Annotated in this window: 33 protein-coding genes and 1 other RNA gene; 20 read left to right on the top strand and 14 right to left on the bottom strand. The window is 39.3% G+C overall.

Going from position 1 to position 41234, the window contains the following annotated elements:
* Nucleotides 1-376 precede the first annotated feature (376 nt).
* The 3 genes from DYY65_RS02260 (at nt 377) to DYY65_RS02245 (ending at nt 8422) form a co-directional block, all read left to right on the top strand.
* On the top strand, nt 377-1429 hold the full coding sequence (locus DYY65_RS02260; protein WP_162476371.1) for a DNA-methyltransferase: 1053 nt from the start codon (nt 377-379) through the stop codon (nt 1427-1429).
* 32 nt (nt 1430-1461) lie between these two features.
* Complete coding sequence (bluB, locus tag DYY65_RS02255) at nt 1462-2175, top strand: 5,6-dimethylbenzimidazole synthase (protein WP_162476370.1); 714 nt, start codon at nt 1462-1464, stop codon at nt 2173-2175.
* A 2725-nt stretch (nt 2176-4900) separates the two neighbouring features.
* Entirely contained in the window at nt 4901-8422 is a 3522-nt protein-coding gene (locus DYY65_RS02245; protein ID WP_162476368.1) for a chromosome segregation SMC family protein, read from the top strand.
* Nucleotides 8423-8512: 90 nt separating this feature from the next.
* On the opposite strand, the gene DYY65_RS02240 is transcribed toward DYY65_RS02245, so the two are convergent.
* Nucleotides 8513-9502, bottom strand: coding sequence for an oligopeptide/dipeptide ABC transporter ATP-binding protein (locus tag DYY65_RS02240; RefSeq protein ID WP_162476367.1), 990 nt, complete (start codon nt 9500-9502; stop codon nt 8513-8515).
* Between the two features lie 102 nt (nt 9503-9604).
* Between DYY65_RS02240 and DYY65_RS02235 the strand changes: the two genes are divergently transcribed.
* Both DYY65_RS02235 and DYY65_RS02230 read left to right on the top strand, forming a co-directional pair.
* Nucleotides 9605-10546, top strand: coding sequence for a D-2-hydroxyacid dehydrogenase (locus DYY65_RS02235; RefSeq protein WP_162476366.1), 942 nt, complete (start codon nt 9605-9607; stop codon nt 10544-10546).
* A 170-nt stretch (nt 10547-10716) separates the two neighbouring features.
* Nucleotides 10717-11178 carry a 50S ribosomal protein L15e gene (locus DYY65_RS02230; protein WP_162476365.1) on the top strand — a complete coding sequence of 154 codons (462 nt, stop codon included), beginning with the start codon at nt 10717-10719 and terminating at the stop codon, nt 11176-11178.
* A 103-nt stretch (nt 11179-11281) separates the two neighbouring features.
* Here DYY65_RS02230 and DYY65_RS02225 read toward each other — a convergent pair whose 3' ends face one another.
* Nucleotides 11282-11671, bottom strand: a complete 390-nt coding sequence (locus DYY65_RS02225) for a hypothetical protein (RefSeq protein ID WP_162476364.1) — start codon at nt 11669-11671, stop codon at nt 11282-11284.
* A gap of 185 nt (nt 11672-11856) precedes the next feature.
* Here DYY65_RS02225 and DYY65_RS02220 point away from each other — a divergent pair, with 185 nt between their 5' ends.
* On the top strand, nt 11857-12660 hold the full coding sequence (locus DYY65_RS02220; protein ID WP_162476363.1) for a nucleotidyltransferase family protein: 804 nt from the start codon (nt 11857-11859) through the stop codon (nt 12658-12660).
* A gap of 160 nt (nt 12661-12820) precedes the next feature.
* Here DYY65_RS02220 and DYY65_RS02215 read toward each other — a convergent pair whose 3' ends face one another.
* Nucleotides 12821-13390: an HD domain-containing protein gene (locus tag DYY65_RS02215; RefSeq protein WP_162476362.1), complete on the bottom strand. Its 570-nt coding sequence runs from the start codon at nt 13388-13390 to the stop codon at nt 12821-12823.
* 912 nt (nt 13391-14302) lie between these two features.
* Nucleotides 14303-14917 carry a ferredoxin gene (locus tag DYY65_RS12840; protein WP_162476361.1) on the bottom strand — a complete coding sequence of 205 codons (615 nt, stop codon included), beginning with the start codon at nt 14915-14917 and terminating at the stop codon, nt 14303-14305.
* A gap of 183 nt (nt 14918-15100) precedes the next feature.
* On the opposite strand from DYY65_RS12840, the gene DYY65_RS02205 reads away from it, so the two are divergent.
* Nucleotides 15101-15448 carry a P-II family nitrogen regulator gene (locus DYY65_RS02205; protein ID WP_162476360.1) on the top strand — a complete coding sequence of 116 codons (348 nt, stop codon included), beginning with the start codon at nt 15101-15103 and terminating at the stop codon, nt 15446-15448.
* 10 nt (nt 15449-15458) lie between these two features.
* On the opposite strand, the gene DYY65_RS02200 is transcribed toward DYY65_RS02205, so the two are convergent.
* Nucleotides 15459-16883, bottom strand: coding sequence for an ATP-binding protein (locus DYY65_RS02200; protein WP_162476359.1), 1425 nt, complete (start codon nt 16881-16883; stop codon nt 15459-15461).
* Nucleotides 16884-16924: 41 nt separating this feature from the next.
* Nucleotides 16925-17938: a DNA double-strand break repair nuclease NurA gene (locus DYY65_RS02195; RefSeq protein ID WP_162476358.1), complete on the bottom strand. Its 1014-nt coding sequence runs from the start codon at nt 17936-17938 to the stop codon at nt 16925-16927.
* A gap of 119 nt (nt 17939-18057) precedes the next feature.
* On the opposite strand from DYY65_RS02195, the gene DYY65_RS02190 reads away from it, so the two are divergent.
* A complete protein-coding gene (locus tag DYY65_RS02190; protein ID WP_162476357.1) occupies nt 18058-18564 on the top strand; it encodes a hypothetical protein in 507 nt (168 codons plus the stop codon).
* Between the two features lie 12 nt (nt 18565-18576).
* Here DYY65_RS02190 and DYY65_RS02185 read toward each other — a convergent pair whose 3' ends face one another.
* The 3 genes from DYY65_RS02185 to DYY65_RS02175 all read right to left on the bottom strand — a co-directional run bounded on the left by DYY65_RS02185 (nt 18577) and on the right by DYY65_RS02175 (nt 23377).
* Nucleotides 18577-19122 carry a hypothetical protein gene (locus DYY65_RS02185; protein WP_162476356.1) on the bottom strand — a complete coding sequence of 182 codons (546 nt, stop codon included), beginning with the start codon at nt 19120-19122 and terminating at the stop codon, nt 18577-18579.
* 1005 nt (nt 19123-20127) lie between these two features.
* Entirely contained in the window at nt 20128-21171 is a 1044-nt protein-coding gene (locus tag DYY65_RS02180; RefSeq protein WP_236561613.1) for a UDP-N-acetylglucosamine-1-phosphate transferase, read from the bottom strand.
* Between the two features lie 49 nt (nt 21172-21220).
* Nucleotides 21221-23377, bottom strand: a complete 2157-nt coding sequence (locus tag DYY65_RS02175) for a DEAD/DEAH box helicase (protein WP_162476355.1) — start codon at nt 23375-23377, stop codon at nt 21221-21223.
* A 195-nt stretch (nt 23378-23572) separates the two neighbouring features.
* Between DYY65_RS02175 and DYY65_RS02170 the strand changes: the two genes are divergently transcribed.
* The 3 genes from DYY65_RS02170 to DYY65_RS02160 all read left to right on the top strand — a co-directional run bounded on the left by DYY65_RS02170 (nt 23573) and on the right by DYY65_RS02160 (nt 25601).
* Nucleotides 23573-24730: an aconitase X catalytic domain-containing protein gene (locus DYY65_RS02170; protein ID WP_162476354.1), complete on the top strand. Its 1158-nt coding sequence runs from the start codon at nt 23573-23575 to the stop codon at nt 24728-24730.
* Nucleotides 24731-24732: 2 nt separating this feature from the next.
* Nucleotides 24733-25152 carry an aconitase X swivel domain-containing protein gene (locus tag DYY65_RS02165; RefSeq protein ID WP_162476353.1) on the top strand — a complete coding sequence of 140 codons (420 nt, stop codon included), beginning with the start codon at nt 24733-24735 and terminating at the stop codon, nt 25150-25152.
* 251 nt (nt 25153-25403) lie between these two features.
* A complete protein-coding gene (locus tag DYY65_RS02160; protein ID WP_162476352.1) occupies nt 25404-25601 on the top strand; it encodes a hypothetical protein in 198 nt (65 codons plus the stop codon).
* Here DYY65_RS02160 and DYY65_RS02155 read toward each other — a convergent pair.
* Entirely contained in the window at nt 25598-26101 is a 504-nt protein-coding gene (locus tag DYY65_RS02155; RefSeq protein ID WP_162476351.1) for an Lrp/AsnC family transcriptional regulator, read from the bottom strand. The genes DYY65_RS02160 and DYY65_RS02155 overlap by 4 nt on opposite strands.
* A gap of 211 nt (nt 26102-26312) precedes the next feature.
* On the opposite strand from DYY65_RS02155, the gene DYY65_RS02150 reads away from it, so the two are divergent.
* The 6 genes from DYY65_RS02150 to DYY65_RS02125 all read left to right on the top strand — a co-directional run bounded on the left by DYY65_RS02150 (nt 26313) and on the right by DYY65_RS02125 (nt 34048).
* Nucleotides 26313-27167, top strand: coding sequence for a TIGR00269 family protein (locus tag DYY65_RS02150; protein WP_236561612.1), 855 nt, complete (start codon nt 26313-26315; stop codon nt 27165-27167).
* A 137-nt stretch (nt 27168-27304) separates the two neighbouring features.
* Nucleotides 27305-27615, top strand: an RNA gene (ffs, locus tag DYY65_RS02145) — signal recognition particle sRNA.
* Between the two features lie 377 nt (nt 27616-27992).
* Nucleotides 27993-30680 (top strand): amylo-alpha-1,6-glucosidase, encoded by a 2688-nt coding sequence (locus tag DYY65_RS02140; RefSeq protein ID WP_162476350.1) that lies wholly within the window; start codon nt 27993-27995, stop codon nt 30678-30680.
* Nucleotides 30681-30941: 261 nt separating this feature from the next.
* A complete protein-coding gene (locus tag DYY65_RS02135) occupies nt 30942-31943 on the top strand; it encodes a diphthamide synthesis protein (protein ID WP_201449267.1) in 1002 nt (333 codons plus the stop codon).
* A gap of 96 nt (nt 31944-32039) precedes the next feature.
* Entirely contained in the window at nt 32040-32894 is an 855-nt protein-coding gene (gene folP / locus DYY65_RS02130; protein ID WP_162476348.1) for a dihydropteroate synthase, read from the top strand.
* An 80-nt stretch (nt 32895-32974) separates the two neighbouring features.
* The gene (locus DYY65_RS02125) at nt 32975-34048 is read left to right on the top strand and encodes a radical SAM protein (RefSeq protein ID WP_162476347.1); all 1074 of its coding nucleotides are present in this window, start codon (nt 32975-32977) and stop codon (nt 34046-34048) included.
* Nucleotides 34049-34719: 671 nt separating this feature from the next.
* Here the strand turns inward: DYY65_RS02125 and DYY65_RS02120 are convergent.
* Complete coding sequence (locus DYY65_RS02120; protein ID WP_162476346.1) at nt 34720-35160, bottom strand: hypothetical protein; 441 nt, start codon at nt 35158-35160, stop codon at nt 34720-34722.
* A gap of 169 nt (nt 35161-35329) precedes the next feature.
* Complete coding sequence (locus tag DYY65_RS02115) at nt 35330-35683, bottom strand: ribosomal protein L13e (RefSeq protein ID WP_162476345.1); 354 nt, start codon at nt 35681-35683, stop codon at nt 35330-35332.
* Between the two features lie 244 nt (nt 35684-35927).
* Between DYY65_RS02115 and DYY65_RS02110 the strand changes: the two genes are divergently transcribed.
* Nucleotides 35928-36899, top strand: coding sequence for a discoidin domain-containing protein (locus tag DYY65_RS02110; RefSeq protein ID WP_162476344.1), 972 nt, complete (start codon nt 35928-35930; stop codon nt 36897-36899).
* Between the two features lie 350 nt (nt 36900-37249).
* Here DYY65_RS02110 and DYY65_RS02105 read toward each other — a convergent pair whose 3' ends face one another.
* Nucleotides 37250-38236, bottom strand: a complete 987-nt coding sequence (locus DYY65_RS02105) for a phosphosulfolactate synthase (RefSeq protein ID WP_162476343.1) — start codon at nt 38234-38236, stop codon at nt 37250-37252.
* 370 nt (nt 38237-38606) lie between these two features.
* Here DYY65_RS02105 and DYY65_RS02100 point away from each other — a divergent pair, with 370 nt between their 5' ends.
* Nucleotides 38607-38957 carry a hypothetical protein gene (locus DYY65_RS02100; RefSeq protein WP_162476342.1) on the top strand — a complete coding sequence of 117 codons (351 nt, stop codon included), beginning with the start codon at nt 38607-38609 and terminating at the stop codon, nt 38955-38957.
* Nucleotides 38958-38976: 19 nt separating this feature from the next.
* Here the strand turns inward: DYY65_RS02100 and DYY65_RS02095 are convergent, their stop codons facing one another.
* Nucleotides 38977-39360 (bottom strand): cupredoxin domain-containing protein, encoded by a 384-nt coding sequence (locus DYY65_RS02095; RefSeq protein ID WP_162476341.1) that lies wholly within the window; start codon nt 39358-39360, stop codon nt 38977-38979.
* A 662-nt stretch (nt 39361-40022) separates the two neighbouring features.
* On the opposite strand from DYY65_RS02095, the gene DYY65_RS02090 reads away from it, so the two are divergent.
* Nucleotides 40023-41234: Ig-like domain-containing protein (locus DYY65_RS02090; RefSeq protein ID WP_201449265.1), on the top strand; the 1212-nt coding region annotated here is incomplete at its 3' end.

The following is a 41234-nucleotide window of genomic DNA, read 5'->3' as shown; positions in this document are numbered from 1 at the left end:
CAGGCTGGACCACCGGCCCGTTGGTATTTGAGGTTCTTTTGGATAGGTTATATATTCGGATATGCCAGTCATCATTATAAAGTGATTAGATCTAACGAATCAAGACTAAAATAAAATGGCATATATTTTAATAGTAGTTTTTAATCAACCTATTGTTCATCTTTATTTCACCACGGATAATTGTTTGTGTGTAAGTAGACAGTTGGATATTTACTAAATTTCTAGAAATTTAGAAAGCTTATAAATAAGAACTGTCAAACCTATTTCTATCTCATTAGTCATAGGCTAGTGTTAGAAATAAAGTTAAAGTAGAAGCGAAGTAATTAATTAAAAGTTTGAGATTTTAGTAATATTATTGTGAGGGAAATATAACTAGATGAACAGTTCTAAGGTCCTTCTAGGAAATGCCTATGATAGATTATGTAGCTTATTAAAAGAAAAAGGGGAAAAGGAAAAATATCGTCTTATAATCACGTCTCCTCCTTATTATGGCCATCGACAGTATGGTAATGATCCACTAGAGATAGGCCAAGAAAAAAGTGGGGAAGAATATATTGACAAACTCACGAAAACATTTTCTGTTTGTAGAGATCTTCTCTCGGACGACGGCAGTCTATGGATTGTGATCGGTGATACTCGTAGGCGGTACGGGAAACTCATGATACCACATAAGCTGGCACAAAGATTAGTTGATGCTGGTTACACTTTTCGAGAAGACATAATATGGTACAAAAAGAACAATATTTCTAGTAGTTCAAAAGAGAATCTTTCACAAGCATACGAAATGGTACTATTCTTGTCCAAGAATGAGAAATGTTTTACCAAATTGGACCGTATTAGATTAGTCGGAAATGAAGCAAGAGAGGGAAGAAACAAAACACCACCTAAACACATGATACAATATGCGCCCTGCAGTCAAGACAAGGAAAAAATAAATGAAATACTTAAAATTGTCCACAACGCCAGCCCTATCACTCAATTCAACGAGCTGCCTACTACTAGCGAGATATCTAAGGCATTTGGATACGATCCTGAAAAATATTGTCCCACTTGCTTCCGTAAGTTCAAACGACATGCCACTAGAAAGAGGATAGGAGGTCATAAACACTATCCAATTTTCGCTGCTTGTAATTCAAAGGGCAAGAATCCTGGTAATGTGTGGGAAATTGCCACTAAGGCACATTATGGAAATGAACACTTTGCAATATTCCCAGAAGAGCTCGCATTTAGAATTCTTCAATTTACAACAGAAAAAGCAGACTGGGTTCTAGATCCATTCGTTGGGAGAGGAACAACTGGTATAGTTTGTGCAAGCCTGGGTCGAAATTTTACTGGAATAGACTTGTATAATGAGAATGTCATCAAAGCACAAAAAAATATCCTATATGCTGTGCAGGAGATTTGCGACACGGAACAGAATGATCAATAAATCTAATACTAGGGGCGTCATTAACTCCAACAATGCCTTGTGACCACTCATTTTCAGGCTGCGAAAAAGAGGGACTATATAAAGCAATATTTTCTAGGCGTGATGTTCGTGCACATTTTCTAAGCAAAGAGATTCCGACTGAGGTTCTAGCTCGGATACTTAATGCTGCGCATCATGCCCCATCGGTAGGGTTCTCACAGCCTTGGAATTTCATACTAATCAAAGCTAAGGAGATTAGGCAGCAGGTCAAGAATTCTTTCATCAGAGAAAGAGAAAAATCTATCAATATGCTTGAAGGCGACAAAACGAAACAGAAAATGTACATGTCACTTAAACTTGAAGGGATATTAGAATCAGATATTAATATCTGCGTCACTTACGACCCTACGAGGTTTGGGCCATTTGTTTTAGGCAGAGCCTCAATTCCAGAGACCGGCGTTTATAGCGTTTGTTGTGCCATTCAAAATCTTTGGCTCGCTGCTAGAGCCGAAGGAGTAGGAATTGGCTGGGTAAGTATACTCGCGAATGACGATCTCCAGAATATACTCTCGCTTCCGTCGTTCGTCAGACCCGTAGCATACTTATGTTTGGGATACGTCAATGAATTCGCTGATAAGCCTGATCTTGAAACAACTGGATGGCTAGGAAGGATGCGACTTGAAGAAGTGGTCTGCTTTGAAGGGTGGGGCATACACAAAAATGAGTCGTGGGAAGAGTTACTTGAAGCTATTTGCAAAGCGTACTAACTTATTTGCTACGGGATCATAGGGTTACCCTACAAAATCTCTCAGGTACGAAAACCGAGTTTTTAGTTTCTATTATAATTAAGAGAGCCACTCTTATCACTCGATATGAGAATTTGCTGGCAATCTTTGAAGCAGCCTTGAGTGACATAAATAAATTTCCAATGCCACTTGGAGTACATAAGTCTAGTACCTAACGAAAGATAAGGTGGAATTGCTTGTATGAATGAACAGAGAAAGGGCAGAAATGTTGTTGGAAGATCATTTAGCCTATTCTATAACGATTTGGCCCGGTGGCTATTCATCACACTTGCTCTTACCGGAATGTTGTCAACAGGATGGTTTGGAATTCCTCTTATCCCAAGATATTTACTCCTACATCAAATTGACATTGAGGCTGGAGTGTTTACGTTACTTAGCTCCTTAGGTAGTATATGGGGAATAATGGCCTATCAGGAATTTACTAGATCAGCTAATCTTGTAAATGGAGCAAGGAGCCTTGCTCAAAAGTTCGATCCTATGATCGGTGAATATGAATATCATTCTTACAATCCTGAGACCAAGGAATATGACCAAGGTTATGTTCCCTTGGGCCCCATCGACTTTTGGGATAAAGAAACTCATGCTCCAGATTGGCTGGACAAAGGTAAGTACTGGCATATTTTACTCGGACTACAGGCAGCAAACCGGGAAGTAGTCGTACAAGTCGTACGGGACATAGAATTGCCTTTTTCTTCTGGGCGGAGAAACGTAGCAGTGACTTATAAAGAATCAAAAAAGCGTAGTGGTTTTTCTTTTTTTGCTCGCGGATCGAGAACTCGCCATAGTTTCAGGGTCAAGGTCCCACAATGGTCGGTAATGAACACAGAACGCGTAAGGTTTGTAGATTATAAGGAACGATTAAACATCGATAATGGTCAGCTGAATTCACTAATTGCAGAGCTTAATCAAAATCTGGTGAGAGTTGCATTTGAGATTATTGAACGTGAAAGTCCCAGAATTCGATATCCTTGGGCAACCACGGCACTTGGAATATATCTCAACAAAAGTTTGCCTCTCAGACTTGTGTATAAGCAGATAGTCAAACGCTTTCCCGGGTTAAGAAAGCGAATAATTCGCAATGCGAATGAAAACCTTGCCAATTTACAAGATGAAGAGCTTGCAATCGCATTGTTGGAGCTAGCAACGATGAAGGGGATCTCGAGGGCCAGATCGGGTAATTTGCGTACCCTCCTAGGATTTCTTAAAAATGCATACACTAGACAAGGTATTGGCGAAGGTTCAAGCGAATACCATAATTTTCATCATAGCCTTGAGGTAGGCTATTTGAGTTTAATGATGATCCCAAAGCAATTTCGTAAACATACGTTCGGATCAAGAGACTATGAATTAATTCTTGTTGCGGCGCTTTTGCACGATTATGACCCAGCACAAGCATATTCTTATGGAGAAAAGGGGGAGAACAAGAACCCAAAGGGCCCAAAGGTTACCAGAACCATCGAGGAGATATCCAATACAAGAATCCATGACGCATACTTTACAATGAACGGACCCCACTTTGAAGAATACTTTCGACAGTATAATGAGGCATTGTTTCCTGCAACGGAATTAACAACAACTCATCCAGAATATCTGGATTCTCACAAGGAAAGGCCAATCGAAAGCACAATTGTGGAAGCATTGATTTGGCGGACGGATTTTCCATACTCCAAACAAATACACTCTCAACAGATGTACTCGGAGCTTCTATCTGATCTGAAGAATAAAAATCAGGATTTGGAAAAGATACAGCTGATGAGTGAAATTCTCTGGCTCTCGGATCTTTCTGTGACCTATATGAGCTCAGATCCAATCAGAGCCTGGGATAGAGTAAGTAGTCTATACGATGAGCTCTACCTACCAAGAGTCGAAGCAGTTTCCAGAACTGATGCGTTCTTTTCAGATTTCGCAGAAAATGAATTTTTTAAGGAGCTAATCCGGGATCGCCAGTTCCCAGATATTTTTAGGCGGAGATGGATTATGATATATAATTTTTTCCATGAAGGTAACCCNNNNGTAAGAGCAGTTAATGTAGCACGAAAATCTTACATAAAAGTTAATGTTGAAGTACGAATGAGGAACAGTGATGTATTGAGGGATATCGCGATTGCCAATTGGGCAGAATACTTTATCGCGATCGGCAAAGATCAGCTCGAAGTGCTAAAGGCAAAATCAAAGTTCTCAGATTTGGATCCCCCAAACGCCCGTCCTTTCTGGGGAGATTCACAAAAACTTTTACCATATATCCCCGACAAGTCAATTGATAATTTTCTGCTGACATTATCCCAGACCCTTGATCCAATAGGTAGTGATGAAGAGAAGCTCTCTCTAAAAAATATGTTTGTACTACTTTCATCAAAATTGACCAAATCAGGTACTTTACAGGTCCTTATTGGCACGGAAGGGAGTGCGAATTATTGTAGCGAACTAAAGCAATTAGCATTTCAAAGTGGATTTGTGATCGATTCAAACAATTCTAAGGTCTATTTCAAACCAGATCGTTATCATCCTGAGGTAATACAAGAGAAGCTACTTGTATTTGTATTCAAAAGAAAAGCAGAGGATAGGACGGATAGTGCAGTTCAATAAATGAAAATGATGTTTTTTCAGTAAGAAAAAGGGTTTTGAAAACGCGAGGATTCTCATTATAACATATAATTAGAAGAACATTCTCAATACCTGTCAGCAGTTGGTACATATTAAAAAACTCGAGGTATTCGGTTTCAAATCATTTGGATTTAAAAATACGGTAATAAATTTCGAAAAGGGACTTGTAGCCATAACTGGTCCCAATGGTTCTGGAAAGAGCAACATCCTGGATGCGATAATGTTCGCCATCGGTGAGACAAGTCCAAAAGTGTTGCGAGTGGATAAGTTTCAATCATTATTTCATGATAGTCAACAGAATTCAACAAGACTAATTCGAACTAGTTTATACTTTGATAATGCTGATAGAGGAATTCCGGTAGATTCTGACTCTGTTGTTGTAACAAGAGAAATGGAAGGACAAACGGGTGAGAGTCAATATTACCTTAATAAGAAAAGAGTCACAAAAGGCACGCTCACCGAGTTGTTGGAAATTGTTCTTGCAACTTCACACAAACTAAATATCATCCAACAGGGAATGATAACTCGCATTTCTGAGCTAGATTCTGAAGATAGGAGAAAAATAATTGAGGACATAATAGGGCTATCTTATTTTGATGAGAAGAAAAATGAGGCGATGAAACAGCTCGAAGAGTCTGACCGCCGTTTGGACATTGCTATGGCTAGAATTGATGAAATCCGAAAACAAATTGATAGTTTGGAGGAGGAACGAAATGATCAGCTAAGGTACAAACAAGTGGAATCTGACCTACAAAGGTTCAGAGCAGTGAAGATCTCCAATAACACAAGGGCAGTTCGAAGTAACTTGCAATCAAGGTTTAATCTTTTAAATTCAATTATGATAGGTTTAGAGGAGTTAGATGTCAAGCTCGAAGAAGTTAATTCGGAACTTGAAAAGCTAGGATCGCAAAAGCTAAAACTTATCCAAGATGCAGACGCCGCTTCGACTACCAAAACTGGAATAGGCAGTGCCGTCTCTCGTCTAGTTTATGATGTTGAGAGAAAGAGGGCACTCATCAAAGAAACAAATCAAAAATTGGATCAAATTCAGTTACGTTATGTTTCAATTGAAACTGAAAAACAAAGTATCAACAGTAAACTAAAAGCGATTCAGCACGAGCTCTCTGAAAAGGAAAAATCTATTAAGAATCTATATGAGGATCAATCAATATTAAAATCCGAACTTACAGAAACAGATTCCCAAATTGACAAATTGTCCGCTAGCGCTGCGAGTTATACTATTGTGCGAGAAAAGTTTGAGTGCCAGCTGAAAAGCCTGAACCATGTGAAAAATTTTCTGGATGTTTCGTCGGCACGAGTGGATGAGAAAGTTGCAATAGCGGCCGATAAAATTAGGTCGAGTGATTCAGCAAACTTTGAACTGAAATCGAGTATTGCAAGAAACAAGCAACGCCTGGACAGCTTGTCTGCCACAATGGACTCTATGAAGATTAAATTAAAAACTGAGAAGGAAAGAATGGATAAACTCAAGGCATTAAAATCTACGTTACAGGTTAATCTGGAGAGTGCGAACAATCTTTTGTCGACAGCTGATGGCTTTACAAGCGACTACGAAATAAAAGCTGCCACGATAAAAAATTCAATGTCTGAAGATGTCGCAATAGCAGAGTTGATGAAAACGCCAACAAAGTTTGGAATTGAGGGCCTAGTCTACCAATTGGTAACTTGGGACAAAATATATGAGAGGCCAATTCTCGCAGCAGCTTTTGAATGGACGAAAGCATTTGTTGTTAATGACGTCAAATCGATGATACTTCTCGCAGCCTACGCTAAGAAGAATAAATTTCCCCGCCTTAAAGTCATTCCATTAGACTTAATTCGAAAAGTTAAAAGATCGTATGTTCCTTATTGTAGTTCTACAGTTGTAGGCAGGCTAGCCGACTTTGCGAACTGTGATCACAAGGAATTGTCTGATTTTCTTTTTGGGAATACGCTTCTCGTAAAGACTCCCACTACTGCATACTTTCTATCTAGAAAGGGCTATAAAGCTGTCACGTTTGAAGGGGAGCTTTTCGAACCACTGGGATCATCTATGTCAGCTGATTTTGGATCCAAAATATCTGATCTTACTCATACACTCCTACTAAGTGATTCTATTATTATTCTGAGAAATTCGCTATCCACGTTGAAGAAATTAATTGAAAAGAAAGGTAATGAGCTGAAACAAATTGCACAAACAGCAGAGCGACTAGAGCACGAAAAATTCGAATTGGAGAAAACGGTAAATAGTTTGAATATGCAATTCTCAAGCCTTTCCAATGTGATTCATGAGAATGAGCAAGCTCTTGAATCGTCTTTAAAAGAAGGCGCCTACACTCAGTCAGTACACAATTCGTTGATAGCAGGATTAGAGAAATTGCATAGACGTTTAGCTATCATCGAACTTCCTATAGAGTACGTTTCCAAAAAGGTAGATGCCATTGGCGATGTAACTGTGAAAAGTCAGTTGGAAAGGATAAACGCTAAGAGAGGTCAGATATTATCTTCGATAGACGATTCCAATCTTGTTCTGCAAGAAGCTCTTACTGCATCACGAGTTTTGAGAAGTGAAATCGATCTTTGTTTGGCTCGAATAAAAAGCCTTGAAGAGAATATTCATCACCTCGAATCTGAACAGAAAGAAAGTGTCCTATATGTTGAAAGCTTAAAATCTGATTTGGTTTCAATGGAAAGTAGTCTTCAAATCGAAAGGGATCGTGAACAGCAGATTATAATTTCCGCTGGATCCTCGGTCCGTGAGTTACGATCATATGACGAGAAAATAAGAACATTACAGGAAACTGAAAAAAAATTATCGAAGGAACATAGTTCTAAAGAAAGGGAAATTGCTTTAATAAAGAAGGATATTGCTACTCTAGAGTCAGAGGAATTTACTCTACTTAATGATCTACGGCTATCAGGATATGAAGATTTGCTGGATTCTTTTGATGTCAACGAAATAGTGGATATGCTTACTGTCGAGCTGGATGATCTTAAGTCTCGGATTAATCAGCGCGCTGACCACGCCTACATAGAATTAATTGAAGGTTATAGGGGAATGTCAGAAAAGCGAAATCTGTTGGAAGCGGAACGACATACGATAGTCAGGTTTATTGAAGAAATCGCTACAGAAAAGAATACAGTATTCACTGAAGCCCTGGAAAGGGTTGATAATAATTTAAGACAAACTTTCTCTGAGGTAACTGGTGGATCTGCGTGGCTTGAGCCAGAGTATAAACATGACGAATTTCCTGAAGGCATAATGTTAATGGTTCAGTTTCAAGGCAAGCCAGGACGAGAGTCTTCTGGGGGGGAAAAGACAATGGCTGCCATAGTTTTTCTTCTGGCACTCCAGTCACTCAAACCATCCCCGTTCTATTTAATGGATGAAGTTGATGCTCACCTTGACGCTCAGAATACAGAGAGGCTTTCTAAAGTATTATTGCAGAGATCTAAGGAAAATCAGATGATAATGGTAACCTTAAAGGATGCAACGGTTGCAGAGGCAGGGTTGATATACGGGGTATACTCCCACAGCGGAGTATCACAAGTCATACGGTACAAACCTTCAAACAAAATTCCTCACAACGAAATTAGCGTGTAAAGCAGATACTAGTTGAATAATACACCTTATTTCTCAATTTTCCAATGATGACAATCAAATCGGTCGAATACGAACTATGACGAGTATCCACTAGGACGGGTAAATGAAGCAAGAAACATAATGGTTCTCCTCCTCACCGCCTTTTTGCGGATCACTTTTGCATATGTCCATTGAATAAAGGCATCTATGAATAAACCTACAACCTGTCTCGGGTCTATCTTTTTTTTCAATATTCTTGATGCGAATTATTTTTTCTTTTTCCAAATTTTTTGCATCGGGCTCTGAAATAGCATCAAGTAATGCCTGTGTATATGGATGTAATGGATTTAACAAAACCTGTTCTATGGATCCATCTTCAATTATCTTCCCCGAATACATGATACCTATTTCATCGCCAATATATCTAGCAGTAGATAGATCATGTGTGATATACAGATATGAAAGTCCGAGTCTATTTTTCAAATTATTCATCAGCTGCAGAATCTCAGCTCTTACAGAAACATCAAGCATTGACACAGGCTCATCGGCTACGATTAATTTGGGCTTAAGTACTAGCGACCTGGCTATGGAAACCCTCTGCCTCTGCCCACCTGATAGCATGCTTGGGAACTTTTCAGCTACATCTGCCACAGGTTCTAGTCGGACTTCTTCTATGGACTTGTAGGCTTCCTCGATCTTCTCTCTCTTTGTCTTATCTTTGGCATGAATATTCAAAGGCTCCATTACTATATCTAATACTCTCATCCTAGGATCTAATGACGTATAGGGATCTTGATGAATCATTTGCACATCAGTGCGAAATGTCTTCAACTCTTTACCTGAATATTTGGTAACTTCCTCTTGATTGAATACTATTGACCCTGAATCAGGATTGATAGCTCGCAGAACAATCCGCGCAAGAGTACTTTTACCTGACCCCGATTCTCCGGCAATTACAAGTGCCTTACCTTGTTTTAGAGTCAAGCTTACATCATCCACTGCTCTAATGTAAGCCTGACTATTCTTGGCAAATATTTCCTTAAGGCTCCTTCTTACAGGAAAATACTTTTTAATACTGATCAGCTTAAGTAATTCATCCAACCGTTGTCGCCGTCATCATATCTATGCAGCAGGTATAATATTTTGTTGGTATTGAACGGCCAGAAGTAATAGTTATATAAGTAACTGAAATTTTCGAAGCCTATGAGGGCAACCGGCAAAGTCATTGTATCTGACCCTATTGATCCTGCTGGCGTGGCTATTTTGGAGAGGGCAGGATTGACGGTAGACTATTATCCAGAAATTGATTCAAACGAATTATTTTCCAAAGTTAAAGATTATGATGTCATTATAGTCAGAAGTAGAACTAGAATTAATAGAGAAGTTATAGAAGCGGCAGTCAAAGCGAAAATAATTGCTAGGGTAGGAGTAGGTCTAGATAATATAGATGTTAAAAGTGCAGAAGATAAAGGTATTAGAGTAATCAACTCTTCTGAGGCTGCTATCAATGCTGTAGCTGAACTCGCTTTAGGCTGTATGATATGTCTTGCTAGAAGTATTACACGTGCAGATAAGGAAATTAAGAATGGTAATTGGATAAAAAAGGACTTGATTGGTACAGAATTGAGGGGTAAATACATCGGGCTCATAGGTGTAGGTAATATAGGCAGGAATTTAGGTCGTCTCGCACGAGGATTGCGTATGAACGTCATAGGATATGATATTTATCCCATAGATGCAGATTATGTTAGAGAAATAGGTCTAATAAAGACCGATCTCAATACATTAGTAGAAAGTGCAGATTTTATTTCCTGCCACGTGCCTCTGACTTCTGAAACCAAGCACATGCTCGGCGCAGAGCTCTTCGCAAAAATGAAACCTACCGCGTATATAGTAAACACCTCTCGTGGAGCAGTAATCGACGAAAACGCGCTATATGATGCTTTGAGGACAAACAAGATAGCTGGGGCAGCATTAGATGTGTTTGAAATCGAACCTCCAGTTAACAAGAAACTTATAGACTTACCTAACTTGATATGTACTCCACATATTGGTTCTCAGACCAAAGAGTCGCAGGAACTTGCCGCAACTGTCATCGCGGAAAAGGTAATCCAAATCATGCACGAACTGCAATTAGATTCGTAAAATGCCTAGTGTTAGACCCCATGTCTTCCCACTTAAATATCTTGCTTATTAAATTAGCTTGAACTGGAATTAAAATCTAACTGTCTTAGAGTCCTGAAATGGAGGCAATTGTAAATTAATTCCCTTGTCCTCGGTATACAGATATTAAGGGTTATTGACATGAAATCTCTATGCGTGGCTACATGGCTTTAGCATGGAATAACTTGTGGAAACTTAATAGCCATGAGTTAAAGTCCAAAGCGATACTTTGGAGGAGCGAACAGGCAATACATAGGATAGAGAGGCCATCTAGATTGGATAAAGCACGCAGGTTAGGCTATAAAGCTAAACAAGGCATTATAATGGTCAGAGCAAGGGTGGGAAGAGGTGGCATGAGAAAGCAGAGACCTGTTGCGGGCAGAAGGCCAAAACATCTTGGCGTTGTTCACATTAAGCAAGGAGTGAGTATGCGACACGTTGCTGAACGAAGAGTTCTGAAACGCTTTCCAAACATGGAAAGTCTTGGTTCTTATTACTTACATAAGGATGGCCGATTTCTATGGTATGAGGTGATACTAGCCGATCCTAATCACCCGTCTATTGCAGCCGATAAGGAATTCCGGCAAAGACTAGGTGTGTCTCGGAAAAATTAATCATAACATAAGTGAATCATTGCTTTCGAATTATTCGAACGGATCTCGTCTCTAAACTTAGAGATAATCCTAAACCCAAAAATTTTTGATAGACTGATTTCCTTCATTCTTCCTTCGTTATGTCCAACACTGAATTAATAATTTCGTAAAGCTCATCCACTTCTGTATTCTTATCCAGAGTAATATAGTAGAAAAAGGTCTCACGAGGGACGCTAAGGACTTTTACTTTTTCATTCTCAGTCAGAGTGTAGGTAGTTTTGCCGATTGATGACTCAAAGGCCTTCCGTAGGTGATTCCGAGTAGCCTCAACAAAATTCTCATTTCGAGCTTCGTCAGGTTTAAACAATGGCACTACATCTTTACGAAGCTGCCCAGCAAGCGTTCTTCCAAAATCGTTTATTTTGCCCACAAATCGTATATTTGAAGATATTGCAAGTATTCTAAGACATTTTTCTTTGTTCTTTTTGGCTTCTTCCCTTGTCCCGCTGATCATAGGATTGGCCTCCAAAATAGGACATAAATACATACTGATACATACTAGGAGAAAGACCTCCCGTAGATATTTCCTTACAACGGGAGTCAAGAGGTCAGGAAACACCTGTCTGCTAATTCAGCCTTCTAGTACCAGATTCTATTTATATGTCCCATCAATGTCAGCTACTTGTGAGTAGGGCTTAGATGAAAGCTGTTATTTTAGCAGGGGGTCTAGGAACGAGGCTGCAACCATACACGTTTTTCATCCCAAAACCTATGTTGCCTTTGGGCAATAAGCCATTGCTGGAGCATATCATCGAGTGGGTAACAGGTACCAACCACAACAACAAAAAGTACATTGGTGATAGAAAGAATAAGGTAGACCATATCATTATGTGCGTGAGCTATTTGCATAGAACAATCGAAGACTATTTCGAAGATGGTGGAAGATTTGGAGTTACAATAGAATATGCAAGGTCAGAGAGGCCACTCGCTACTGCAGGTCAATTGAAGACGGCAGAGAAATTTCTGGATGACACCTTCGTTTGCCTATACGGGGATGCAGTCTATGCATTTGAACTCGACAAAATGATCCGTGAACATAAAGAATCCAGAGCTTTTATATCCATGGCACTTCTCGAATATAAAACGAAACTCCGCTATGGATTTATTGACATTGAAGATGGAAAAGATGGAACACAGAACTCAAAACCGGACGGACAAGGTAGGATACAAGGACGTAAACAGAAAAATCAAGTAATTAGCTGGAGGGAAAAGCCAGAAGTGAATGGATTAATCAACACTGGGTGCTATATCATGGAACCGGAATTCCTAAAACTCATACCTAAGTCTAGCGCATTCGGTATGGATGATGCTGTGAAAAAAGCTCTCGAGCAAAATAGACTTGTAAGAGGCTTTCGAATAGAATCAGGGTTTGTCGACATTGGAGACAAGAAATCCTATCTAGACGCTTATAAAAAGTATGTCAAGAAACTAGGAAAAATATAATGAATAAGATGATATAAAGATATATAGATATATGGTGAATGGCTCCGAAGGAGAATCCGCTATAAAGCCCCGAGTGTTAAAATGTGCACATGATATCACACACTGATTTGACCAATCTTCCCGGTTGACCATGCGAAGGCGAAATGGGACTCGCAAATCTTTATTTCAGCTCATATAGTGCAATTGACAATTTAAAAGCAATATTTTCATCAGTTTTTTGGGCAAGAGGAATTATATATTTCTCAGTCTCTTCTCTATACCGCGAAATCTTATGTTTGTGGGAGGCCTTCTTTAAGGCTCGGATGTTCTCCAGCCTGTCTGCGAGGACTAGATAGCGCGCGAACAAAGGGCTATTTGAAAGATTGGTAAAATATTCATTGAGCATTTTTTCACGTTCGTTCTTATTAAATGAGGGCATCCTCGATACTGCAAGTATTTCGCGTATTGGATGCTCAAATTCGTTTAGCACATCCACAGTAGAATTTAGTGTATCTAGAAGAAGAGCTGCACATACCAGGTCTGCATCAAATATTCTCAGTTCCTCTGTAATCAGCAAAGCCACCTTTAGATGATGATTTATGAATGGATCAACGGTATTCTCTTTTCCGAACTCTCTGTCATGAACTTTAAGGGCGATCCCAAAGGCCCTTGTTATTTTGATAATGTCTTCAGTCGACCTTTCAAATGGTTTAATTAATCGAAGAAATCCTGTTTTCGTGGATTCAGGCATCCTAGATCTCATTGTAAGCAAGAGAAGTAGTGGATGTACACCCAATTTTACAGTTGCTAGTGCGCGATTCTGCATTTGAGGTCAGAGCATATTTACTAGACACTATTGCATCTGTGTTTCAGCCTAAAATTTAACCTGGGCCACATTGTAATGATGAGATTTATATGATATTCTTGCAGGCTATCATTTCTTTGTATGTTTAGCTTCTTTGGGGATTTCTTGTTCGAGTTGTTTGGCATGCTCCTAATTATTTTTGTCAGTGTTTTCGTATCTCGGCTTTGATCCCATTCTGGGCGCTATAGAGCTAGCATTAGCCCATAGATACTTACCTGAAGGTTTAGACTAAAAACAAGGGAGACAACGACTCTGGATGAATTCGTCAATCTAAATTATTTAGTTAAGTATAGTTTAATGAATCTCATTTTTTAAGTTCTTATTGAGAAGACGTGTTGAATTAATAAGAAGGATGACTTGCAGCTCAACCAAGAGGTTTGTATTATCTATGGGCCCTTAATGAAAAGTACAGTTGCAATTTTGGTGTGGGCAAAGAAATACCGTTGGAGCCTTCTCAACACTTTAGTAAGTGTTTTGATTGCTATTCAATATCGTGAATTTTAGCATATTTGATTTTTCTTCAGTATAAGGGCGACAAACTAAGTCTCTTATTTTGACGAATTCTATTCTATATGAAGTCGATTTTTAAATACTGGACAGTGGTCAACAACGACCTATGCTAAGAACTCAACTCATTTTGCAAAAGCACAACCAATTTGTCACTAGAGTCCCTATTGAAGACTCATAAAGGAAAATAACAAAATTTTGTTCATTAAACTAGAGTTACTACAAAATGCTCGACGTTTTACATTCATACTATTTAGGCGGCACATGATATCCTTAGTTTCCTGACATTACCTACGGATAGATCTGCTCCCCAGTATATCTATCCACAATCTTGATCGCCTTTGTAGGGCAGGTCTGAGCAGCAGCCAAAATTGATTCAAATTTTGCCCCTACCTCTGATTCTATTCTTGCCTTTGGATTAATTCTCTTATTTTTTTCTACAACGAAAACCTTCGGAGCTAGTATTTCACAACTCCCAAAGGCTAGACAAAGTGAAGGTTCAATTGTAATTTGAAAGCGACCTTTCGGAAGATCGAGGCCTGATGCCGTCACATGCATCTCAGGAGCCTTTGTTTTGTGCTCCTGCCTAGGCCTATATTGGTTAAACTTGTTACTATGCTCCTGATTATAGTCATGGTTTTCGTCCATCCCTTCGTCCTCACTATAATGAGATCTGTCATTGGACACAGCCTTAAATAAGTCTCCCTTATCATATTCATCTCTCTTATCCTTATCTGAAAGAACTTCGAAAGCAGCATTGATTTTCTTTATCATAGTCTCGGCTTGAGATGATCTGTTTCTGTCTGGGTGATATTTTCTAGCCAGGCGTCTGTACGCTCTTTTTAGCTCAGGATATGTTGCCTGTTCAGAAACACCTAAAATCGCGTAATAGCCTGAACTGTCCAAGATAATTATGAATGTAGCTGGATTACTTATCTCTTTTTGAGAGCGCCAGCCTCTCTCAACACCATTTTCGGAAAGACCAATAGCTAGGAATATCTAATTTTTGTCCTGGAATGTTACATGTAGAAAGTTAATTGGTTGTAATTTGAACAAAACCTTTTATTATTACGTCATTCATTGCAAAATATGAAACGGGTAGAAGCCATTATAAGTAATGAAAAAGTCTTAGAATTAAACGATGCCCTTAAAAAAGCAGGGGTAGGCGGATGTACAATTTTCGAATCAAGAGGCCGTGGAAAAGGTCCCAAGCCAATGGTGGAAAGTAGCAGAGGAACAGCAAGATACGTCTCCGAATTTTCGGTTAGAGCGAACGTACTCACCGTAGTTGAAGATTCTGATGTCGAGAAAGTGGTAAATACGATATTAAATACTGTGAGCACTGGTTCAGCAGGAGACGGCAAGATTTTCATTTCTCCAGTAGCCGATGCTGTGGATATAGGCACAAAAAAACATGGCGAGGGAGCTATCACATAGAATTTCTACTTTAGAACTTTAACTCCTGAATTTTGAAAAACTTCTTTGTTTCCCCCAACGCGATTGTATCTAGTGGTGCAACTTCTAAGACGATAGGCAGGTCAGAAACCACCTTACCTATTATAAGGCAGGAACGATGAGGCAATGTCTTGACTAGTGATTTTACGGTATCACTATCAGCTAGAGATACTTTTGAAATTTTTTCCAAGTCCGAGTCGTTAGTAAAATTGAATAGAAATATGTTGTCCGCCTGTCGATAAATCCCATCACCTATAGCGTCCGGCTGGTTGGTTATAAAAGTAGGATAGATTCCAAAATGTCTCATTCTAGTTATTATGTCCTCCCAATATGTTTCGCGAATATACATGTGTGCTTCTTCAGCAAAAAGGAAAATTGGAGGGATTATGTCATTTTCTAATAGGTCTACAAGTTTATTCAAGATTAGTTCTACGACCATTCGTCTCACAATTGGAATCATTTTGCCCATACTAATCACGATCGCAGAACCATCATTTTGATTTGAGAAAATATCTTCGAACCTAAATCCTCCGTAGTCATTTTCGAGAAATAAATGAGATGCTTGCATGACATGGAACCTAGAAACTAGTGCATCTCGCACTAACTCGTTAGCGTTCCATGTGTTAACGGCTTTTCCAAAAGCTTCCATTTTTAAATTATTTCTATTCTCCAGCCAATCCCAGATCCTAAAAAATTCACGCATAGACGCATTCGGGGTCTCAAGAGCATTTCTTAGCATATTTGATATCGCTGCTTTTCCACAGTATTTAAGAGAGAAATTTAAACCGCTATCAGATCTTAAAATTTTTACTCGTTTTTCGAGGGAGGACGGAGACCCATCGCAGTTCTTGGAAATGCCTCCATACTCATCGTTTAAATCAAAAACGATCACGAACGCCCCGTACTGTATGAGATTACTAATTAGGATTTTGGTAAGATGGGATTTACCTGACTCTTTCTTACCAGTAAGTATATTCAGCTTACCATCGAGGTCCTCTGCGTAGATCTCAAAACTTTCTTTGTCTCCTCTTGTGCAACCCATCTTAATTGGCAAGAGGCCGTCTCTACCTAAATAACCGCTCAATTCAATGCTGGTTAGGCGTCTTAGACTGGAATTGACTCTCGATGGTATCCATCTTATGTCTGCAGATATTTTGCCGTTTCCATCTATACTTCCTCGCATTTTAGTGAGGAATATTCTGGCGTCCCTGATCATATTTGACATTTTTGCGATATTAAGAGGATCGTGCAAGCTTTCAGTGCTTAAAGAAGTTATAATTTCGTCCCTAACAATGTCTTCGACGAGTGATTGAGATGAAAGATATTCTTCATCATAGATCTGTGCAATCATTTTTTTGTTTAGATAGTTGTCTTCAATTAACAAGTAATCGCCTTTGTGAATACTATCACTTTTCATAGCCAATATTACTAGTTCGTTGCTATTTTTTGTTAAGACTTTCATGCCGGTATCGAGCCCAATAAAGTCTTACGAATATCTTCTGTATGTAGCTCTTCCAGATTATAATTGTTCATGAGATAGCTTCTTAAGCATGAAATCTCTGTGTTCGTAAAAGTAGAAATATGATGTGCAAGTCTTAAGGTCTCGGGGTAACCTCCAGCCATTGAATCGTTGGCTATGAATTTGCCAAATGAAGCTTCTAAATTCCCACTAGCACAAACTATGTCAGCCCTCAGAACAGGCCCTGGCCCATCTCCCAGTTTCACTAGTAGGTTTTTACCCATTGAATTTCTACTTAAGCTTTGAATTATCATTCCAACATCTGAATAGACCGTTCCTTTGGTTTTGGCTAGTGGCATCGATATTCTGCTTAGAGCTTTAAATGATGTATTCTTGCTTATTCCGATCAAGGTATTATTTCTAATCAAGCACATTTCTGTCAAGGCTGCAATGTTTTGATTCGTAGTCTCATATGGCGAAGTTCTCAATGCTCCGTCGATTAAAATTATGGATCTTGCAAGTTGGTTTGATATTTTAATTTGTACTGATCTTTCAACTCGTAATCTAATCATCCTGTTAGCTGATTCTTGATCGGATAGGATTAACCTTGCAAGCCTATAATCAAGTGTGGATTCTTTAAGAGTTTGATCATTTAAATAAAATAAAATTGGACCAACTTTGAGATGCATAGTAGATTCACCGTTTAGAGCGAATGCAATTCCACATTTGGCCGCATAAATTACACCATCTTCAGTTTCAGCTAAGGTGATACTGCTAGAGTCGACTGCAGCTACGGGGGAAATCTCTCTGACAGGTGTAATCGTTCTTATTGATTGTTTTTGATTCGAATCAAGCCCCCACCCACCAACTGGAACGTGATTCTTTTTAAAACAAGTAAAAATGATTTTTTTTCCATTAAGAACATTATGCAGATCGGCAAATTGGCTCCTACCAATAGATTCACCAAGTCCACAACTGATATCTGTCCAGTTGAATTCTGAATTTAATTGCATATTCATGTTGTTCAACAATATAACATGCTTAGTTATTAATGTTGTGCAACATGGCCATGATGGGCTTGCTCAGCAACAAGTTTATGTGACAGAAAATTTCTTCGTTAAAGTAACCGTGAATGAATGAATCCTTGCATCCCGAAGCAAAAATTAGGCTAAAATATCACGATTGGGAAGTAGAAATCACATGTACCGAACAAAAAGTGAAGGAGGTAGTAGAAAATGTGCTCTCAGGCATGGATACCTCGATTATCATTAACTCAGATCTGAATACTAAGATTGAAGAACTAAAAGAAAGAGTCAATACGTTGGCCAATGAGGTTAATTCAACTCGCGATACTGTAAAAGCATCTACAAATTCAGCAGTTCTTCGTACTAGGATGACACAAAAGGCAGGGATGACCTGTAGGGCTCTTCTGGAAGATCTTTGGTCTGAAGGTTACTTCGGCACTGAAAAACATCTAGGTGAGGTCCATCTAGAGATGTCCAGGCGCGGCTTTAACTACGATAGGACAGCAGTTTCTCATTCTCTAACAGATATGGTGAGAGAAAATATCCTTGCTAGAAACGGCACTATGAGAAATTACCAATACATACAAAAAAGACCCCCACATGATTCTTCTTAGATAGGTTCGATTTCACTTTCTCTTTGCCAGCACAGATTTTAACCAGTGACTGCCAGTCGTGGTTATTTTATAAATTACAGATTCATTTGCATCAGAAACGTCATCCCGCATCACATGTCCAATCTTTACTAGCTCTGAAAGCCTTGAACTAACAGACTTTGGATTTAAGGCTGTTGCTGCTTGAATTTCAGATAAAGGCAACCCTTCGTACGACAATTTGCCGAGGTCCTTGGCTATTTTTGTAGCTACTAATTGTAGGGCAACAACTTCTTTGTCTGATAGTTTCTTATTTCCAGTTTCTTGTTGTCCCATAATTACTCTCGGTCCCTCCGGAGTTATTTTTATAAAGTTAGAAAATAAATCGATGAGCTCTGTGACAGAGTAATTCAGCGAGATCTTTCTGGCAAGGTCAATAGAGGGAACCTGCTTTGTTATAAACCCAATAACCGATGTTAGGACAGACTCAGGGCTACCACTAAATTGTACATTTATGTCTGAGATCGATACAGATACACTAACATTAGCAATATTATTGGAATCAGGATTCGTATTAAGCATGCTCTCACATCTCTACCTTTTGTCCAAACGGTTCGATATCGTCATATCGTTGGACATCACAGCAAGAGCAACCGAATATTGATGTTCATTGTATAATGGAAAATGCTGAAAAGTTATATCCATAAAATCATTCATAGGAATATTAGTACTGAGATACTTAAATGCTGAAATTTCCATTTGTCGGATGCGGCCCATTTATTGCTAACCAGCTCTCTATAATTTGTTACATCATATAATAATATATTGGCATTGAATATATTTTAGATAAGTTTACATCCCCTCCTGTTTTACCAATTTAAATTCGTTGAGGTGGGTATGCTGTCTTCGACTAGTTTCAATAACAGCGTCTTACAGAAGAGGAGTATAATTGTATCAATCGAAGATCAGACAAGAACTTCTAGAAGTTATACTCTCAGTTACGCAACTTACCAATCCTTTCATTACTGCCTGACACTAGTTCCTATGTCGGCGAGTCCAGTACAACAACCTGTAAGTGTACTTAGTGTCAACAAAATTCATGATTACGTTATGACTACTTGAATTACAGATTCACTTGATGATAGAAATTACAAGCAAGGGTTTTTTATCCTTCAATGTATGTGTTTGTAGTGGCTGAAAACCCAACAAGAAATATCAGCTTCCTAAGAGAAATGGAGGCGCTGAAGCGAAATCATCAAATCCGTTGTAGTCACTTTGAGCTTCAGTATTCCATAAAGGAAAGATCTATATGCTGTACGATATGTGGAAAAGTTTGGTCATTCCTTGAAACTCGAGGCATTTCTGATATTCGATATGTTTACAGAGCTGATAAGGATTAGTTGGTGTGATATGGTCTGTGAATGAATTTATCCTGCAGTCATGTAGCATAAAGCTACTCATCTAGAAAAAAAGTCTGCTAGTGATTGGGACGTCTAAACCGGTTGTAAGGTAGAATAGACGCAAGTACGCAAAGACGGGGCAATTCCTTGAGGTACACAGCAATAATAAGCCTTGACAACGTTCCATTCAAGGAAATAGGATCGTATGTTTGACACCTGACAGAAAATAATATTGTATGCCTATCGTTAAAAGTGCTAACAATGAGCTGTAAATTGCTAATTGCAATATCCTCTTGCCAACTCCTTCCTCGGATAGAGGACCATCCGCTAGGATTAGCCTCAATAAAGTTGTAGGTGCATGTTTATCTCTTGAAGCCATTAGTCTGAAATCTTCCATCAGTATGGTAGGGCGAGATTTGATTTCCCTATGCTCAACTATCTTCTTCACGCTATTAAGAAACAAAAATGAATTCATAACTGAAGGGAGCAATGCTATAACTCCAATTATTTCAGAACTACCCGCGATTGCAAGCGCACCGTACATGGCTCCAATCAATAATGTCCCAGAATCTCCTGGAAAAATTTTACTAGGAAACCTATGGTATTTATAAAATGCTATCATTCCAAAAAAAAGAGAAAGCCCACCAATAAAGACGATGGTATTACCGAAAACAGCAATAGACACCAAAAGCGGTATGGTAGCCGTAATAACTGCCTCGCTAGCAACTCCATTCAAAACGTCGATAGAATTGATGGTGTTACCTGCAACTGGAATTATGATGAATATAAGGGGTATATACAAGAGAGGGATTGACGCATCTCCGAATATAAGATTCAAATGTGTCCCATGAGCCCCAAGAACAACCAATGGAATAGCTGCAAGAATGAGGGCTACGGGCTTGAAAAAACCTGGCATAACCTTCCTATCGTCGATCCACCCAACTAAAAATGCAATAACCGAAGTAAGCAAAATAGCTAGAATTTGGGCATTTAGAGTGAACAAGTAAAGAAAAACTTCAGCACCCACTAGGCCAAGGAGCAAAACTGGACCAGCAGGTCTTGGGATCCGAGGCTTGCCAGGCTTATGGTAGTCTTGTACTACAAATCCTTTCGAGACCAGCAAGGTGATTAACCTAGGTGTCAGTAAGTACACAGAGAGAAACGAAATGAGAGTTACCACTACTCCATAGAAAAAATAGTTCCCAAATGAAAGATCTATCATTAATCCCATAAAATCGTGGATCTACTTGCTTATAAAATTACAATTTCTGAACGGGGGCCTAAGCGGAAGAGGTTAAAAATGGCTCTTTCTTAAGCTGTTCCTTCAACCTCTTTGCCAAATTAGGCCCAATTTTTGAGACGCTGGATAACTTTGCCTCAGGCGCCTCAGCAACCATCTTCAAGTCTAAGAATCCTGCATCATATAACGCGCGGGCCCTTACCCGCCCAATTCCTTTTAACCTCACGAGTGGGATCAGTTCATTTTTTATACCGAATTTTATCCTAATTTGAAGCTCACTCAGTTCTTTCAATAGGTCTCCACGCCTAAGTAACTTCGAAACTTGATATAACGCTCTTGCCAGCCAACCCGCATTTTCTACAATTCGATGCATGTCGCCAGGCTCAATTGATAATCTATTACTCAAGTTACGGTCACTGGCCTCGTGGATCCATTCGTATAGTGCAAGTAGGCTCCTGGTATATTCAAAATCTCCAATCTCACAGGATAATCCATTCATTTGGTTTTCATAGGTTGTGATTAGCTCATAGTCCCTCTTTCGCATAGGAAGTTTAGGATAGAAATCAGTACAACTCGATATTAGCTGTAGGAAGGCCAGAGTATGGATTCTAACTCCATCTTCTGAAATTGGCTTGAATTGGGTGCTCATGGCAATCGCTTTTTTGAACTCTACTGCCGTAAGCGGATCAATGTATAATAGTGATGATTGCCTCCCGAAATTAGTAGGAATATACCTGTCATTCTTTGATTTGACTAAATCCTCAACCTCAAGGTAGTGTAGAGTAGAATCAATTTTTCTTTTCATGATTGTTTTATTATGTTGTTGGCCAGAAAGGGTTTTACCAAATATGGTGTAAATTTCTTCTAGCTTCAATCCGGGAATTGTAGAGATAATACTCAAGGTGTATATCCTCAAAGCCCTTTCGTTCATTAACTGAGACTGAACTGGTTCTGGCTCACCTAGTATATAGTGCTCGTAAAGCTCTGTTGGGCTCAGTCCATTTTCCCCAACAATTATTGCTTCTCCAATATCGTCGTACTTTGGTCTCCCTGCTCTACCGCACAATTGTTTGTATTCTAAAATGCTAATTGGTAAATTTGTTCCAGCATCTGAATTATATCGCAAGATGCCTGAAATGACTACTCTTCTAGCAGGTAGATTGACTCCCGCAGCCAGCGTGGGTGTAGCAACCAATAACTTGACAATCCCCTGTTTAAAGGCTTGTTCTACTATCTCTCTAGCGGATGTACCTAGGCCAGCGTGATGGAATGCTACCCCTTTGAAAACTACTTCAGAAAGATTAGCGGTTAGTTCAACGTCCTCGCCTTTAGCCCTTATTTGTCTACCAGCCCTGATAGCCTTCTCCTTTTCCATTTTATTGAGGAATTTATACACTATTTCAGTAGCTTTGAGTGCCAGCGAATAGGCTCGTTTCCGGGTCGACGCAAAGATCAATGACTGACCGCCATTCTGGATGGAGTCCACTGCGATTTCTAAAGCAGCATTGGAATAGCCCGGAATTTTGATCTTATTCCCACCGTTCATTCGCACAGTAGTGCCTCCTTCATAAACTCCCTCCAATAGCTGCGTTGGTCTCCAGTTAGTATGTACCAGATCGCAGCGTAGCCAATCTGCGATTTCTTCAGAATTTGATACAGTTGCGCTTAGTGCAAGAATTTGAGCCCTTGGACTGATTTTTCTGATGATTGCTAACAGCATTTCGAGTGTTGGACCGCGATCTTGGTCACCAATTAAATGAATTTCGTCAACTATGAAGAGGCCGACGTTAGATATCCAACTTATATCACGCCTGATGAGTGAATCCATTTTTTCGTTGGTTAAAATTAGAACGTCAGCCTCACCTAATCTCTTGGGGCTAGAGTTAAAATCGCTTGAAGCAATTTTAATATTGATATTCGTGACATGACCATTTAACTGCTTAATTATACTGAAATCATGGTACTTTTCTGCAGCCAAGGCGCGTAGAGGTGTTAGGTAAATCGCTTTCTTTCCTTCCTCAAATGCTTTGATGGATGCTATTATCGCAATCAGGGTCTTTCCACTCGCAGTTGGAGTAGTAATAAGCAAGTTTTTTCCATCTAACAAGCCATGAGCAATTGCTTGTTGCTGTGGCGGGTAAAGAGACGGATATCCCAATATCTCTAATAGGTTTTTTACAGAGTCACTTGTCTTCATCCCATAACTCTTTTGACTAGATTGACAGACTTATTTGTATGCATCTAGAATGCGGCCAACAACTAAATGGTACCTTTACTCTTTCTGCGGCTAGTTGATTTATTGATTTATTGATAATCGTGTTATATGTGGCCCTTTAAAGTGAGAGGTAGTGTTCTGAAATAGTTATTAGACCTTGCTCTCTAATGTGCTCAAATGGAACTCACTAGAGAGGAAGAAAATATGTTAAGAGGTGAAAGTGGAGAATCATTATCTACAGCATATCGAATCCTGCTCGCAATTGGTGAAGCCACAGACGCAGAGAAGCTGGTTCCGGTGCAATGGGCTCATATTTCGGGTGCGAACTATAACACTATTGGAGATAGTGGAATGAATTTCCTAGAAGGTTTTAGCAAGAACGCACATGTAAAAATAAGAACCACTGTAAATCCTGTAGGCTTTGACAGGAACAAGCTAGGCAACATTCCTGATAGTTTCATTAGTAAGCAGATGGATATAATGAGATCATATGAGATGCTTGGTGCAGTCCCTTCATTTACATGCATCCCATACGAAATTTTTGATATTCCTAACAACGGAAGCCCGGTGAGCTTTGGTGAGAGTAGCGCAGCAATCTTTGCAAACTCGATCTTGGGATTATTCTCTAATAGAGAGAGCGGTTTAAGCTCTCTTGCAAGTGCGATAACGGGGAAAACTCCATACTCAAACCTCCAAATCGAAAGTTTCAGACATGCGAAAGTGGCAATCAAAACAGACTTCGATCTTACTTCAGAATTAGACTATGGCTTATTGGGTTTTTTTGTGGGAAACTCGGTCGAAGATAATTGTGTAGCATTCAGCGAGGGTAAAGAAAATATTAGTCTAGTAAACGCAAAGGCTCTTTCTGCAGGGATGGGCACATCTGGTTCATGTGGAATGTTCACTAAAGTTGACGGGACACAGCAAGAAATCATCTCTTGCGGGAAAGAGGAGTTATTGGGGATTAAAGAACAACTTAATACCGCAGATGCAGGTGACTTGATAGTCTTAGGAAGCCCTCAGCTTGGATTAAATGAGCTGAAGTTGTTTACAAAATTAATACAGGGAAAAAAGCTAAAAAAACGTTGTATAATATTCTGCGCAAGGGCGATTCATGATCAAGCCAAACAGCTTGGTGTAACTGATCAAATTGAGCGCGCAGGTGGGGAGTTCATGTGTGATTCGTGTGCTTGCCTAACACCACTAATTACTCGAGCCGACTTTGATTCAGTAGTTACAAATAGTGTTAAGGCAGCGTACTACCTCAATAAATCAAATAAGTTGGGAGTATCGTTAAAGGATTTGAAAAATATAGTTAAGGAGTACGCTGATTAAAATTGATTGCAGGTACTAATTGTAGAAAAATAGTTGGTGGCCATGCTACCGGAGCTGCATTAATCACAAATGAGCGAATCAATTTTCTTTCTATGATTAACCAGGAGAATGGCATTGTAGAGGATAATCAGCATGAGCTGTTTGGATCGCCTGTCAAAAACACTGTATTGATTTTTCCAGGCTCCATTGGGAGCAGTGTAGGTGCATATTCTATATTTTCATTGAAAATGAATCTGTGTGCACCAGCAGCAATAATATGTATGGGCAAGGCTGACATTGTCACCGCCTCAGGTTGTGCAATTTCAAACATCCCTCTAGTAGATAAGCTTGACAATACTTCATTTATTGTCATTAAGCCGGGAATGCAGGTAAATGTGGATGCGGATCAGAGTCTTGTGTCCATAAGAAGCCCAACAGTTTAATTTCTGGCTCATTAACCTTTCTTCCCTGGTGCGTGGCAATCGACGGGCGAACTGACTGCTACAATGTAGGATGACGATGCAAGTCCATGCACCAGGCTTAATATCCTAATGAGCCTAGCAATGGACAAAATTAATTAAATATCTTGTTTGCAAATGGCCGGTAGTCTATCTACAAAATGCTTTTATTAGGAATTTGATCGCTATAAAGTGGTTGGCGAGTTTCTGTCCTGAGTGCGGCGGTGAGCTAAAATTTGATCCAGTTAGTAAGAATTTCTTCTGCAAGAGTTGCGGGATATTTGCTTCAAGAGAAAAGATTGATGAACTACGAGATAAGGCAGAAAGAGAGTCTGTCAATAGAAGAAGCCAATTACATGATGATTATCTTGACTGGTGGCAGGCTTCGAAGAAAGAGAAGCAAAAACACTGAAATTCTTTCTGACAAGCTTTAGGCAAACGCAGATTCGGTTTTCTGTGCTATATCACTCTTTAAAGGAACCATTTGTTCTTCCTTCCTTGATTTTAAAACAGCCATTAACTCTATCTCCAAAATGTGTGGTAACGTACGTATCTTGTGTACCACAGTATCCCTCATTTCCTCCAAATCTTTCGATCGAATTTTCAGCATGAGATCAAACCTACCGTGCATTTCATGAATTTCCAAAACTGCTTCCACATTTGATAAACCTAACACAACCGGTTCTGCAAAACCAGGTTCTACATTGATGCCCAAGAATGCCAGGTGGTCATAACCTAATCGGCCGTTATTCACTGAAATTGTGAACTTACTAATAATTCGGCCCGCAATCAACCTTCTAACTCTGAGATGGACAGTTGCGTCAGAGATCCCGATCTTCCTAGCAATTTCAACAAATGTGGTTGAGGAATCTTTGCTCAAAATGTCTATAATTTTGAGGTTAATTTCATCTAAAAGCTCATCGTTGAGTTGCACACTCAAATCATGTCGACACCGATACATAAATGCTTTTTGTTCCAATTTGAAGCCATAAAGTTATGAACATTGTGATGAATCGTGTCTAAATAAAGAAATAAAGAAATAATAGTCTGCAATCAATCTGTCAAAGACCTGCACTAAATGCCACGAGTGTCCAAGTGTATATTACAGGACATACTCTGGAGAGTACCTATGTAAAGGGTGCTTTTTGTTCTCAATAGAACATAAAACTGCTAAGACGATGCAAAAGTTCTCCATGCTTGGCCACAGTGATAAGGTGGCTATTGCTGTTTCCGGCGGAAAAGATAGTTTAGCTCTCTTGTATGTTCTAAAGAAGTTCTTTGAGGAACATAACCGCACAAACCTAATAGCCATCACCATAGATGAAGGGATAGCAGGCTATCGAGAGGAATCCTTACAGATAGTACGGGACTTTTGTTCCCATATTAAAGTAGAATATAAAATTTCTAGCTATAGTCAAATTTTTGGTACAAACATGGATGATGCTACGGAAAACAGACCTTCTGATAAAATGACATCCTGCTCCATGTGCGGCACCTTCCGTAGGAGATTAATGGATATCATGGCAGAAGAAGCAGGTGCCACCGTAGTTGCAACAGCTCATAATCTCGATGACCATCTCCAAACCTTCTTGATTAACCTACTATCTGGAGACGTTGAGAGGATCGGCTGGATGTACCCAGAGCCAGTTCAGTATGGGCCCAATGGTATAAAGAAGGTCAAGCCATTTGTAGAAATTTATGAACATGAAATAGCATTTTATGCGCTACTGAGGGATATACCATTTCAGTCTGATCAGTGTCCATATATGAAGGAAAGTATTAGGTCAGACATCCGTGAGTTTCTGAATAATCTCGAATCTAGGCATGCTGGCGTTAAATATAATGCCTTCAACACGGTCACAAAAATCTCAAAAGCCCTAAAGGAGTCTACTATGGGTTCATTAACTAATTCTAATGAATGTCAAATATGTAGAAGAAAATCAACACAGCCGATTTGTTCTGTTTGCGGCACTCTTAAAGTTCTGATAAATCCACAATGACGTTAAAGTGACATGAAATTTCCTTAAAAGAAATAATGCAATCTACAACAATAATCTATCACATTTGTCCAAACTCAAGACGGTTGAAACTATAAATGATAAGCAAATATAATGTATCTTGTTTATAGTATCTGCGGAGGCAGGAAGGATCGGGGTGCTAGCCGTACCCCATATCAGAAATCGGCTTTATGCTGGGATCAGTAACTGCCGGGTAAATCCATAGGTGTGAGATGCCTGCTTGCATTGCGGAAATGAAATCATGCCGTGTCGGATGGTTATGAGCAGCACACTACGTGAAGGCGTGGTCGTGACTGTGAATCGTTGAAATGGGTGAGGTCCGGGAGGGAGCAACCCTAAGGCGGGGTAGCCATGCTGGCACGTCTACGTGGTGGATCTTGTAAGGCTTGAGACTGGGTCTTGGACTTGTGGTGGTACTGGCAGGCTGCCCCCGTATTATAGCTCATAATTCAAGCTTTTGAAAAATTAATTAATCAATTTAAATATCCTAGTTAGGATATTTATCCATAATTAAAACCATAATTAAAAATAAACCTGTTCAAAGACTGTCTCTAGTGAGATAACGCAATCACTCAACGCTACTGGCCATCAATTTGAAATTAATGTCATAGGCTATTAAGTCATGTCAAGCTATGTAAGATTAATATTAAAATACCCTAGTTTGAAACGGTAAACTGTGGTAGCTGAGTCGAAAAATCTTCCGGCATATTTTAGCTTACCAAAAAAATTTCGATACTTGCTTCTATATTTTGACGGGTTAAGGTATTTCGAGAGGATTTTTCTAGGATGTTAACCAGGGTGCGCTAAATGGTTAGGACTTTAGATAAAACACACACGGTTCTTTCGTATATCGATGGTAGCTTAAAGAATGCCACAATAGTAAATGGAGATAACAGATCTAAAGGGTTTATTTTCTCGCTACTAAACCCTCCTGTCCCCTTAGGAGGCAACATTGTGTCACTTGATATATATGTCGATGAGATTCCAATTCCTAAAAAATCAATCTTCATCGCAACTTCGGAAGATGTTGTCAACGCAGCCTTGCTATCTGAGGATCGTCCTATTCCGTTCAAACCGTTTCAAAGCGCAAGGTTTCTTATTATGAGAGATGAAGATTTGGACGAACGTACTAAGCACAAAATTGTAATATTGAGTAAACTAGAAGGTTTTGAACAAATTATAATTCCCTTTAATTTTAATGACTATGTCAGCAGCCATAGAGAAAAAATTTTCATTCCCTCTAACATGGTAGACGATTCCGAATCTGACATGTCTAGCGAAGATACTATCTTTAAAAACTTCACAAGCCCCTTGATTCTTTCCGGCAAAAAAGCCTATATTGTAGGATCGTCAAATGCCAATGTTTCTGCTAACTGGACATGGATGGGAACAAGATACGACAATGGGGGGCTGTACGTTCCACCAGCAAGAGCTTTTGGTAGAATCCTGATGGAAATATCGATGGACGATGGAGTGCGGAAAAGGTTACCAAATTTTGTGGTATCTTCCAAGCACGAAAATGGAGCCCTGTATACCAGACATGAACTGGCCGGTCTGCAAGTAAAAAGAACATTATTCGTTCCGCCAGATACAAAGGGATTCGTTATGGGCTTAGAATTGTTGGATCGGGGAGATTACACCAGGCTAAGTCCAAGAAAGAAAATAGAAAGACCGAGGCGAAAAATTAGAATACATTTTGTCGTTGATGGGAACATTACTAGCTATGGTTTAGCAGCAATCTCTCAGAGTAACTCCTCTAAGCTCCTTACGAAGGAAAATTGTCTACAAATCCAAACTGCAGCAAAAAGAAATCTTGCACATTTCTACGGAACGATTGGCGTTGCGCCAAAGGAGCTGCGACCGTCTAGGGTTTTAATGGATTCTTTTGATAACGATTTGGAAATTTCATATGATGTGGATGTTGAAGCAGGCAATATGTGCGAGCTTGCCTTGATAGCCACCGGCGGGTTTACCAGCTCCGAAGACTGTCTAAGAGAATACACACATGTAAGGGATAACTATAAGCAACTTCTTGAGGATACGCAGAACCATTTTAAATCTATTCCCACATCCACTCTTAGCGTCACTCCCTCTAGTCAAAGTCATCAACAACATTCCACAATAGTGAAACTTCTTAAAGCATTCGAAAAGGCAAAGATGAGCATGGAATACCTAAAGGCAGAGTACGATGGGCTCGGGCCTGGAATATGTGCGGGTTTACCTAGATTCCCAAACTATTGGGCCAGAGATACAGGGTGGTCTTTGAGAGGTTACCTTGCTATTGGAGATTATGCCTTCGCTATTGCAGTAATTGAGAATTTTCTTCTTCACCAGGCAAAGAAGACAACAAAATACGCGATGAAAGGAGAACTACCTATGATAATTAGTGGTAAATCATTCTTGCACAACAGCACATTCGGATCGGCTGATTCTACATTTCTGTTTCCCTGGGCGTTATATGAATACGTGCTGGCAACTGGCGACATCTCTTACCTACGAAATAGGTGGAAACGAATTGTAGACCTCGTGAATTGGGGACTATTGAAGGACATAGATGGAGATGGATTAGTCGAAAATGGCTTTACAGGCATTGCTGAAAAGTTACCCTTGCAAGATTCAACATGGATGGATCACATAGACAGGCGAAAAAGCGCAAATGATGTCCAAGCCTTATTCTATGAGAGCCTGAGGGTTGGAAGCAAGCTGGCAAGTATGGTGGGAGATAATGATAATCAGGAGAAGTGGAATCGAACAGCAGATCGTCTGCTGGTCAAAGTAGAGAGAGAATATTGGAATAGTGAAGACTGTTTTTATTATGACACTATAAGACGGGACGGTACTAAGGATCCCAGCATAAGACCAAATGTACTTGTAATGCTCCTTACCGGCTTGATTGGGGATAAAGTTAAAGCCCAATCAGTTCTTTCGAGGATCGAAAAAAGTGACCTGACGACAAGCTGGGGGGTGAGGACACTGAGTAACCTAGATCCAAAATATCACCCTAGTCTTTACCATGATGGCGCGGTTTGGCCGCTTGTTACTGGTTGGGCAGCTGTTAGCGAACTTAAGATGAATCGGCTAGAACAGGCACTATATTATCTTGATAGCATGGCACAACGGATACACGCTGAGAACGCCATGTTTGCTGAAACATACAGAGGCGACCGGCCCGAACCTTTTAACTCCTGCATCCTTCAGGCATGGTCTGTAGGTATGTATACCTATGCGATGCAGCAGATGATGTTGGGAATGAGATTGGATATGGTCAAAAATCGGATATATCTAGAGCCACGAATACCTGAATCACTTAGGAACCAATCTTGTCCTATTGAATTTGAGCATACAGTTCGTACGATCAACCAAGAACAAAGATACAAATTCATAGTTGACCTAAATCGCGAAAGAATAACGGTTTCTTTACCAATGGACAAACGAATTGAAAAGAGGCCAGAGATTTTAAGTAATTCCTATTCTATCAATTTAGATCAGACATGATGCAAAGACCTTTAACCATCTGCAATCTGTGTTCTAGACTTTCTCTTTATGAGAAGTAACTGTAATCCAAAGAACCTCTGCCTCTTGATTACCCCACTGGTTGATACTATTTGAATGAACTCTTTTAAAGTTCAGTGTGCGACTGCCATTATTCTCAGCGTTTAGTCCATCCTAGTATTGCATTGTTAACTCTCAAATCAAAGCCTTAAAATGAGGTATGCTCATCGTTAAGATTTTACTAAAATGGAATGAACGAAATTGATGCTAATTGATGAAAATAGAATCTGTGAGATAATCAAGGCGCGAAGGCCCAATTCGGTAGCGCTTAATGGGCCTGTAGGTCTTATCGCAAAAATCCAGGATACCGCATATAATATTTCCGAAAAGTTCGGTATCCCAGCTTACATAGTAGGAGATACTTGCTGGGGTTCATGTGATCTAAATACCCATGCAGCTGACATGTTAGGTGTAGACATTTTGTTTAACATAGGACATACTATTTCTAGAGAAGCCTTTGGGGAGAAGGTAATTATGATTAATGCCTACGATGACATAAGTTTTGACAGAGTCGCAAGAAAATGTGCATCATCCCTTCAAAAGGAGCACTACAAAACATTATCCCTGTTGACAGACAGTCAGCACCTTAATCAGCTTCATAACGTGAAAAATATTTTTGAACAATATGGGTACAAGGTAATCATTGGCAAAGGCAAAGGTCAACTTAACGATGGTCAAGTCTTTGGATGTGAATTCTATCCTGCATTTGGTATCCGTGAAATTGTCGACGCACATATTTTCCTTGGTCAGAGTAGATTTCATACGATAAGTATTGCGATGTCAACTGAAAAACCCACATATATGCTAGATCCTTATTTTGAAGAATATTTTCAAATCAACAAAGAGGCTGAGATTGTCAAGAAGAGGGCAATATTATCAATATACAATGCATTAGACGCTAGACGCATTGGTATTATTATTGGTCTAAAGGACGGCCAATTTGCAAAAATTGAGGCACTTAAGCTTAAAAAGCTATTTGAAGATCTGGGAAGGAATGTTCAGTTGATTGCAATGACTAATCTCGACAATGAAGGAATTCAAAACTTCAAAGGTATTGACGCATTTGTAGAAGTTGCCTGTCCTCGGATTGCTACTGATAACCATTTTGATAAACCTATGCTTTCCGTGCCTCAAGCATTTGGCTTGATAAAACTCATAAAAAATGAACCAATTGAAGATTTATTTAAAATTCATCACTGGCTCTAATTCCAAATGTGAGGATGTTGGGTTCAAAGCTTCAATTTCTCAACAATATATAATTAAAACCCGAACTTTTCATATTCCGGGCAATTAGCATATCCTTTGGTCTCTATCGGCAAACTCGAAATACGGATGGGAGTCCCAGCAAGGATTATGGGAGTTATCAATGTTAGCCCAGAGTCATTTTACAAAAAGTCAATAAGAACTACAGTACAAGAAATCGCCTTAACAGCTTCTGAAATGCAAGACCGAGGTGCGGAAATGGTGGATATTGGTGCAATGTCAACAGCACCCTATCTTGAAACTGTGATCACAGTAGAACAGGAAATTAAAAGGCTGAGATTGGCTATTGAAGCAGTAAGGAGGGATTGTAGTCTACCTATTTCGGTAGACACTCTCAGATCCGAGGTAGCAGAGGAGGCAATTAGCATGGGTATTGATGTCATCAACGACATTTCAGGTCTAAAATACGACAAGAAAATGGCCGATGTTATATCCCGCTCAGGCTCGTACGTTATAGTGAGTGCATACGGCGGCCAAAGTGGGGCGGTTTCCGGACATTTTGCTGGAACCATGAATACCCTAAATGAAAGCATTAACATTGCAAGAAAAGCCGGTATATGCACCGATGATATTATTATTGATCCAGCTATTGGCTTCTTCAGGGCCTCAGGAAAAAACCCATTCTTTACAAAAATGACAGACCTCCCATGGTACGTCAGAGATATTGAAGTCATCTCAAACTTAAAGAGACTCCAAGTATTTTCAATGCCGATTTGTATTTCTGTTTCAAGAAAATCGTTCTTAGGAAATATATTCAATTTAGCATCAGAGGATCTTTTGATACCTTCAGCCTTAATGGAATTGACCTGCATATTGAACGGTGCAAATATAATTAGAACACACGATGTAGTCGAAACTTCGTACGCCAAAATGGTTTCAGATCTCTTTACCTAGTTTCACAATTTCGGTTCTGGCAATCAAACCTTCCCAGCACCGTAAACGCTTAATATGTATGTCTTCACCAAGGTCGATGTATGGTTGTTGACACTATCCGTACACTCAAACTATTAGGAAAGTGGTCCGGGAATAGAATTATGGGAAGAAGACGACCGTTAATAGCGGTATTTAGTCTAACCCATTATTGTAATTTCTTCTGTCCCATGTGTCCATTTGGTGTGTCTGATAAAGCGGGCCAACTGAACGTTGCTAGAAAATACGATCTGACTACTAACCAATGGAAAGGAATTTTTGATAAGGTTTCCAAGTATTGCATTTGGTCAATCGTAGAGGGCGGTGAACCAACCAGCCGACCTGACTTCATGAATCTTATTCGTTATCTACATGATCTCCAGCTACCAATAACGCTGATAACCAATTGCTCCCTCATACATAATATAGACCTAGCTGAGCTTCGGAATTATGTCCAATTCATTACATGCAGCATAGACTCGTTGTTTGAAGAATCTTACTGTAAAGTTCGTGGTGTATCACATGAGACATTTCAGAGAGTAATGAAAAACCTTGATCTTCTTGAAGAGCATCAAGTGCCACATTACTTTAATAGTGTAATAACAAAATACAATACCGAAGAGTTCATTAATCAAACTTATTTTGACAAGGCCAAGGAATTGGGATCAAACGCAGTTTCACTTACGTTTGTCGAAGACAGATCTGATGTCGATTTTTCCCTCCTTCCTGATAGGCAAAGGATGGAAAAGGTGTGCGAAAGTATCCTTGAATATATGAAACACCACAGCTCACCTCAAATAATGATTCCCGCACAATATTTCGAACAAATATTAGAACATGGGCGAGGCATCTTTGAGGAATGTGGTGTTTGGAAAAGCGTCTTTGTCAATAGTAATGGAACAGTTATGGTTCCATGCTGGAAATTTAATTCGCCGGATAACACTTATAATCTTCTTGAGAAAAATGTCGAGGAGATTTGGGATGCGCCACAATGGGAAATTGCACGTACTTGTCATGACTGTCAGGTACTTGGCTGCATATGGTACTCTTCGCAGCCAATAACTACATTTGCCCGGAACTATATGAGAGGACTGCGTAAAATGATTAGCCAGCATAAACCGGAATTCAGTGAGCTTTAAAGCCTAAAACAAATAAACGTTTAAAGCTAAGGACTCGTACGACAAACCTTTTTTCTTTTTTATAATTAGTTAGTCCGGTACAGAGATTGCTAGAAACAATAACTTCATTCCTTCTCACACAAAAACAACTCCAAAGGAAAAGAACAAAAAGGATGTTAGGGATATCCACCATTTTCATTTTCTTCCTCCGTAGGTTTTCCATCTTCATCAGTGGGTTTCTGGATTATCCTATCTACTTCGCTTGTGCATCTATCAGTTCGTTATTTAGTTACGGGTGCTAACAAGTATGGCCGTGCGATCTCGTTTGAAGTATTGATAGGCTTTAATATTGTCTTTAATTATTGTAAAGTAAAGTAATCGATGCATGTCTAAATTGAAATCGCTATCAAAGCAGTGTCCATCTCACATCATCGTACTAAAATTAGGGTTCGGTACAGCAGCATAGCCTTCCTTAATGAATATACCTTAGGCATTACCAAAGATTAATTCCACAAAAATATTATATTATTAATAACAGGCTCTCATGAAGATTAATTATTTTAGATATTTAGGAGGAACCTTGGGCGTTTAAGAGTAAAGCTATGCATGTTTGGTGCTGCTTGTTGTTGCTCGCTCTATAGTAACTTTCGATAACTAGCATAAAACAATATCAATATCGTATGCCCCGGGAATTAATCGGGCCCTACTATGGGCAGCATCTTATTAGATGGTAGTCTAAAAATATTCTTTTCTTGTTCTTCTTGTGTCACCTTTTCAAATTCGATCGTGATCTCAACGGGTACATTGAACTTTGAGCTCAATTCCTTGGCAAGATTGGCTATTGCCCTTGGATCTGAGAATTCATTTGATCCCTGTAGAAATGCTCTATTCTTTCTATAAAGAATCTTTCCCCCAGCTTTAGACTGGAGGAACTCTGTGATCTCTTGGACCATATTCAAAGGGATCTCGTTATGATAAAGGGATAATCCATGAATCGGCTCCTTGTCGTAAGGAGTCCCATATCTATACCAAAATACACCAAAATGCCGGTGCTCCTCTACTGTACATTTGATTTCCCAATGGTTGGCCTTTTCAACGGGGTAATTTGCGTCAATAAGTTCATCCGCAGCCATTTTCCAATATCTTAAGCGCATAAAATTATTTTAGCAGATTCGTATTATAATAATGTGGCTAAGGATAGGCTAACACAGACAATATGGCTTCGGTGATTTCTTTTGGCTATTCTATAACCCTGGGTTGATAGGTAAATGGGTACTTATATTCAACTAATGTCAGCCAATGTCACTTTGTGGTACTAGGGACCTCTTTGCTCCCCCTTCTTTTTGCCCCCTCCCTTCTCTTCTTTTTGGTACTAGGGACCTCTTTGCCCTCCGTTCTCTTCTTACCTGTATGCTTTCCACTAACTGATTTAGTGGAGCGACTTAACGAACTTATAAGCCCCCTCAGTTGTTCGATATTTTCTTGATGGCTCGTTTTTCTCAGCACATCAATTCTTATGCCTTGATTCCTTGCAAATTTTATGTTTGACAAACCTACCTCTCTTAGTTCAGTCTTTGAGAACCCTCGCCCGCTTCTGATAGCTGTGACTCTCCTAAAAGTACGCTTTACAATCGGTTGATTGGCTAGAGCCTTCATTATTTTCCAATTAAATTAATTGGTAGTTAGATAAAAATTATATCCATTATACCTGAGAAATGCAAAACAGTGATGGGCTAGGCAACTTTGTATTCAGCCTTCCATTTCTTTCGTTTATCGGATATAAAAAGCGGCTAACGTAGATATCTTTCATACTTATTATTATTTTGGTAGTTAGTTCAATATGACGTAAATACTCGCACAACAAAATATTACTATGAGAAAAGGAGTGGAGATCTCTTATTTGAAAGAGGTCAAAGCTGCAAAAAGTATTAAAGTTATCGTACTATCTGTAGTAATCGTTTTCGCTATCTCGGCACCAAGTACTTCTTTGTTGTTCCACCCAGTAAATGCCCTTCATGTTTCTCACATGCAAGACCCAAATCAGGTGTCAACAACGCCGACGGCAAGATTAGTGTATAACAATCGTGAATTTATAATGTCTCCATTTATTTCAGTCCAAGGTGGACAGCTAAACAAAGTGCAATTGCCGACTCTACCCGGAGATAACAATGCTAGTCTGACATTACAAACAGGCAAACCTATCAGCTTTCATTTCAATAAGCGTCCTACAAAGGTAGATGCATTTATTATTGATTATGATGGGGACGTGCCATCGTTACACCCTCTTACACAGACAAGTCCGAACACATTCCAGGTGTCTGGACCAATAGGATTATGGGAGATTGAGGTACATGCTATATTTCCGAAAAATCAATATATGTCATTTACTACCCTGGCAAATGTCAAAGGCAACTCGTTTGGCACCCAGTCTTTGGGCTCAAATCCATCTTGTACCCAGGATAAGCTGAAAATAGCAGGAGTTACGGACAGCAATACTAACAACTCGAACATACTTACAACTGCTTTGAACAATGGAAATGATACTAACGTAAGTCAAACTCCAACATGGTCGGCCACAGGAAAAGGGTCTTGGATCCAAGTAGATTTGGGGCAGCAGAAAGCAATTTGCAATTTGGATATTTCATTTGCCAATGGAGATAAGGTAATTAACTTTTTCACCATCCAGACATCAACGGATGGGGTTCATTACGTTCCCCAAGGCACTGCTCAGAATACTGGTATGGTATCAGGCAGGGAACAATTTAACCTACAAAACTCTCCTATTACGGCAAGATTTGTAAAGCTGGTATTTCAAGGAAATATGCAAGGAGATACTTACAACATAAAACAATTGACAGTGAATGGGAGTTAACTACCATTCTTAATTACTTAACCAATCACCTTTTACCCTTGTCTTATGTGCTTCGTCCAGCTCATCCAATAGCCAGCTTATAGTAATCTCCATAATGTCGTATTCCGTAAAGGGAGACGAGAAATTTATTAGTCAGTGTGGGAGCGAACGATCAGCATATCTTCATTAACCTTCCTTTTGCCCTTACACTTACGTGAGTGAATAATGTTTGAAACTGTATATTAGTATTTCATAAGACGTGAATCACGACGGTTCACTTTCTCATGCTGAATTTTAGTATAATTCCATTGTCAATTAACTGCCTTCAAGAAGTCCAAGATTATACGCCCGTCTAATTTATCAACCAAACATTAAAGCCAGTCCGAATGTACCGGGACATACACTCGCTTTCGAGCGTCGTCCAGACTATTTCTTGATATTATCAATCCTTGTAATTTCAGTTCGTCTATTGCTCCCTGTACTGTCCTTCTTGGTAGATGGCTGAGACTTATTAAATCGCTTTGTTCAATAGGGTGTTTAGTCTTTATGATATAATAGATGAATTTGGCAGCTGGTCCGCCCTCCGGATCTTTCCGCAAATATGATACATTAAAGACTGCCTTCGAAAGAAACCCTCGTCGCTGGGATTCAACAGAAGCTAGAGAATCAGGATGAACTTCCGCTAGATTCACTCGCTGTCCAAATTCTGCAATCAAGGCAGATTGTTGAGATTCTTGCGGAGATTCGAAAATGAAAGTGTTTGGTGGAAACTTTGCAGTTATTGCTCCTACAAGATTCCATTTTATTGAACCTCTTTCATCGTATATCCCAACGTTGAAACCATCATTGGCCTCTAGAATCACTTTCTGTGATCCTAGCTTAAGGGCATCCTGAATTTTGGCAACCGTCTCATCAGCATCTAATTGATGCCTAGGATCTTTCCTACCTATTTTCCATTGTACATCAATACTGACTGACCTTATGACCTCTACAATCTTTCTTTTATTTTCCAAACTCAAGTCCAAATTGTTTTCACCAATCTCTATGACATCTATGCCTATGGAATAAGCCTGTTTTGCAAGACTATCAACAGAATGATTCAGAATTGCAAATTCGGTGAGCGTACTACCTGTAGATACCCTTATCTCAAAATCGTGGTACATTTTGATCTTATCTTTCAGAAGACTATCTGGCGTGAGGAGAGGCAGTGCGCCATGAATTTTGACCATGTCTACGAATGGAGCAAGTATTTTGAAATTGTCTCTGTCAATAGCTTGAAACCTGTCTACAATGTATGTGAGCCCTTCTTTTCTGGGCTTTTGGAAATCTACACGGTTCTTAGCTAAATCATCTAGCAATTTCGGCTAGATGAATTTGTTTGAGCTTTATATATAAATGACATAGATTAAAGGCGTGTTGGGTCTATTTCGGTAATCTCTTTGTAATGTTTGTGAATAATTGTATGAATATGGAAAGCGTACGTTTATTCTCAAAGAAAACATTTGGAGAGTAGTATAATGATGTATATAGGACACTGAAGTGACCATTTCTGATATAACGTGCCCTAATTAGCCACTCAACAAATATTCTAGACCATTACCTTAGTATTGTCTTATTACTACTATATCAAATGACGCCAAGTAGTATATGCGATTAATTTTTTGAACGAATAAACTCTTTGTTCTAAGCGAATTTTATATTCGAATGCAACACAGTGTCGCACCCTTAATGAGCACAAGAAACCAAATAAAAGCCCAGAGCAAGATTAACTATGTCTGCACAGGCTGCACACAAAACTTTACACGAAAGTACACTGCTGACAGACCTAACGTGAGATTTCATTCATGTCAGGCAAGTGTTGTCAGACTTTTGGAATATTTAATGGGAACGACAACCGGCCAATATCCCACACCAGATGCTTCAGATCATCCTAGATATAGGTCTAAATCAAGTCATCAAGAAGAATATCCATCCAATCGTTACTTTCATGATTACTCGAAAAATCTGGCTTATAGCACAAATGGATATCAGAAATCCCTGCTATTATATGACGTACACTCGCTTTCTAGTGTCATCTAGACTTAACATTTTAAACATTTCAACTGGGTCTAATAATAATTTCTCCGCGCATTGTCATGGGGTGAAGTGAGCAATAATATTCAAAGGTTCCAGGTTTGGTCGAAGCGATTGCAGTAGGGAAGTCCTGATCAGAGGATAAGTAAGCTGAATTAATATTCAACTTATCTACAATGAAATCGTGCCTGACAAAGTCCTTATTCAAGACATCGATCTTTTCAGGCTTGTTCACGCTCGCGAATATTTTTGGATTGGTACCATTAAAGAGATTATCTTGCGCAATCAATAAAATTCCCTTGTGAGCGCTTGAAGATCCCTTTGAGGGATGAGTGAAATTGCCTATGGCCCAGATAACGCCAACGGTAATAAAGGAAATGGCAATTATTGCAATTATGTTATTGAGCAAGTACCACTTAGATATAGTACATAACTAGTTAAATTTCTATACTTTTGACTGGGTACCCCGTCATTTTCCTAAGCGAAGGCTTTGTATCGGCATTTTATAGGGGGACTCACCATAAGTGACCCATTTATCGGATCTCAAAATGAGCCATCTGCTATCAAATCATTTGGTATCAATTATTGTTCATTATGATAGAAGTAGACATGATTACCAGATAATTATATCTGTATTGATAATCTAATTGGGTTAAATTCCGTGATTGAGCATTGTCAACGTTTAAACTCCGATATGATTGAATGCGATTAATGACAACCGCTAGTTCATGAAGGTGGAGTGAACCATCTTTGATCGAGATTAATCGATTCTTCTCTTCGTATTAAGGATAATGATCTAATATCTCAAGCTTCTACAGAAGATGATAGGTATTATGATATGAAGAAAGGACATAGAATAACGATCACTTATTCAAGTATATAGTTAAGAGTGTTATTTCAAATAAATAATAATAGCCAAAACTAATGATACCTATTTGTAGTACAAGTAACGAATCTGTGTAAATACTTAGTTGTCTTTGCTTCCATCAATTGAAACTAATTTCGGAGCTAGGAGCGATAATACCAAACATTACGAGTATTCGGTTAAAGAGGGTGGCGACTCTGTTTTTGATGACTGCTCTCTTATTTAGCATGGTGAGCGGCGGGGCATTACACCTTAATTTTACTCAGAAGGCTAGTGCTCAGCTAAGCATGTTTCAGAAGGCAACCCAGATCTTTGCACCTTCCACTACAGACTGTAAGAAGCTACCTATTCTCGGAGTGGCAGCCAAGGGAAATGATGGACATATACCCACAAATGTGCAAGACAATAATCTTAATACTAGGTGGTCAAACCTAGGCATTGGTTCATTCATTCAAGCAGATTTGGGCAGTAAGAAAACAATTTGCAGTGTAGATATAGCATGGTATAGAGGGAATCTGCGGCAAAATAATTTTGTAATTTCAGTTTCAACCGACGGCACTAGTTTCACTCAAGTGTTTAGAGGAAAAAGTAGTGGAACAACTCTATTTGCCGAAAAGTACAATTTACCTACTAGTATTGAAGCTAGATATGTAAGAGTAACCGTTAACGGAAATACTGAGAATAATTGGGCAAGCATAACTGAACTGAGTGTGGATGGATTTACTACTGTGCCCAAGAATAACCTTCCTACTGCTAATAACCTAAAGATTCAAACTACTTCAAATAATAATACGCTTATTACCCTAACCGGTACGGATCCAATACCAAATGATATTCTAAAGTTCAGTATAGTAGATCTTCCCCTCAATGGCAATTTATCCGACGGTAACTCCTTCGATACTGTAGTTTATACTCCAAATCACGGATTCTTAGGCCATGATCGCTTTACTTATAAAGTGACTGACGGCCGAGGAGAAGTGAGCAATGTTGCAACCGTGTCTATAACAGTAGTTGCACCACCACCTCCTCCACCTACTGCAAAGAACCTAAGTGTTCAAACGACTTCAAACGCTAATGTTACCATAACCCTGACTGGCACCGATCCAATTCCAAATGACAAGCTAAAATTTAGTGTGGTGGACCAACCTATCAATGGTATTCTATTTAAGGGCAAGATTCCAGACACTGTAATATATCAACCAGATCTAAATGGACAATTTATAGGCCATGATGTCTTCACGTATAGAGCTACAGACCGGTTAGGAGTAAATAGTACTATTGCCACCGTATTTATAACAGTCAAGGCAGCACCCCCACCTCCACCACCAACTCAGAAACCCACTGCCAACAACTTTACCTCTAGTACTAGTGAAAATAAACCTGTGGTTATTACCCTAACCGGTTCAAGCCCTACAGGT

Source organism: Nitrososphaera sp. AFS, from assembly GCF_009898475.1.
GTDB lineage: Archaea > Thermoproteota > Nitrososphaeria > Nitrososphaerales > Nitrososphaeraceae > Nitrosopolaris.
Note: the sequence above shows the minus strand (reverse complement) of the source record. Positions and strands in the feature narration are given on the sequence as shown.

What these genes read in the sequence shown, in the direction of transcription:
- DYY65_RS02260 (WP_162476371.1), top strand. Translation starts at nt 377, where the DNA reads ATGAACAGTTCTAAGGTCCTTCTAGGAAATGCCTATGATAGATTATGT.
- bluB (WP_162476370.1), top strand. Translation starts at nt 1,462, where the DNA reads ATGCCTTGTGACCACTCATTTTCAGGCTGCGAAAAAGAGGGACTATAT.
- DYY65_RS02235 (WP_162476366.1), top strand. Translation starts at nt 9,605, where the DNA reads ATGAGGGCAACCGGCAAAGTCATTGTATCTGACCCTATTGATCCTGCT.
- DYY65_RS02230 (WP_162476365.1), top strand. Translation starts at nt 10,717, where the DNA reads ATGCGTGGCTACATGGCTTTAGCATGGAATAACTTGTGGAAACTTAAT.
- DYY65_RS02225 (WP_162476364.1), bottom strand. Translation starts at nt 11,671, where the DNA reads ATGATCAGCGGGACAAGGGAAGAAGCCAAAAAGAACAAAGAAAAATGT.
- DYY65_RS02220 (WP_162476363.1), top strand. Translation starts at nt 11,857, where the DNA reads ATGAAAGCTGTTATTTTAGCAGGGGGTCTAGGAACGAGGCTGCAACCA.
- DYY65_RS02215 (WP_162476362.1), bottom strand. Translation starts at nt 13,390, where the DNA reads ATGCCTGAATCCACGAAAACAGGATTTCTTCGATTAATTAAACCATTT.
- DYY65_RS02205 (WP_162476360.1), top strand. Translation starts at nt 15,101, where the DNA reads ATGAAACGGGTAGAAGCCATTATAAGTAATGAAAAAGTCTTAGAATTA.
- DYY65_RS02200 (WP_162476359.1), bottom strand. Translation starts at nt 16,883, where the DNA reads ATGAAAAGTGATAGTATTCACAAAGGCGATTACTTGTTAATTGAAGAC.
- DYY65_RS02195 (WP_162476358.1), bottom strand. Translation starts at nt 17,938, where the DNA reads ATGCAATTAAATTCAGAATTCAACTGGACAGATATCAGTTGTGGACTT.
- DYY65_RS02190 (WP_162476357.1), top strand. Translation starts at nt 18,058, where the DNA reads ATGAATGAATCCTTGCATCCCGAAGCAAAAATTAGGCTAAAATATCAC.
- DYY65_RS02185 (WP_162476356.1), bottom strand. Translation starts at nt 19,122, where the DNA reads ATGCTTAATACGAATCCTGATTCCAATAATATTGCTAATGTTAGTGTA.
- DYY65_RS02180 (WP_236561613.1), bottom strand. Translation starts at nt 21,171, where the DNA reads ATGGGATTAATGATAGATCTTTCATTTGGGAACTATTTTTTCTATGGA.
- DYY65_RS02175 (WP_162476355.1), bottom strand. Translation starts at nt 23,377, where the DNA reads ATGAAGACAAGTGACTCTGTAAAAAACCTATTAGAGATATTGGGATAT.
- DYY65_RS02170 (WP_162476354.1), top strand. Translation starts at nt 23,573, where the DNA reads ATGGAACTCACTAGAGAGGAAGAAAATATGTTAAGAGGTGAAAGTGGA.
- DYY65_RS02140 (WP_162476350.1), top strand. Translation starts at nt 27,993, where the DNA reads ATGGTTAGGACTTTAGATAAAACACACACGGTTCTTTCGTATATCGAT.
- DYY65_RS02135 (WP_201449267.1), top strand. Translation starts at nt 30,942, where the DNA reads ATGCTAATTGATGAAAATAGAATCTGTGAGATAATCAAGGCGCGAAGG.
- DYY65_RS02125 (WP_162476347.1), top strand. Translation starts at nt 32,975, where the DNA reads ATGGTTGTTGACACTATCCGTACACTCAAACTATTAGGAAAGTGGTCC.
- DYY65_RS02120 (WP_162476346.1), bottom strand. Translation starts at nt 35,160, where the DNA reads ATGGCTGCGGATGAACTTATTGACGCAAATTACCCCGTTGAAAAGGCC.
- DYY65_RS02115 (WP_162476345.1), bottom strand. Translation starts at nt 35,683, where the DNA reads ATGAAGGCTCTAGCCAATCAACCGATTGTAAAGCGTACTTTTAGGAGA.
- DYY65_RS02100 (WP_162476342.1), top strand. Translation starts at nt 38,607, where the DNA reads ATGAGCACAAGAAACCAAATAAAAGCCCAGAGCAAGATTAACTATGTC.